Here is a 56,700-nt window from a genome sequence, read left to right as displayed (position 1 = left end):
AGCCGCATGATGGGCCTGGGCGACCCGCGCAGCTACGGCTCGGGCAACCCCGGCGCGACCAACGTGCTGCGCTCGGGCAACAAGACCGCTGCCATTCTCACCCTGCTGTTCGACGCGTTGAAGGGCTTCGTGCCGGTGCTGCTGGCCGACCAACTCGGCGCGAAGTACGGCCTGCACGCCGGCACCGTCGCCTTGGTAGGTCTGGCGGCGTTTCTAGGCCACCTCTGGCCGGTTTTTTTCCGCTTCAAAGGCGGCAAGGGAGTGGCCACTGCCGCGGGTGTGCTGCTGGCCTTCAACCCCTGGCTGGGGCTGGCCACGCTGGCCACCTGGCTCATCATCGTGGTGTTCTTTCGCTACTCGTCTCTGGCCTCCATCGTGGCCGCGGCGTTCGCGCCGTTCTATCAGCTGCTGATCTGGGAGGCCGGGTCGATTGCTGTGGCCATCACGGTGATGAGCCTGCTGCTGATCTGGCGCCACAGCGCCAACATCCAGAAGCTCATCGCTGGCACTGAAAGCAAGGTTGGCCAGAAGGCCGGCGTGGCTGCTCATCGCCACCCGCCCAAGCCCCACTCCAAAGGACACAAGACATGACGCATGCCGTGCGGCGATTTCACGTGGGCGACAGGCTGTCTGAGATGGCCATACACCACGGCACGGTCTACCTGGCGGGCCAGGTGCCTGACGACACCACGCAAGACATACGCGGCCAGACGCGCCAGGTGCTGGCCATGGTCGACAAGCTGCTCGCCGAGGCCCACACCGACAACGCGCACATTTTGATGGCGCAGATCTTTCTCGCCGACATGGCCGACTTCGCCGGCATGAACGACGTGTGGGACGACTGGGTCGCGCCTGGCGACGCCCCGCCGCGCGCCACGGTGCAAGCCAGGCTCGCCAAGCCGGAGTGGAAGATCGAAATCGTGGTGACGGCGGCGCTCAAGGCCTGACGGCCGTCTAGCCCTCTGCGGCCATCAGCCCCAATCGCTGGGGGTCACCGCGCCCCACGCGCCCGAGCAAGGGCAGTTCGCCCGTGAGGTCGACCACCGTGGTGGGCTGCATCGGGCAGGCGCCTGCATCGACCACCGCTTGCACCTGGCCGGCGAAGCGCTCGCGTATCTCGTCGGGGTCGTTCATCGGCTCGGTCTCGCCGGGTGCAATCAGCGTGGTCGACAGCAGCGGCTGGCCGAAGATGTCGAGCAGCTCTTGCAGCATTTTGTGGTCGGGTACGCGCAAGCCAATGGTGCGGCGCGACGGGTGCGACACGCGGCGCGGCACTTCTTTCGTCGCCTCCAGGATGAAGGTGAACGGGCCGGGCGTGCCGAGCTTGAGCAGGCGGTACTGCTTGTTGTCGACGCGCGCGTAGCTGGCAAGCTCCGACAGGTCTCGGCACAGCAGCGTGAGGTGGTGCTTGTCGTCGACCTCGCGTATGCGCCGCAGCTTCTCGGCCGCGGCCTTGTCGTCGAGGTGGCACACCAGCGCGTAGCTGGAATCGGTGGGCACTGCTGCGATACCGCCGTCGTGCAGGATCTGCGCGGCCTGCTTGAGCAGCCGCGCCTGCGGGTTCTCGGGGTGGACTTCGATGACCTTGGGCACGATCAGTCCGCCGTGAGTGCCGATTCGCTGGGTGCAATGCGTTGCGCCGCCGCGCTCTCGCGCAGGTTGAGCCACACCGAGGCAGCGCCGCAAGCCGCCACCACCGCCATGCCCGCGAAGGCCCAACCATCGGGCACGTGCCGGAACACCAGCCAGCCGGTGAAGCTGGCAAAGGCGATCTGCAGGTAGGTGAAAGGCATCAGCACCGACATCGGCGCCACCCCCAGCGCCAAGATCAGGAACAAGTGGCCGGCTGTGCCCGCACAGCCCACCAGCACGAGCAGGGCCCAGGTCAGCGGTGGTGCGGCTTGCAGCGCGTGCCACGATTGCGCGGGTTGCATCAAAACCACCGCTGCACCGACCAGCAGCGTGCCCACGAGGCCGGTGTAGAAGTGCGTCGTCAGCGGGTGGTCTAAGTGCGAGAGCTTGCGGGTGAGCAACTGGAAGCCGGCGTAGATGAGCGCCATGGCCAATGGCACGAGCGCCACCCAGCCGAAGAGGCCGCTGCCCGGGCGCACCACCATCAGCGCGCCGACGAAACCGCCGAGCACGAGCGCAGCGCGCACCGGCGACACGTGCTCGTGCAGCACCACGACGGCCAGCACCGTCACCAGCACCGGCGACAGCATGCCCACCGAGGTGAACTCGGCCACCGGCATGTACCGTATGCCGAAGAAGAGCAGCGCACTGCAGGCCAGCAGCAGGCTGCCGCGAAGAATCTGGAAGCGCGGGTGCGCGGTGCGAAAGAGGTTGCTGCCCTCGCGCGCGGTGCGCACCACCAGCCACGTGCCCATGATCAGGGCTTGCAGCACGTAGCGGGCGAACAGCCCTACCAGCACCGGCATGGTCTGCCCAACGTACTTGGCGGTGGTGTCAAGTGCCGAGAAACAGACCACCATCACGATGATCAGGCCGACACCCAGCATGGGGCGTGGCTTGGCGCCGCCGGGCAGTGACAGCGAGCGGTTCACGGGTGGGTGATCCGCTCGCTCAGGGCTTCCCACACGGGCGTCAGCTTCTTGGGCAGGGGGGGCAGGGTGCCCAGGTCGATGTGGCTTTCGTTGGGGCTGTGAAAGTCAGAGCCGCGCGAGGCGAGCAAGTCGAACTCGAGCGCCGTGTCGGCGTACTTGGCGTACTCGGCCGTGGTGTGGCTGCCGGTCACGACCTCCACCCCACGCCCGCCATGCGTCTTGAATTCGCTGAACAGTGCGTACTCTTCGTTGGGCGTGAACTTGTAGCGGCCCGGGTGGGCAATGACGGCCGTGCCGCCCGCCTGCGTGATCCAGCGCACCGCGTCGCCGAGCGTGGCCCAACGGTGCGGCACAAAACCGGGCTTGCCTTCGATGAGAAAGCGGCGAAACACCTCGGAGGTATCGCTGCACACGCCGCTCTCGACCAGGTGGCGGGCGAAGTGGGTACGCGAGATCAGCTCGGGGTTGCCCACGTAACGCAGAGCGCCTTCATACGCGCCGGGTATGCCCACCTGTGCCAGCCCCTCGGCCATCTCGCGGGCCCGCTCTTCGCGGCCGCCGCGCGTGGCGCGCAGCCCGGCGATGAGGGCTGCATCGTCAGCGTTAAAGCCCAGGCCGACGATGTGCACCGTGGTGCCCGCAAAGGTGATGGAGATCTCGGTGCCCGTGAGGTAAGCCATGCCTTGCGCCGCGGCCGCGGCCCGGGCGCGGTGCTGGCCGCCGATCTCGTCGTGGTCGGTCAGGGCCCACAGGTCGACGCCGTTGGCGCGCGCGCGCGCAGCCAGGGCTTCAGGCTCTAGCGTGCCGTCGGAGACGACGGAATGGCAATGCAGGTCGGCGTTGAGGATGGTCACGGCTTGATTGTAGGCAGCGCCTTCGCCGCACGCCGCCGCAGGGGGTATGCCTGCAGCGCTCAGCGCGCTGCTTCCACGATCATCTGCAGCCTCTGCTGGCCGTTGTATTCGTCGACATTGAGCCGATACGCCAGCGTCACCTTGTTGCCCACGGGCTCGCTGTGGCCGAACCAGATGGCATCACGCACAGTGCCTGCCAGCCGCACGGCGAGCTTCAGGTGCTTCTCGCCCACCAGTCGCTGCGAGATCACGTCGACCTCGTCGCAGAAGACCGGCGCCTCGAAGGCCTGGCCCCACACCTGCGCGTCCAGCGAGCGCACGGTCTCGAGATTGAAGTACTCGACCGGCAGCGGCCCGTCGGTCATCAGCGTGCGCGAGAGCGTGGCTGCGTCCAGCCATTCGCTGGCCACCTGTTGAAACGCAGCGTCGAAGGTGTCGAAGTCTTCTTCGGCCAAGGTGCAGCCTGCAGCCATGGCGTGGCCGCCGAACTTCTTCAGTACGCCGGGGTGGCGCTTGGTCACAAGGTCTAGCGCGTCGCGCAGGTGAAAGCCGATGATGGAGCGGCCCGATCCTTTGAGAAAACCGTCTTGGCCCAGGGCAAAAACGAAGGTAGGGCGGTGCACGCGGTCTTTGAGGCGCGAGGCCACGATGCCGACCACGCCTTCATGAAATTCGGGGTCGTAGATGGCCAGCGCGGGCGGCGCTTCGCCTTCGGGCATCAGAGACTCCAGCATCGCTTCGGCCTGCTCGCGCATGCCGCTCTCCACGTCGCGGCGCTCGCGGTTGATGGCGTCGAGCATCTGGGCCAGCTCGGTGGCGCGCGCCGGGTCATCGGTCATCAGGCATTCGATGCCGAGCGACATGTCAGACAAGCGACCGGCCGCGTTGATGCGCGGGCCCAACGCAAAGCCAAAGTCGAAGCCCGTGGCGCGGCGCGCATCGCGACCCGCAGCCGCAAAAAGCGCAGCCACGCCGGGCTGCATCTTGCCGCTGCGTATGCGTTTCAAGCCTTGCGCCACCAGTCGGCGGTTGTTGGCATCGAGCCGCACCACGTCGGCCACCGTGCCGAGCGCGACGAGGTCAAGCAAGGTGTCCAGCCGCGGCTGGTTTTCGGGTGTGAACGTGCCACGCTCGCGCAACTCGCCGCGCAAGGCCAGCAGCACATAGAACATCACGCCTACGCCGGCGAGGTTCTTGCTGGCAAAGCCGCAATCGGGTTGGTTGGGGTTCACGATCACCGTGGCATCGGGCAGCACGATGGCGTCGTGCTCCTTGGCGGGCAGGTGGTGGTCGGTCACCACCACGTCGAGGCCTAGCCTGCGTGCATGCGCCACGCCGGCGATGCTGGCGATGCCGTTGTCGACCGTGAGCAGCACATCGGGCTTCTTCTGCATCGCCAGGTCGACGATGGTGGGCGTGAGGCCATAGCCATGCACCGCGCGGTCAGGCACCACGTGGTGCAGCGTGCCGGGCTGCGCGCCCAGCAGCTTGAGGCCGCGCAGCGCCACGGCACAGGCGGTGGCGCCGTCGCAGTCGTAATCGGCCACCACGCAGATGCGCTTGCCCGCGGCGAGGGCATCTGCCAGAAATCGCGCGGCGGCTTGGGTGCCGAGCAGGCCGGTGGGCGGCAGCAGGCGGGCAAGGCCGTCGTCGAGCTCATCGGTGCTGCGCACGCCGCGTGCTGCAAACAGCCGCGCGAGCAGCGGGTGCACGCCGGCTTGTTCGAGCGCCCACACCGTACGGGGCGGCGCGTCGCGCAGCGTGATCTTGGGCGTGTTCACAGGGCTTCCAGCAGGGGCGCCACGGGCGGTGGCGAGAAGCGCTTTTCCAGGCGCGACCACAGGCCTTGCGGCTGTGGCTCGAAGCGTTGGGCAAAGCGCTCGCCGCACAGCGTGAGCGTGACAGCTTCGCCTTGCAGCAGGCGTTTCAGCGCTTGCTCAACCTCGCCCGCGTCCAGCGCCCGCCAGGCGTCGGCCCAAGCCACCCAGTTCGAGTTGACGGCGGGCGCCCGCAGGCCCGTGGCGCAGAGCAGATCGGTCGAGGCCGGCGTGGGCTGCGCGCGACCACACCCGCTGAGCCAGAACGAGTTGACGGGCAGCGCACCCTGGCCCACCCGATGGTCGTTGAGCGGCTGTTGGTAGAGCAACATCTGCACCTCGTTTTGCAGCCGACGGACCAGCCGGGCTTGCGGCGTGGAGGGCAACCACAGGTCGATGTTGCGGCCGATCACGCGGTCGATGGAAGCGCAGGGCAGGGCGTCGAGCGAGTCGTGCGCCACATACCAGCGTGTGGGCGCACCCCAGGCCGTGACCCAGCCTTCGCTCTCGAACAGCGGCTTCACCGCTTCGAAGAGCGTGTGCGACTCTTGGGCGCTCAGGTGCAGCGCGTGCGGGTCGGGCAGGCTGATGTGGTCGGCGCCCACATGCCAGTGCACCGGCGTGAGCTGACCCCAGGCACGCGTGCCGATGTCGACGCTGTCTTGCACGGCGTTGTGCGCGGCCCAGGGCAAGGCGCCGTCAGCGCCTTGCCAGCCCAGGGCTTGCGCGTGTGCGCGCTCATGCGGAGGGCTGAGGCTGTATTCGTCGGTGCCGAGTGTTTCGGTCGGGGTGAGGCGAGCCAGCAGCTTGGCGAGGTTGGGGAGCTTGAGGCTGCGCAGGGTTTGCGTGCCTCGCTCGGAGAGGGCCGAGGCAAAGGGAATCAGCAAGTGCATTGGTGGATTATCGGTCTGCCCCCTGGTTGGCTCCCTGCACAACGCGCAGAGCCCGCCTTTCCCGCTTTCGCGGAAATACACATCGGGCGTCACCAAGCTGTCACCCCCCAGCCACAGCCGCGTCACACCTGAGGTCGACCATGCCGTCTCATGCAAAGAGACGCCGCCCTCCTGCAAGCATGGACCGCCCCCGCCGAACCCGCCGCTGGCGATGACGCGCCGCGAGAGAGCAAGCGCCACTACCGCAGCCTGTGGATATCCGACCTGCACCTGGGCACCCCCGGCTGCCAGGCTCACGCCTTGCTCGACTTCCTGAAGCACACTGAGTGCGAGCACCTCTTTCTGGTGGGCGACATCATCGATGGCTGGCAGCTGCGCCGCAGCTGGTACTGGCCGCAGTCGCACAACGACGTGGTGCAAAAGCTTCTGCGCAAAGCGCGCAAGGGCACGCGGGTGATCTTCATTCCGGGCAACCACGACGAGTTTGCGCGCCGCTACGTGGGCCACAACTTCGGTGGCATCGACGTGGCCGAAGAGTGGGTGCACCAGACCGCCGACGGCCGCAAGCTGTGGATCACCCACGGCGACTATTTCGACGGCGTGATCCAGTGCGCCAAATGGCTGGCGCATGTGGGCGACTCGCTTTATGAGTTCACCCTGAAGCTCAACCGCTACCTCAATTCTTTGCGTGCGCGCATGGGGCTGCCGTACTGGAGCCTCTCCAAATACCTCAAGCTCAAGGTCAAGCGCGCTGTCAACTTCATCGGTGATTTCGAAAACGCCGTGGCCAAGGAGGCGCGGCGTCGCGGCGCACAGGGTGTCGTGTGTGGCCACATCCACCACGCAGAGCTGCGTGAGATCGACGGCATCGTCTACGCCAACGATGGCGACTGGGTCGAGAGCCTCACCGCGCTGGCCGAGCACGCCGATGGCCGCCTGGAGATCATCGACTGGGCCGAGCACATGCGTGAGCGGCAGGCGACGGGCATCACCGTGACCACCGAGGTGCTGGCATGAAGATCGCGCTGGTCAGTGACGCTTGGGCTCCGCAGGTCAATGGCGTGGTGACCACGCTGGTCGAGTTGCATGAGGGTCTGCTGGCCAGGGGCCACGAGGTTGCGGTGATCGAGCCCTCGGGCTTCAAGCGCTTCCCGTGCCCGGGCTACCGCGAGATTGAGCTGGCCTGGCGCCCTGGCCGCAAGGTGGCCGAGATGCTCGAAGCCGCGCAGCCCGATGCCGTGCACATTGCCACCGAAGGCCCGCTGGGCTCGGCCGCGCGGGCCTACTGCCTGAAACACGGCTGGGCCTTTACCACCGCCTTCCACACGCGGTTCCCCGACATCCTGGCGCGTGCCCTGCACGTGCCCGAGAGCTGGGGCTATGCCTGGTTTCGGCGCTTTCACGCGCCGTCGAGCGGCATCATGGTGCCCAGCGATGGCATGTATGACATCTTGCAGGGCTACGGTTTCTCGCCCTTGCGGCACTGGTCGCATGGTGTGGACCTGAGCCTGTTCCAACCGGTAGAAGGTGCCGACCTGGGGTTGTCTCGGCCGGTGTTCCTGTATGTGGGCCGGGTCAGCTACGAGAAGAATCTCGATGCGTTTCTCAAGCTCGACCTGCCAGGCTCCAAGGTGGTGTACGGCGTGGGCCCGCTGGAGGATCGCCTGAAGCGCGAGTTCCCCCAGGTGCATTGGCGTGGGGTGGTGCCTCGCGCCGAGTTGGTCAACATCTACAGCGCGGCCGACGCCTTCGTCTTCCCAAGCCGCTCGGAAACCTTCGGCCTGGTGATGCTCGAAGCCATGGCCTGTGGCACGCCGGTGGCGGCTTATCCGGTGCCGGGCCCGCTGGACGTGGTTGCGCCGCGGCACAACGCCGACGATGGCGGCGTGTTGCACGACGATCTGCGTATCGCAGCCATGCGGGCGCTGGACATTCCACGTGGTGCTGCGCGCCGCCGGGCCTTGCAGTTCGATTGGGGCGAGGTGTGCCGCGAGTTCATCGAGCACCTGGTGCCGGTTCGTCACACAACTGCCATGAGCGTCACGAAACCGTCGCAAAAGGTTCATAAACTGGTTTCATGACCTCGGCACCTCGAAATCCAGCGCTACTCAACCGCGAAAGCTCGATCCTGGAGTTCAACCGCCGTGTGCTGGCGCAGGCGCTGCGTGATGACGTGCCCTTGCTGGAGCGCCTGCGCTACATCTGCATCGTGTCATCGAACATGGACGAGTTTTTCGAGGTGCGTTTCGCCGACTACATAGAAGCCGTGCGCCAGCCCGGCGCCGGCGTATCGCAGCGCGACCTGGAAACCGTGGCAGCCGACGCCCACAGGCTGATCGACGAGCAGTACCGCGTCTTCAACGACGAAGTGATGCCGGCGCTGCAGCGCGAGGGCATCCAGATCCTCAACCACTCCGACCGCAACGAAGCACAGCGGCGATGGGTGGAGCAGTTCTTTCATCGCCAGGTGCGCCCGCTGCTCGTGCCGGTGGGGCTGGACCTATCGCACCCCTTCCCCCAGGTGGCCAACAAGTCGCTCAACTTCATTGTCCGCTTGGGCGGCAAAGACGCCTTCGGCCGCGAGAACACGATTGCCATCGTCAAGGTGCCGCGTGTGTTGCCGCGCGTGATGCGCTTGCCCGATGAGCTGGTCGAAGGCCATGAAAAGGGCGCGCAGGCTTTCGTGCTGCTCACGAGCGTGATCCGCGCGCACTTGGCCGAGCTGTTTCCAGGGCGCGAGGTCGAGGCGTTTTCGCAGTTCCGCCTGACACGCGATTCTGATCTGGCGGTGGACGAAGAAGATGTGGTCAACCTGCGCCAGGCCCTGCGCTCAGGGCTGACCACGCGTCACTTCGGCCAGGCGATCCGGCTGGAGGTGGTCAACACCTGCCCGCCCGAGCTGTCGGAGTTTTTGTTGACACAGTTTGCCCTGCCGGCCGCTGCGCTGTACCACGTGAACGGCCCGGTCAACCTGGTGCGCCTGAACGCACTGATCGACACGGCCTATGCGCCGCAGCTGCGCTTCAAGCCGCATGACGCACCGTGGCCACAGGGGCTGTCGCGCGACGAATCGATCTTCGAGCGACTGCGTGCGGGCGATGTGCTGATGCACCACCCTTATGAATCTTTCGAGCCGGTGGTGCAGTTTTTGCGCGAAGCGGTGGACGATCCCGATGTGCTGGCGATCAAGCAGACCATCTACCGCACGGGCAGCGAGTCGCCGCTGATGGATTTGCTGATCGAGGCGGCGCGCCGTGGCAAGGAAGTGATGGCCGTGGTGGAGCTCAAGGCCCGCTTCGACGAAGAAGCCAACATCAATTGGGCCGAGCGGCTGGAGGCTGTGGGTGCGCAGGTGGTGTACGGCATCGTGGGCCTGAAGACGCATGCCAAGCTGCTGCTGGTGACGCGGCGCGAAGGCGGGAGGCTGCGGCGCTACGGGCATCTTTCCACCGGCAATTACAACCCCAAGACCGCGCGGCTCTACACCGACGTGGGCTACCTCACCGCCGACCCCGACCTCACGTCTGATGCTGACGCCGTGTTTCAGCAGCTTGCGAGCCTGGGCAAGACGCGCCCCTTGCGCCAGCTGCTGCAAGCGCCTTTCACGCTGCACAAGCAGATGCTGCGTCATGTGGAGCAGGTGATGCAGGCGGCACTGGCGGGCAAACCGGCGCGCATCGTGGCCAAGATCAATGCACTGACCGACGTGCCGCTGATCGACGCGCTCATTGCCGCCGGGCAGGCCGGTGCCGACATCGATCTCATCGTGCGCGGTGCCTGCATGCTGCCACCCGGCATCGCAGGCCTGACCGACCGCATTCGGGTGCGCTCGGTGGTGGGCCGGCTGCTGGAGCATTCGCGGGTGGCGTACTTCCGTTGGGGCTCAAGCGAAGACGATGAGGCGTTGTTTCTGTCGAGCGCCGACTGGATGAGCCGCAACATGTTTCGCCGCATCGAAGTGGCCTGGCCGGTGCGTGACGCGGCCTTGCGCCAGCGCGTGATCGACGAGTGTCTGGTGCCTTATCTGCACGATCAGCAAGACGCCTGGCGCCTTCACGCGGACGGCAGTTACGAGCGCGTGAGCACTGAAGGCCCGAGCGCCCAGAAAGCCTTGATGGAGTACCACGCCTGATGGACCTGATCTTGTGGCGTCACGCCGAAGCCCATGTGCTGCGCGAAGGGCAGACCGACTTGGAGCGCGCGCTCACCGGCAAGGGCGAGCGCCAAGCGCAGCGCATGGCCGAGTGGCTGAACCAGCGGCTCGCGCATTCGACCCGCATCTTGGTCAGCCCGGCGCTTCGCACCCAGCAGACCGCCAAGGCGCTCGATCGCAACTTCAAGACGGTGCAGGCGATTGCCCCGGATGCATCGGCGACCGCACTCCTGAGCGCGGCCCGCTGGCCTGAAGCGACTGAGCCGGTGCTGGTCGTGGGCCACCAGCCTACGCTCGGCCAAGTGGCGGCCTTGCTGCTGGGCGAGGTGGCGCAAACCTGGGTGATGAAGAAGGGCGCGGTTTGGTGGCTGCGCAGCCGCGAGCGCGAAACGGGTAACCAGGTGGTGCTGCAGGCGGTGCAGTCTCCTGACCATCTTTGATTCGCTGCCAGCCGGTTGTCCAGCGCCTGCTAGCAAACGGGGAACGACGGCCCTGGGTTTTCGAGGCCGCTGTTGACGGCATCGTGCAAGGCTCGCAAGGCCGCCACGATGGCGCTCGTCACGACGGGCGAGGCCAGCATGCCGTCTTGCGTCAGCGAGGTGCCATTCAACGCAATACTGACTGAAGCGGGCTCCACGATGAAGGCCGACATGGTTTTCAGTGTTTCGCGCAGTGCTGCGTCGGCCAGATGCGCGCGCGGCTGGGCGTTGAGTACGGCCACCGGTTTGTCGAGGAATGCTTCCAGGCTCACCAGCCAGTCCAGCGTGTTTTTCATGACACCTGAGACGCCATGCGCGTACTCGGGGCTGGCGATGATCAGCGCGTCGGCGGTGGTGACGGCGGCGCGCAAGCGTGCCACGGGTTGCGGTACTGCAGCCTCGCGGTCGATGTTGAAGAGCGGTAGCTCGCCTATGCCTGCATAGACCTCGATCTGCAGGCCGGGGGGTGCTAGCCGCGCAGCAGCTCGCAGCAAGGCCGTGTTGATGGAGGCGGCCCGCAGGCTGCCCGACAGGGCCAGAACCTTCATCAGCTCACGCCTTGACCAGCAGCCGCAAGGCACTGCTGCGCTCCCACACGCCGACCTCTTCATGCAGCAGGTACAGCGTGCGCGGGTGGGCCTCGGCCCAGCCGGAGGGGAGAGAGAGCTGCGCCTGTGCGCCTTGTCGTTGCAGCGTCAGGGCATGCGGATCGGCCTCGTCGCGCGCATGGCAGGCAATGATCGCCAGCCGCAGGCACAGTGCCTGCCAGGCAAAGCCGTCTTGCGCGAGCTGCGCCTCGACCTTGCGCAGACCGCCGCGCTGGGCCAGCACCAGGTCGGCGAGGCGGCGCTGTTGCGACTGCGAGAAGCCTGCGGCGTCTACATGGCCGAGCAGGTAGGCGCTGTGACGGTGATGGTCGTGGTGCGACACCATCATGCCCATCTCGTGCACCGCAGCGGCCCAGCCCAGCTCGCGTGTCAGCGCGTTGTCGGCAGAGGTCGCCACGCTGGCATACAGCGAGGCGGCCACATCGGCCACGCGCCGGGCCTGGGGTACATCGATCTCGAAGCGGCGCTGAAGCTCGGCCACCGAGTCGTCGCGCACGTCGTGGGCGGCGGGGCCGGTGGCGGCATTCAGCCGCTCGTCCAGGTCGAAGATCACGCCCTGGCGCAGCGCACCGCGCGCGGGCTGCAACGCTTCGATGCCGAAGTGCGTGGCCAGTGTGTAGAGGATGGCCAGGCCGCCGCCGATCACCGCGCGGCGGTCGTCTTTCAGGCCGGGCAGATTGAGCTTGTCGACGCGACCGGCGCGCAGGCATTGGTCCATGCACCAGCGCAGGCCGTCGGGCGTGATGACACCATCGCTCACGCCATTGGCGGCCAGCAGCTGGGACACGGCGCCAGCGGTGCCGGAGGAGCCCAGTGCTTCGTCCCAGTGCTGCGCGGCAAACGGTGCGAGCGCTTCTTCCAGCTCAGCGCCGGCGGCCACCTGTGCGCCACGAAACGCCTCTTCGGTGAACCGGCCTTCGCCGAAGTAGCGCATCGACAGGCTCACGCTGCCGACTTGAAACGACTCAGCGCGCACCGGCGTGCGGCCCTGGCCAAGGATCATCTCGGTGGACCGCCCGCCGATGTCGATCACCAGGCGGCGCTCCCCGGATGGCTGTAACCGCGCCACACCAGCGAAGATGAGGCGTGCTTCTTCGCGGCCCGAGATCACCTCGATGGGGTGGCCGAGCGCGGCTTGCGCGCGGGCGAGAAAGGCGTTGCGGTTCTGCGCCTCGCGCAGGGTTTGCGTGGCGACCGCGCGCACCTGCTTGGTACCAATGCCATCGAGCCGCTGGGCGAAGCGGCGCAGGCAGGCCAGGCCGCGCTGCATGGCGTCTTCGGTGAGCAGGCCCTGTGTGTCGAGGCCCGCACCCAGGCGCACGGTTTCCTTCAGGTAATCGATGCGTTTGTAGCGGCCCGGGCTGAGCTGCCCGATCTCCAGTCGAAAGCTGTTAGAGCCCATGTCGATGGCGGCCAGCAGCCCGGCATGTGGCGAAAGCGATGATTCCATGCCCCGGATTGTGCGGGGATTTCTGTGACGACCTGTCTGGCGTGGCGCTTCAGGTTGTGTAGTGCGCTGCCGTCTCGACGGCCGTGGCGGCGTCGTTTGATGCGGCCTTTGCGTCGTGGGCTTGCAAGAAGCCGCTCACCTCATGGTGCAGCAGGGGTGCCGCGATCAGGAAGCCCTGAACCGAGCCGCACCGGTGCTCGCGCAACACCTGGAGCGCATGTGCGTCTTCTACGCCTTCGGCGAGGGTTTCCATGCGCAGTGCGCGTGCCATGTCAATGGTGGCGCGCACGATGGCGCGCACGTCGGGGCGCTCAACGATTTCGCTCACGAAAGCGCGGTCGATCTTCAGCTGGTCGAACGGGAAGCGACGCAGATAAGCCAGCGACGAGTAGCCGGTGCCAAAGTCGTCGAGCGCGATGCGCACGCCCAGCTCGCGCAGCGTGTGCAGTTTGTCGAGCGTGGCGGGGCTGTCGCCCATCAGCACCGATTCGGTGATCTCGACCTCTAAGCGGTGTGCGGGCAGGCCGCTGGTGGCCAGTGCATGGGCCACGTCGGCGCGCAGGTCGCGCGCCATCACCTGCAGTGGCGACAGGTTCACCGCCACGCGTATGGCCTCGGGCCAGGCGCGTGCCTCCTTGCAGGCCTGGTGCAGCACCCACTTGCCGATCTCGTGGATCATGCCGGCCTCTTCGGCCACGGGGATGAACTCTTGCGGTGGCACCTCGCCCAATTCGGGGTGCTGCCAGCGCAGCAAGGCCTCGAAGGCGGTGACTTCGTTGGTGGCCAGGTTCACTTGCGGCTGGAACACCAGGTGCATCTGTTTGCCTGGAATCGCTTCACGCAGCGCGCGCTCGATGCTCAGGCGCTTCATCACGCGGGCTTCCATGCTGGGCGTGTAAAAGCTGAACTGGCCGCGGCCCGCGGCCTTGGCGGCGTACAGCGCGAGGTCGGCGCGCTTGAGCAGCATGTCAGCTTCTACGCCGTCCTGCGGCGCCATGGCCACGCCGAGGCTGGCGCTCAGGGGCACCGTCACGCCGCTGATTTCGCAGGGCTTGCTCAGGGCATAGAGCACGCGGCCGGCGACGAGGGCGATCTCGTCAACGTCGCTCACGTCGCGCACGATCAGGCCGAATTCGTCGCCGCCCAGGCGCGCCACCACGTCGCCCTCACGGCGCGCGGCCTGCAGGCGCTGGCCGACCACGCGCAAGAGCTGGTCGCCCATGTCGTGGCCCAGTGCGTCGTTCACCGTCTTGAAGCCATCGAGGTCCAGGCACAACACGGCGCAGTGCTCACCCGCCTTGCGCACGTTTTCAAGTGCGGCGTCGAGCTCGACGCGAAAGCGGTGGCGATTGCTGAGGTCGGTGACACCATCGAAATGCGCGAGCTGCCAGACATGGTGCTGCGCTTCGCGGGCCGCGGTAACGTTGGCGGCCACGCCGCGCCAGCCTTTGCCGCCTTCGATGGGCTTGGCGGTGAGTGACCACCAGATCGTGCGTTGAGCCACCCGCACTGGCAGCTCGATGTGGCTGAAGGGCGTGCCCCCGACGAGGTGATCGGCCAGGCGCTTGAGTGCCTCAGCGCCTTCGGCGGCCACCGATTCCCGCAACCGCCGCTGGCGGCGCAGCAGCAGCTCGAGCAGGCTTCGGCCTTCTAGCGCTTCGCTGGGGCGGCCGAACATGCGGGCCATGCGTGGGGACACCCTGCACAGCCGGCCTTCGCCATCGACTTCCCACAGCACGTCGGCGGCATGCTGCTCGAAATCGCGCAGCAGCAGGCCGATCACCTCGCGCTGCTTGTCCGAGCGCAGCTCGGCCATCAGCCGCCCCTTGAACATGCGCGACCAGGTCTGCACGCCGAAGCCCATGACGAGCAGGTACACCATCAGCAAAATCGTCATCGGCAAGATGACAGCCTCAGCCTGCTGCGCCAGCGCGGCGGCGGCGCCCACGCCCATGATCAAGGGGAAGACGGTGCCGGCCTGGCGGATGGCGGCCAGGGCGGTGGTGCCCGCGCACATCACGGCCACCGTCACGGCGGTGAGGATCAAGAACTGCGCGGGCGTAGCGACCGAGGTGAGCCAGGGTAGGGGCAGCGCCCAGAGCAGGCCCATCACCGTGGCGTGCGCGGTGGCGTGCGCGGTGGCCCGGCGTGACACCTGGCCGGGCGCATAGCCCCGCTGCCAGCGCCACCAAGCGCGCGCGCCCATGCCCACGGCGCAGGCGAGCAGGCCCGCCCAGGTGGCCATCAGCAGGGGCGAGACCTGGTCGCGAAACGTCCAGCACAAGGTGCCCACGCCCACGGCGTTGGCCACCACCACCAGCGGCGTAAGCGTGAGCACCGCCCGAATTTGCAGCGCGCGCAACCGAGCCCGCAGATCGTTGGTTTGCGGCTCTGGCAGCTCGGAAGGCTCGGCTCCATCAGCAAGGCTGCTGTCGTTGGTGAGCTGCGATTGCGTGTTCAAGGCGGGGGTGGATGTGGGCGCAACAGGGGCGTGCATTTGCCGCTTGCGCACAGCCCGAAAGCCGCGCACCTGCGGCGCAAGAAGCGAGGATTGCCGCTGCCGCAGCGGGGCGCAAGGGCGTCTATGCCACTCGCTCTGTTGCCGACGGGCTATCGGACAAAAAGTGCCGAAAACGACAGCACCCCCGAGCCAGGGTGGTGGCGTGAAGGGGCGGGGCTCTTCGTGCGGTTGTTCACGCCGCTGCGGGGGGCTCCACCTTGCCGTAAGCTTCAGCCCCTCGAAGCCGCGCGTGTTGCGCCGCTTTTTCTTGCCGCTGCGCTCATGACTCTTCTGTACATCATCACGGCCACACTGGCCGGAGGCCTGCTGTCGGTGTTGATTGCCGCCAGCCTCACCGTGAAGGTACTGGGCCGCGTGGTGCAACACCTGGTGAGCTTGTCGGCGGGCGTGCTGCTCGCCACTGCCTTGCTCAATGTGCTGCCTGAGGCCTTCGAGAGCAAGAGTGCCCATCCGCAGGCGTTGTTTGCCACGCTGCTGGCGGGTTTGATCTTTTTCTTCCTTCTGGAAAAAGCTGAGCTTTACCGCCACAGCCACCACCATCAGGGCGACGGGCACCACCACGACCATCACTTCGACCAGAAGCAGGCCGGGCGCGGCGGCTGGAGCGTGCTGATGGGCGACAGCATCCACAACTTTTGCGACGGCATCATCATCGCGGCGGCTTTTCTCACCGACACGCACCTGGGCCTGGTGACCGCGCTTGCCATCATTGCGCACGAAATTCCGCAAGAGGTGGGCGACTACATCGTGCTGCTCAACGCCGGCCTGTCGCGCAAAAAAGCGCTTCTGTACAACGCCCTGTCTGGCCTGTCTGCCGTGGTGGGCGGCGTGGTGGGTTACTTCATCGTCGGCCCGTGGGTAGAGCTCTTTCCCTACCTGCTGGTCGTGGCCTCAAGCAGCTTCATCTACGTGGCGGTGGCCGACCTGATCCCGCAGCTGCAGCACCGCCTGTCAATGAAAGACACGCTGGCCCAGTTGGCGTGGCTGGCGGTGGGAATGCTGCTCATCGTGGGCGTGCTGCGCTTCGTGCACGGCCACTAGCGGTACCACGAAGCGCGGAAAGGTCCGGCGCCGGGCCGGCCCAAGCCGCACGGCGGGGGGCTACCTCACCACCAGCACAGGTACCTTGGTGTGGGTCAGCACCTTCTGGGTTTCGCTGCCCAGCAACAGAGCGGTGACGCCGCGGCGCCCGTGCGAGGCCATCACGATCAGGTCGCACTCATGGCGGCGAGCGTGCTCGATGATGGCTTCCCAGGGGTGCAGGGCTTCCACCGAGTGGGCTTCGCATTGCAGGCCTGTGCGCTCGGCAGATTCGCGCACTTCTTTGACGCGGGCCGAGGCGATGCGCTCTTGCGCGTCGAAAAACTCTTGCGGCGGCGTGGGCTGCATCTCTGAGATCGCGCTGTAGGGGAACGGCTCTTTCACGCTCAGCGCGTAGAGCTTGGCGTTGACCGACTTGGCCAGCGCGATGGCGGTGTCTACCGCCTTCTTCGTGATGTCTGAGCCGTCGGTGGGAACCAGAATGCGATTGAACATGATCAGCTCCTTGAGTCAGTGACTTGAACGGGAGTGTTCGATGCGAAGGTAGTCCCATGGGCGGCCCGGGTCAACTGTGGCCTGGCTCTTCGCTTGTAGGCCTATCCCTACGCCTTGGCCATGGGGCGCGACGGGTCGCTGGACCATTCGCTCCAGGAGCCGGGGTAGAGGGCGCTGGTGCCCAGCCCGGCCACTTCCATCGCCAGCAGGTTGTGGCAGGCGGTCACGCCCGAGCCGCATTGGTGCACCACAGCTTGGCCGTCTAGCAGGGCGCTGAACTCGGCGCGCAGTTGCTCGGCGGGCTTGAAGCGGCCGTCGGCTTGCAGGTTGTCTTTGAAGAAGCGGTTGACGGCGCCGGGGACATGACCGGCCACGGCGTCCAGCGGCTCCACCTCGCCGCGATAGCGCTCGGGCGCGCGGGCATCGATCACCTGCACTTTGCCGAGTTGCGCCAGCAGCTGGGTGGCGTCGAGTGTGGGCGTGGCGGCCGGTTGCGTGGGGTAGGAGGCAAGGGGTGCCGGCCTGGTCACGTCGGTCGTCAAGGTGCCGCCTGCTTGCCGCCATGCGGCCAGGCCGCCATCGAGCAAGGCCACGTCGGCGTGGCCCATCCAGCGCAGCACCCACCACGCGCGGCCTGCATACATGCCGCCCTGGCGGTCGTAGACGACCACAGGCGTGCCGGGCGCTATGCCGCATAGACCCATCCATTGCGCATAGGCCTCACGATCGCGCAGTGGGTGGCGGCCATTGCGGCCGGTCTTGGGGCCGCAGAGGTCGCGGTCGAGGTGCACGTACTGCGCACCGCTCACGTGGCCTTCGTTGTAGCTGCGCTCGCCGGCTGCGGGGTCGGCAAGGTCGAAGCTGCAGTCCAGCAGCACGGGCTTTTGCGAGGCGGCGAGCAGCTCGGTCGCGCTGATCAGGGGGTTCATGGCTCAGCTTTCGTTGGGGGTTGCGGTGTCTGCGAAGGCCGTCTTGCTGCGCAAGAGGGTGGCGGCCAGGCCGGAGCACACGATGCACAACATGCCCAGCAGCGCCATCCAGGTGATCTTGTCGTTAAAGAGCAGCACGCCGTAGACGAAGGAGAAGGCGATGCCCAGGTACTGCAGGCTTGCGTTGACCAGCATCTTGCCGGTGCTGTAGGCCCGCGTCATCATCATCTGTGCGGTCGTGGCGAGAACGCCGACTGCGAGTAGCAGTGCCGCGCCGCGTAGCGTGTGGCCGTGCAGGCCGCCGCTCCAGATCGTGCTCAAGAGGCCCAGCAGCATGCCACCCAGCGAGAAGTAGAAGACGATGCGGTAGACCGGCTCGCCCGCGCGCCCGAGCGCCGTCACCTGCAGGTAGGCGGTGGCGGCGATCATCCCCGACAGCAGGCCGATGAGGCCGTGCCACAGCTGGTTCTCTTCCATGGTGGGCCGCAGGATCAGCGCCACGCCGGCAAAGCCGAGCATCACTGTTGCGATCAGGCGGCCGTCGACGCGAGAGGTGCCCAGCATCACGGCCCCACCGATCAGAAACAGCGCCATCCACACCGACGACATGTAGTTGAGCGTCATGGCCGTGGCCAGCGGCAGGTTGCCAATGGCATAGAACCACAGGCTCAGCGCCAGCACGCCGCTCATGCTGCGCCAGAAATGCATGGACGGCACCTGTGTGCGCAGTGTGCCGCCCTGGCGCCAGGTGACAAGGGCCAGGGCCAGCGCACCCACCATGCCGCGGTAGAACACGATCTCGCCGGTGGGGTAGAGCTCGGAGGCGAGCTTCACGCAGACGCTCATGGTGGCGAAGAGCAGTGACGCCAAGATCATGAGCGCCCACGGCGGAAGATTAGCCACGGAAATTCATGGTTCTGCGATACCAACTGTGGAACTGCTCCATGCCGTCTTCCATAGGCGACTGATATGGCCCGGCTTCGTTGTCGCCGCGCTCATACAAAGCCTTGCGCCCGGCGTCCATGCGCAAGGCGATCTCATCATCTTCCACACAGGTTTCCATGTAAGCCGCCTGCTGGGCTTCGACGAACTCGCGCTCGAAGGCGGTGATCTCTTCGGGGTAAAAGAACTCCACCACGTTGAGCGTCTTCTGTGGGCCCTTGGGGTACAGCGTGGACACCACCAGCACGTGCGGGTACCACTCGACCATGATGTTCGGGTAGTAGGTGAGCCAGATGGCGCCCTGCTTGGGCGGCTGGCCGTTGCGGAAAGCCAGCACCGCTTCATGCCATTTCATGTACACGTCGGAGCCGGCCTTGGCCAACGCCTTGTTGGCACCCACCGTTTGCACCGAATGGTGGCGGCCGAACTCCCAGCTCAGGTCGTCGCAGGTGACGAACTGGCTCAACCCGGGGTGGAAGGGGCCGACGTGGTAGTCCTCCAGGTAGACCTCGATGAAAGTCTTCCAGTTGTAGTCGCACTCGTGCATGTGCACGCGGTCTAGCACGTAGCCGCTGAAGTCGAGGTCGGCGCGTGGGCCGATGGCAGACAGATCGGCGGTGATGTCGCGGCCGTTGTCTTCGAATACCAGGCCGTTCCAGCTTCGCGTCTGGTAGCGGTTGAGGTGCAGGCAGGGGTCTTTTTCGAAGTGTGGCGCGCCGATCAGCTGGCCCTTGAGGTCGTACGTCCAGCGGTGCAGCGGGCAAACGATGTTCTGCCCCGTATTGCCCCGGCCATGCAGCATCACCGCCTGCCGATGGCGGCAGACATTGGAGATCAGCTCAATGCCCTTGTCGGTACGCACGAGTGCGCGGCCTTCACCTTCTTGGGGCAGGGCATAGTGGTCGCCTATTTCAGGTATCGCCAGCTCGTGCCCCAGATAGCGGGGCCCGTGCTGGAAGATGAGCTCCATTTCGCGGCGATGCAAATCGACGTCGAAGTAGGCAGAGACTGGAAGTTGTGGGCGGGGATGCTCTAAAGCGGTCCCAAGAGAGGGGAGAGCGAGGCTCAGGTCAGACATGATCCCGAGGGTTCCTTACAACCGATGTGAACGTGCCACCCGTGTATCGCTTGCGGGTGGGAGGTTTCGCTGCGCACGGCGCGGACAGGGCGGCCCCTGTCATTCAGCGAAGGCGGGATTGTACCCACCGGGTCAGAGGCCGTCGGCACTCGCGGGTCTCTTGCGGTCTCTTTGGTGGGCTGTGCCCATCTGGTGCACCCAGGCAACGCTTGGCGGGGGCTGGCTGACTACAATCTTGCTTTTGCCCGTACCCGATGGCCAGAACACCCCCCGCCCCGACTTCCAGCCCGTTGCCCGCCAATTACGAACAGGCCCTGGCCGAGCTGGAAGCCCTGGTGGTGGCCATGGAGGGCGGCCAACTGCCCCTGGACGGCCTGCTCCAAAGCTACCGCCGCGGCGCCGACTTGCTGAGCTACTGCCGCGAACGCCTTGAAGCCGTGGAAGTGCAGGTCAAGGTGCTCGAAGAAGGCCAACTGAAGCCTTGGAAAAACGAATGACCGAGGTTGATTACGAATCGTGGTCGCGCCAGCAGCTCGACTCCGTCGAGTCGGCGCTGTCGGCCTGGGTGCCCGGTGCGGCACCTGCCGGCCTGGGCCAGGCCATGCGCTACGGCGTGCTCGACGGTGGCAAGCGCCTGCGACCCCTGCTGGTGCTGGCGGCGGCCCATGCCGTCGGTGCGCAAGGCGAAGCTGCCTTGCGCGCGGCCTGTGCGGTGGAGCTGATACACGCCTATTCACTGGTGCATGACGACATGCCCTGCATGGACAACGACGTGCTGCGCCGGGGCAAGCCCACGGTGCACGTGCAGTTCGGCGAGGCCCAGGCCATGTTGGCGGGCGATGCCATGCAGGCGCTGGCCTTCGAAGTGCTCACGCCAGAACAAGGCGTGCCGCCCGTGCTGCAAGCCAAGCTGTGTTCCCTGCTGGCCCGCTCGGCCGGCCATGCCGGCATGGCCGGCGGCCAGGCCATAGACCTGGCGAGCGTCGGCTTGTCGCTCGACGAGCAAGCGCTGCGCGACATGCACCATCGCAAGACCGGCGCCTTGCTGCAGGCCAGCGTGCTGATGGGCGCGGCCTGCGGCATCACGAGCGCCACTGCATGGCAGGCCCTGGGCGACTATGGCGACGCCGTCGGGCTGGCCTTCCAGGTGGTTGACGACATCCTCGACGTGACCCAGGCGTCAGAGACGCTCGGCAAGACCGCCGGCAAAGACATTCACAACAACAAACCCACCTATGTGACGGTGCTGGGGCTGGACGCCGCCCGGCGCCACGCCCAGGAGTTGCGCGAAAAAGCGCAAACAGCACTCGCGCGCAGCTCACTGGCCAATGCACGTTGGCTGGCCGAGTTGGCCGACAAAGTGGTGGAAAGGGACTGCTGACCATGAACCACACGCTGCTCAACACCATCGGAGGCCCGGCCGATCTGCGTGGCTTGTCTCGCCCCGAGCTCAAGCAGCTTGCCATCGAGCTGCGCGACTACGTGCTCCAAAGCGTGTCTCAGACCGGCGGCCACCTGTCGTCCAACCTCGGCACGGTCGAACTTACGATTGCGTTGCACCATGTGTTCAACACACCCCACGACCGCATCGTGTGGGACGTGGGCCACCAGACCTACCCGCACAAGATCCTCACCGGCCGGCGCGAGCGCATGTCCACGCTGCGACAGCAAGGCGGGCTGTCGGGCTTCCCGCGGCGTATCGAGAGCGAGTACGACACCTTCGGCACCGCGCATTCATCCACCTCCATCTCGGCGGCGTTGGGCATGGCCATGGCCGCCAAGCTCAGGGGCGAAGAGCGCCGCTCGGTGGCGGTGATCGGCGACGGCGCCATGACGGCCGGCATGGCCTTCGAGGCGCTCAACAACGCCGGCGTGTCGGGCGCCAACATGCTGGTGGTGCTGAACGACAACGACATGTCGATCTCGCCGCCGGTCGGGGCCCTCAATCGCTACCTGGCGCGGCTGATGAGCGGCAAGTTCTACGCCGCCGCGCGCGACACCGCCAAGACCGTGTTGAAAAATGCTCCACCGCTGTTCGAGCTGGCGCGGCGCTTCGAAGAGCACGCCAAGGGCATGGTCGTGCCCGGCACCATTTTCGAAGAGTTCGGCTTCACGTATTTCGGCCCCATCGATGGCCACGACCTCGACTCGCTGGTGCCCACGCTCGAAAACCTGCGTGACATGAAAGGCCCGCTGTTCCTGCACGTGGTCACCAAGAAGGGCATGGGCTACAAGCTGGCCGAGGCCGACCCCGTCAACTACCACGGGCCCGGCAAGTTCGACCCTGCGGTGGGCCTGCAAAAGCCTGCCACACCGCCCAAGAAGACCTTCACCCAGGTGTTCGGCCAATGGCTGTGCGACATGGCCGAGGCCGACAAGCGCCTGATCGGCATCACGCCGGCCATGCGCGAAGGCTCGGGCATGGTTGAGTTCGAGCAGCGTTTTCCTACCCGCTACTACGACGTGGGCATCGCCGAGCAGCACGCGGTTACCTTTGCAGCCGGCCTGGCCTGCGAAGGCATGAAGCCGGTGGTGGCGATCTACTCCACCTTTTTGCAGCGCGCTTACGACCAGCTGATCCACGACGTGGCCATCCAGAACCTACCGGTGGTGTTCGCGCTAGACCGCGCCGGCCTGGTGGGTGCTGACGGCGCCACGCACGCCGGCGCCTACGACATCGCCTTCCTGCGCTGCATACCCAACATGAGCGTGCTGGTGCCGGCCGACGAAAACGAGTGCCGCCAACTGCTCACCACCGCTTTCCAGCAAGACCACCCCACGGCTGTGCGCTACCCGCGCGGCGCTGGCGCTGGCGTGGCCACAGACGCAGCGCTCACCGCCTTGCCTTGGGGTCGGGGCGAAGTGCGCCGCCAGGGCGAGCGCATTGCCGTCCTGGCCTTCGGCACCATGCTCTACCCGGCGATGGTCGCCGGCGAAAACCTGAACGCCACGGTGGCCAACATGCGCTTCGTCAAGCCGCTGGATGTCGCGCTCGTGACTGAACTTGCGCGCAGCCATGATGCAATCGTGACCGTGGAAGAAGGCTGCCTCATGGGCGGCGCCGGCAGTGCGGTGCAAGAAGCACTGGCGGCGGCGCGCATCGAGGTACCGGTTCTCACTCTGGGCTTGCCCGATGAGTTCATCGAGCATGGTGACCCCGCCAAGCTTCTCAGCTTGTGTGGCCTGGATGCCGCGGGCATCGAGCAGTCGATTCTCCAGCGCTTCGGCGCGCGGCCGGCCCTGTTGCGGCCTGCCGCCAGCCGATAGCGTTCAGAAGTCGCAGCGCTTTGCCCTTGGGCCCTTCAGGGCGTCGCAATAGCTGTCATCCTTGCTTGCTATGAACCAAATGACTGACTTGAAGAACGCCCCAAGGCCGGCCGAGCCGGCCGTCCCCCGAGGGGATCTGAGCAGCCCGGCAAAGCCGGATCCACTCAGGAGTGCGTTGAAAGACACGCTGCACATTCCCGACACGCAGAGCGAGCGCGACGAGCGCCACCTGGCCATCCAGCGCGTGGGTGTGAAAGACGTGCGCTACCCGCTCACCCTGCGCACCGGCAAAGCCACGCAGCCCACCATCGGTATGTGGGACATGGCCGTGGCGCTGCCGGCCGAGCAGAAGGGCACGCACATGTCACGCTTCGTGGCCTGGCTTGATGCGCTTAACGAGCCGCTCGACGCCGCGCTGCTGCAAACACGCTTCACCGAAATGCTGAGCAAGCTGCACGCCACCGAAGGCCGCGTGGAAGTGAGCTTTCCTTTTTTCATCCGCAAGCGCGCGCCGGTGTCGGGCCTGGAAAGCCTGCTCGACTACCAGGGCAGCTGGGTGGCCGAAGCCGTGAATGGCGTCACCACGGTGTGGTCGCAGGTGCTGGTGCCGGTGAAGTCGCTGTGCCCCTGCTCCAAGGAAATCTCTGACTACGGCGCCCACAACCAGCGCTCGCACGTGATCATTCGCGCCGAATTGCTGCAAGAGGTGGCGTGGGGCGAGCTGGTGCGCTTCGCCGAAGAGTCGGCCTCGTCGGAGATATGGCCCATGCTCAAGCGAGCTGATGAGAAGTGGGTCACCGAGCACGCCTACGAGAACCCCAAGTTTGTGGAAGACCTGGTGCGCGATGTGGCGCTGCGGCTGAATGCCGACAAGCGCATTGGCCGCTACAGCGTCGATGTGGAGAACTTCGAGTCGATCCACAACCACAGCGCTTACGCTCGGATAGAACGTTAGCCCCCCAGTCGCTGCGCTTCTGCCCCCAAGGGGCGCCGCCCTAAGGCCCGGCAAAGCCGGATCCTTGGGCGTTGCATGATCGGCAACTCGCTGCGCTTGTCGCATGCGGCGCATGCTCGACCCTCAGGTAGCATCCGCCTCAACATGAATTTGCCTTACGAACTTCAAATTGGTTGGCGCTACACCCGTGCCGGCCGCGCCGGGCGGCGCAACGGCTTCATCTCTTTCATCTCGGGCGTTTCCATGCTGGGCATTGCGCTCGGCGTGGCGGCCTTGATCATCGTGTTGTCGGTGATGAACGGCTTCCAGAAAGAGGTGCGCGACCGCATGCTGTCGGTCATCGCCCACATCGAGGTGATGGACTCGCAAGGCGCAGCCCTCACCGACTGGCAGGCCACGGCCGCCAAGGCCAAGCAGAACTCGCAAGTCATAGGCGCGGCGCCCTTCATCGCCGCGCAGGCCTTGATCGCCCGCGGCGACGACATGCGGGGCGCCGTGGTGCGTGGCATTTCGCCAAACGATGAAGCCGGCGTCACCGACCTTGCCGCGCAGTTGAAAGACACCACGCTCGCCAAATTGACGCCGGGCACCTGGGGCATCGTGCTGGGGGTTGAGCTGGCCCGATCACTCGGGGTGAAAGAAGGCGACAACGTGACGATCGTCGCCCCTGGCGGGCAGGTCACCCCTGCTGGCGTGGTGCCGCGCCTCAAGCAGATGACGGTGGTGGGCACCTTTGATTCAGGCCACTACGAATACGACAGTACCTTGGCGCTGATCCACCTCGACGATGCGGCCAGGCTGTTTCGCGTGGAAGGGCCGACCGGCGTACAACTGCGCCTGAAAGACCTGCACCAGTCGCCGCAAGTTGCGGCTGAGCTGTCAGAACAACTAGGCCAGGCGGTCTCGGTGCGCGACTGGACGCGCACCAACCGCAACTGGTTCTCGGCCGTGCAGCTCGAGAAGCGCCTGATGTTCATCATCCTCACGCTGATCGTGGCGGTGGCGGCGTTCAACCTCGTGTCGACCCTGGTGATGACCGTCACCGACAAGCGCGCCGACATCGCCATCTTGCGCACGCTGGGCGCGAGCCCGCGCTCGATCATGGGCGTGTTCATGGTGCAGGGTGCGCTGGCGGGCGTGATCGGCACCTTTGCGGGTGTGCTCTTCGGCTTGTTGATTGCCTTCAACGTTGACGTGATCGTGCCCGTCATCGAGCACCTTTTCCATACCAGCTTCCTGCCGGGCAGCATCTATCTCATCAGCCGCATGCCCAGCGAGCCGCAGTCGGCTGACATCTTGCCCATCACGCTGATCTCGCTGCTGCTGTCGTTCGTGGCGACGCTCTACCCGAGCTGGCGCGCAAGCCGTGTGCAACCTGCCGAGGCGCTGCGCTATGAATGAGTCCACATACTCGCCGGTGATCCAGGCACGCGGCCTGCACAAGCGCTTCAGTGAAGGCGGGCTCGACGTGAATGTGCTGCAGGGCATAGACCTGCAGGTGGAGCGTGGCGAAACGGTGGCCATCGTTGGCGCCTCAGGCTCGGGCAAGAGCACCTTGCTGCATTTGCTGGGCGGGCTGGAAGCGCCCACGCAGGGCGCGGTGCAGCTGGCGGGGCGCGACTTCTCCCACATGAGCGCTTCTGCCCAAGGCGACTGGCGCAACCATCAGCTCGGTTTCGTCTACCAGTTCCACCACCTGTTGCCCGAGTTCACCGCGCTCGACAACGTGGCCATGCCGCTGCGCATACGCCGCATGGCCAAGCCCGAAGCGCGCGCGCAAGCGCAAGCCGTGCTCGCGCAAGTGGGGCTGGCCGAGCGGGTGCACCACCGGCCAGCTGAGTTGTCGGGTGGTGAGCGCCAACGCGTGGCGATTGCGCGTGCCCTGGCCGGCAAACCAGCCTGCGTGCTGGCCGATGAGCCCACCGGCAACCTGGATCGCGGCACGGCCGATGGTGTCTTCGCGTTGATGCTGGGCCTGGCACGTGACCAGCACATGGCCTTCGTGATGGTGACGCACGACGAAGGCCTGGCTGCCAAGTGCGACCGCGTATTGCGGCTGACGCTCGGCCGGCTGGACGGTTAAGCGCTCAGGCCACCCGTCCGAACCACCACACCGACAAGCCCGCCGAGAGCAGCACCAAGGCGGCGGCCACCGCGGCAAACAAGGCGGTGATCTCGGTCTCTTTTTTCTCGACGATGAGGCGTGAGCTAAGAGACTGGTAGACCTTCTTCAGGTCGGCCGCGGTGCCGGCGTAGAAGTATTCGGCGCGCGTCAAATTGGCCACATTCTTGAGCGTGTCTTCGTCGAGCCGCACGCGCATCGACCAGCCTTCGAAACCGATGGTCTCGCCTTCTTTGGTGCCTATGCCCACCGAGTACACCTTCACGCCGCGGTCAGCGGCCATCTTGGCGGCATCCAGCGGGTCGGGGCCGGTGGTGCGCTGGCCGTCGGTCAACAAGACGATGGCCGCCGAGTTGAACGAGCCAGGCTGCACCGGGGTGAATTCTTTCGGCGGCTTGTCGCCCGGGCTGAGCGGCATGTTGCGCTGGCCCGTGATTTGCGAGAGGTCGATGCCAGCGTCAGGAAATATGGTGGCCAGCGACAGCACGATGCCGCTGCCGATGGCGGTGCCGCGCTGCAACTGGAAGCGGTCGATCGCGGCCACGATATCTTCGCGGTTTTGCGTGGGCGGCTGCACCACCGCTGCGGTGCCTGCAAATGACACCACGCCCACCCGCACGTGGCGCGGCAGGTCGTTCAGGAAAGCCTTGGCCGCCTCTTGCGCAGCCACCATGCGGTTGGGCTGTACGTCGGTGGCGCGCATGCTGCCCGACACGTCCATCGCGAGGATGATGGTCTCTTGCTGCAGCGGCAGCGTGACCACCGCGCGCGGCCGGGCGCTGGCCAGCAGCAGCGTGGCCAACGCGATGAGCATCAGCGCCGGCGGCACATGCCGGCGCCAGCCCGGCCCCTTGCCCATGGCCTGCTTGACGATGGTGAGGCTGGCAAAGCGCAGCGAATTCTTCTTGCGCCGGTGCAGCAGCCACCAGTACAACGCCACCAACGCTGGCAGCGCCAGCAGTGTCCAGAGCAGGTCAGGCCACGCGAAGCTCATGGTGACCCTCCGCAGGTTGTGACGGCTTCAGGTGGGTCGGCATGCCCCCTCCCGCCGACAAACGGCTGCGTCGCCGACGCAGCTCGACAAAGCGCAGCAGGGTGGCGACCAGGTCTTCGTCGGTCGACAGCTCCAGCGCGTCCACGCCGGCGTGCGTGAGTGCGGCGCGCAGCTCGGCCTCCTGCTGGTCGGCGGCCTGGGCAAAGCGCTCTCGGAAGCCGGGGTCTTGCGTATCGACCAGCAGGTGCTCGCCGGTCTCGGCGTCTTGCAGCGTGACCATGCCGAGGTCGGGCAGGGCCATCTCCATTGGGTCGTAGAGACGCACGGCCAGCACCTCGTGGCGTTGGGCCAGCTGTGCCAGGGCATTTCCCCAACCGGGCGAGCTGATGAAGTCCGACACCACGAACACGGTCGAGCGGCGCGGGATCAGCGGGGCCGCGCGCAGCAGCAGGTCTTGCAGCTGCGTTTGCGTCTTGGCTTGTGGCGTGGTGTGTTTGCGGATGCGTTGCAGCAGATGCAGCACATGAGTGCGGCCGTTGCGCGCAGGCAGCACCTCGTCGAGTTGCGTGCCGTAGAGCATGGCGCCTACCCGGTTGCCATGGCGGGTGAGCAGGCGGGCGAGCACGGCCACGAATTCGGTCGACACGCTGCGCTTGCTGCGCTGCGAACCGAAGTCGACGCTGCCAGAGAGGTCGAGCAAGAACCACGCGGTCAGCTCGCGGTCTTCGGTGAATTCGCGCACATAGGGTTGTTGCAAGCGCGCCGTCACGTTCCAGTCGATGTGGCGCACATCGTCGTGGTGCTGGTACTCGCGCAGGTCGGCCAGGTCCAGGCCCGCGCCGCGAAAAAGCGTGCGGTAGTCGCCCTGCAGCACGCCGTCCAGACGGCGTATCACCGTCCATTCGAGCCGCCGCAGGATGGCCTCAGACGTTGTTGCTTCGTTCGCCGGCATGGTGGGCCATGGGTTTGTTGGGCTTGGCTACCTTCTGCACGATCTTGTGGATGATCTGATCGGCCGTGAGCGAATCGGCCAGTGCCTCGTAGCTCAGCACCAGGCGATGACGCAGCACGTCGGCCACCAGGTCGAGCACGTCTTCAGGCAGTGCGTAGTTGCGCCCGCGCATCATGGCCAGCGCCTTGGCGCCTTCGATCAGGCCGATGGTGGCGCGCGGGCTGGCGCCGAAGTTGATGTACTTGGCCAGGTCGGCCAGCCCGTGCTTGGCCGGTGTGCGCGTGGCCCCCACCAGCTTCACGGCGTATTGCACCAGCGAAGGGTCGACGTATACCTGGCGGCACTCGCGCTGCAGCTCGGCCAGCTGGGTGGTGCTGGCCACGGCGTTGGTGATGGTGGGCTCACCGGTCACGCGGCCAACGATCACGAACTCTTCTTCTTCGCTCGGGTAGTCGACCAGCACTTTCATCATGAAGCGGTCGACCTGCGCTTCAGGCAGCGGGTAGGTGCCTTCAGTCTCGATCGGGTTTTGCGTGGCCATCACCAGGAAGGGCGACGGCACCTTGTGTGTTTCGCCGGCGATGGTGACTTGGCGCTCTTGCATCACTTCGAGCAAAGCACTCTGCACCTTGGCCGGCGCGCGGTTGATTTCGTCGGCCAGCAGCAGGTTGGCAAACACCGGCCCTAGCGAGGTGGCGAACTCACCGGTTTTCTGGTTGTAAATGCGCGTGCCCACCAGGTCGGCCGGCACCAGGTCGGGCGTGAACTGTATGCGCTTGAAGCTGCCGCGCAAGGTGGTGGCCAGCGTCTTGATGGTGATGGTCTTGGCCAGCCCGGGCACGCCTTCCACCAGCAAGTGGCCCTGCGCCAGCATCGCCACCATCACGCGTTCGAGAAAGCGGTCTTGGCCGACGACGACGCGCTTCACCTCGTAGAGGATCTGCTCCATCAGCGTGGCGGTCGGGCTCGATTCTTTGATGCTCATGTGGATTTCAATCAGAAAGGCGGCATGCCCGCCGCAGCGGCGGCGTTTTCGATGGGAACGGCAAAACCGATGCCGATGAAGGTGCGCTGATCCGACGGGTTCAAGATGGCCGTGACGATGCCCACCACACTGCCATCCATGGTGACCAGCGGCCCGCCCGAGTTGCCTGGGTTGGCGGCAGCGTCGAACTGGATCAGGTTGGTCAGCTTGCGCGCACCTTGCGGCGAGCGAAATTCGCGCTTCAGGCCCGACACCACTCCGCCCGACACCGATGGCCCAATGCCGAAGGGATAGCCCACAGCAATCACTTCGTCGCCGGGCATGAGGTCGCCGGTGGAGCGCATGGTGGCCGCCTGCAAGTCGTCTGGGATGGACTTGGCGCGCAGCACGGCCAGATCGTTTTCGGGCTGCACACCGACGACGGCGGCTTCGGACTCGCTACCGTCCCAAAAGGTGACCTTCAGGCGCCTGGAGCCCGAGACGACGTGCAGGTTGGTGAGGATGGTGCCGTTGTCCACGATCACCACACCAGTGCCGGTGGCGTGCTGGCCGCGCGAGGGAGCTTCGCCTTCATCGTCGGTCTTCTTCTTGCCCTTGCCTGGCGGCGGCGTGGGCGAGTCGTCGACCTCGTCGTCGCCCTCTACCCGCACGACCGACGGCGAGATGGCGGCATAGGCTTTGGCGTAGGCCGAGGGCAGCGGGTCTTTCTCAAGTGCGCGGCGCACCGAGGCATCGATGTCTTGCTGGGTAAGGCGCTGGGCGGCGGGCAGGAAGAAGCGGCCTGTCATTGCTCCCGTCAACACCAGCAGCACACCCACCAGGGCCCAGGCGAGGCGCGTGCGAAGCCGGTGGCGTTTGGCGGCGGTGGCTGGGGCGGGCGCTGCCGCATGGATGGCGGGCGCGGGCATCGCGGCCTGTCGCGGCGAGCGGCTGTAAAGCGGAGCCTTTCTCATGCCTGCCACCTCCACCGAAAGGGGGCGTTCACGGGGAACCAGGAGCCGGCGCGAAAAAGCCGGCCGGCGACAGGCACACCGTATCACGCCAGCGGGTTCCGTGCACTCGCAAGGCATGATGCCGCCATGTTCTGGATCGACACCCATTGCCACCTCGACGCGCCGGAATTCGGTGCCGACCGGGCCGCCGTCGTGGCACGCGCCAAGGCGGCGGGCGTTGCGCAGATCGTGCTGCCGGCCGTCGCCCGCAGCAATTTCGAAGACGTGCGCGCTCTGGCCCACGAGCACGGGCTCGCTTATGCACTGGGTATCCACCCCTTGTGTGTGAACGATGCCGCAGAAAGCGACCTGGGCGCCTTGCGCGATGCCTTGGCAGCGCACCGGGACGATCCGCGCCTGGTGGCCGTGGGCGAGATCGGCCTCGACCATTTCGTGCCCGGGCTGGACCAGCCCAAGGCTGAACATTTCTATGCCGAGCAACTCACGCTTGCGCGTGACGCCGGTTTGCCCGTGATCGTGCATGTGCGGCGCTCGGCTGATGCCTTGCTCAAGCATCTGCGGCGAATCTCGGTCAAAGGAATCGCCCATGCCTTCAATGGCAGCGACCAGCAGGCGCAAATCTTCGTCGAGCTCGGCTTCAAGCTCGGCTTTGGCGGGGCCATGACCTTCGACCGTGCCTTGCAGATCAGGCGCCTGGCGCAGCTAGTGCCGGCCGAGGCGCTGGTGCTGGAGACCGATGCGCCCGACATCCCGCCGCACTGGCTTTACAAGACCGCCGAACAGCGCGCCGCCGGTGCGACGGCCCGCAACGAGCCGGCCGAGTTGCCGCGTATGGCCGCCACGCTGGCCGAGCTGCGCGGCTGGAGCCTGGCGCAGACGGCGCAGACCTGCGCCGCCAATTCCCTGGCCGCGCTGCCCAGGCTGGCCGCTCTGGCAGACTGACTCGCCGATGCTTGTTGCCCACGACCCTGCGAACCCGCTCCTGCCCACACCCTTGCTAGAGGGCCTAGACCCCGTGATCGCCGCAAACACGCGGCTCATCGTGCTGGGCAGCTTCCCGAGCGTGGCGTCTTTGCAAGCCGGCGAGTACTACGCCCACCCGCGCAACCACTTCTGGCCGTTGCTGTCGTCGCTCTGGGGTGTCGACCTGCGCGCCATGCCTTACGGTGAGCGTTTGCAAGAAGTGATGCGACATGGTCTGGGCATCTGGGACGTGTACGCCCATTGCCGGCGCGAGGGCAGCCTCGACAGCGCGATCCACGATGCCGAGCTTAACGACCTGCTGGGCCTGAAGCCGCGGGCACCGTGCCTGCAGGCCATCGCCCACAATGGTGGCGAGTCGGCGCGGGCCATGCGCTACACCCGCTCGCTTGGTGTCGATGTGCTGCGCCTGCCCTCGACCAGCCCGGCCAATGCTTCATGGAGCTTCGAGCGCAAGCTGGCCGCCTGGCGCGCAGCCTTCACCATCCACCAGATCGCATGAAACAGAAAAAGCCCCCTGAGATGGCGCCCGCCACCTTGTCCGAGTTTGATGGCGTGCGCTATCTGCACCTGGGAACGCCCTGGGTGCAAGGTGCCATGCGGGTGCGCAAGCCACACGCCATAGAGCTCGACTACGTGCAACGCATGATGGTGTGGCTGCTGTTTCGCGAAGGCGGTCGCCTGACGAAGGGCCATGCCGTGCAGCTGGGCCTGGGCTCGGCCGCGATCACGCGCTTTTGCCACCGCAACCTGAAGATGAAGACCACGGCGGTGGAGCTCAACCCGACCGTCATCACCGCTTGCCGGCTGTGGTTTCATCTGCCGGCCGACGGTGCCCGCCTGAGCGTGCTGAACCAAGACGCGGCCGAGTACGTGGCCGACACGGCGCGTGCCGATTCGGCCGATGTGTTGTGCGTCGACCTCTACGACCACGACGCCGCCAGCCCCGTGCTCGACGGCCAGAACTTCTACGACGCCTGTTATCGCCTGCTGGCAGACGGCGGCGTGATGACGGTCAACCTGTTCGGCCGCGACGCCAGCTTCGAGCAAAGCGCGAACCGCATCGCCGCGGCCTTCGGCCCGCATGCCGTGCTCTCCTTGCGCCCGACCAAGGAAGGCAACACGGTCGTGCTCGCGGTGAAGAACCTTGCCTTTCCTGACCGCGACCTGCTTGCTGCCCGTGCTGAAAACATTGAAACTCGCTTCGGCCTGCCAGCACGCAAGTGGTTGCGCATGATTCGCGTCCTCTCTTAGCGTCTACCGGCCACAGCCCCCACCATGACGACTGCCGCTTCTCAAGCCAAACCCTCGAAGCCACTCAAACCCTCGAGCCCGCACCCTGCGGGCCGGCTGGAGTGGCGGCGCCTGCTGCGCTGGCTGCTCGAAGACGGCATCATCAGCGCCGCCAACCACGAGCAGACGTCGCACCGCTTTGCGGCTGGCGACAGCGTGCAGCACCCGTTGGTGCGCCTGGCCAACGCCGAGCTGATGAACGCCAAGACCGGCAAGCCGCTCGACATCGAGATGCTCACCGAATGGGTGGCCGGGCATTGCGGCCTGCCGTACTTGCGCATCGACCCGCTGAAGGTTGACGTGGGCCGCGTGGCCGACGTGATGTCCATCACCTACGCCGAGCGCCGCCGCGCGCTGCCGCTGCAGTTCGGGCTCAGCGAAGTGACGGTCGCCACCAGCGAGCCCTTTGATCTGGGCTGGGTGCCCGAGATCGAGGCGCACACCCGCAAGGCGCTCAAGATGGTGGTGTGCAACCCGCTCGACGTGGTGCGCTTCACCACCGAGTTCTACACGTTGCAGCGCTCGGTCAAGGCCGCCATCAAAACCGGCGAGATGACCTCCACCGCGAGCTTCGAGCAGTTGGTGGAGTTGGGCCGCAGCAACAAGCAGCTCGACGCCAACGACCAGGGCGTGGTGCAGGTGGTCGACTGGCTGTGGCAGTACGCCTTCGATCAGCGCGCGAGCGACATTCACCTTGAGCCGCGGCGCGACCTGAGCGTCATTCGCTTTCGCATCGACGGTGTGATGCACACCGTGTATCAGCTGCCGCCTGGCGTGATGAACGCGATGGTCGCGCGCGTGAAGCTGCTGGGCCGCATGGACGTGGTCGAGAAGCGCCGCCCGCTTGACGGCCGCATCAAGACGCGCAACCCGCAGGGCGATGAAGTCGAAATGCGCTTGTCGACGCTGCCCACCGCCTTCGGCGAAAAGATGGTGATGCGCATCTTCGACCCCGACACCACCGTCAAGCAACTCGACGCGCTCGGCTTCGGCAGCCACGATGCGCAGCGCTGGGAATCGCTGGTGTCGCGTGCGCACGGCATCATCCTCGTGACCGGGCCCACCGGCTCGGGCAAGACCACCACGCTGTACTCCACGCTGCGCCGTCTGGCCACCGACGAGGTCAACGTCTGCACGATCGAAGACCCGATCGAAATGATCCAACCGGCGTTCAACCAGACGCAGGTGCAACCGACCATCGACCTCGGGTTCGCCGAAGGATTGCGCTCACTCATGCGTCAAGATCCCGACATCATCATGGTCGGTGAAATACGCGATCTCGAAACCGCAGAGATGGCGATCCAGGCTGCGCTCACCGGCCACCTTGTGTTCAGCACCTTGCACACCAACGACGCCGCTTCAGCCATCACGCGCCTGGCCGATCTGGGGGTGCCGCCCTACCTCATCAGTGCCACCGTCATCGGCGTGCTGGCGCAACGCCTGGTGCGCACACTGTGTGCGAACTGCAAACAGCCCGATGAGGTGACCACAGCCGAAACCATCGACGAAGTGGTGAAGCCGTGGCGCATCAACGGCAAGGTCAAACCGTACAAGGCCGTGGGCTGCCTAGAGTGCCGCATGACAGGTTATCGCGGTCGCGCAGGCCTTTACGAGTTGCTCAACATCAGCGCTGCGGCGGGTGCGTGCATACACCCTGTGCCCGACATCGCCAAGCTACGCAAGCAAGGCTTGAGCGAGGGCTTGCGGCCTCTTCGTCTTGCGGGTGCGATGAAGGTGGCCGAGGGCCAAACCACCATCGAAGAAGTGCTGCGCGCCACGCCTGCATGGGACGTTTGACGAAGCAAGTGAACCTCAACTGAATGGCGTGCCAACCCGCAGGCTGCTACGTGTAAACCACACAGCTTGCCCTAGTTGTTGCTGCCTAGAATCGTTTGATTCTGGTTCGTGAGGAGCAGCACTTGAAGATCAAGAGCGAGAAAGATTTTTGGTCGGGAATCATGTTCCTGGTGGTGGGCGTCGTGTTTGCTGTGGGCGCCACCAACTACAGCATGGGAACCGGCGCGCGGCCTGGCCCAGGCTATTTCCCGCTCATCCTCAGCGTCATCCTCGCCATCCTCGGTGCAGTGGTGCTGTTCAAGTCGCTCACCATCGAAACAGAAGGCGGCGACCGCATTGGTCAAATTGCCTGGCGCCCCTTGTTGGTCATCACCCTGGCCATTGCCATCTTCGGCGCCTTGCTGTCGCGGCTCGGCATGGTCATCACCATCCCCATCCTGATCATCATCACCAGCTTCGCGGGTGACGAGTTCAAGTGGCGCGGCGTGCTGGTCGCATCCGTCGTGCTCACGTTTTTTTCATGGCTGATCTTTGTCGCGGGCTTGAAGCTCACGATCCCGCTCTGGCCTTCATTCATCGCCAGCTGAGCCGAGCTCGCCACAGAAAGCAGAGTTGAACCATGGATTTGCTCAGTAACTTGGCGCTTGGGTTCGGTGTTGCATTCACCGTCCAAAACCTTTTGTACGCCTTCGGTGGTTGCGTGTTGGGCACGCTCATCGGTGTGCTTCCCGGCTTGGGCCCTGTCGCAACGATCGCCATGCTCTTGCCCTCGATCTACGGGCTCGACGCCACGCCCGCACTCATCATGCTTGCCGGCATCTATTACGGCGCTCAGTACGGCGGCTCCACCACGGCCATCCTGATCAACGTGCCGGGCGAATCGTCTTCGGTGGTCACCGCCATTGACGGCTACCAGATGGCGCGCCAGGGGCGTGCGGGCTCGGCACTGGCAGTCGCTGGCCTGGGCTCGTTTTTCGCGGGTTGTGTGGGCACCATCATCATCGCGGCGTTTGCGCCACCGCTGACTGAGCTGGCCTTCAAGTTTGGGCCACAAGAATATTTCTCGCTGATGGTGCTGGGCCTCATAGGCGCGGTGGTGCTCGCCTCGGGCTCGTTGCTCAAGGCCATCGCGATGATCATCCTGGGCCTGACGCTCGCGCAGATCAACACCGACGTGATCTCGGGCACCGCCCGCTACAGCTTCGACATCCCTGAGCTCACCGACGGCATCGGTTTTGTGGTGATCGCCATGGGTGTGTTCGGCTTCGGCGAAATCATCTCCAACCTGGGGCAACCGGCCGAGCATCGTGAGGTCTTCACCCATGAGGTGAAGGGCCTGTGGCCCACCAAGCAAGATTTCAAGGAAGCCTGGCCCGCGGTGGTGCGCGGCACGGCGCTGGGTTCGCTGCTTGGCGTGTTGCCGGGCGGTGGCGCCTTGCTGTCGTCGTTTGCTTCGTACACGCTTGAGAAGAAACTGGCTGGCGCAAGCGGCAAGTTTGGCAAGGGTGACATCCGTGGCGTGGCAGGCCCCGAGTCGGCCAACAACGCGGGTGCGCAGACCTCATTCATCCCGATGCTCACGCTGGGCATTCCACCCAACGCCGTGATGGCGCTGATGGTGGGTGCCATGACCATCAAGGGCATTCAACCCGGCCCGCAGGTCATGACCAGCAACCCGGAGCTGTTTTGGGGCCTGATCGCCTCGATGTGGGTGGGCAACGCAATGCTGGTGATCCTGAACCTGCCGCTGATCGGCATCTGGATCAAACTGCTCACCGTGCCGTACCGCTTTCTGTTCCCGGCCATCACGCTGTTCTGCTGCATCGGTGTCTACACGCTGAACAACAACAACTTTGACGTCTACATGACGGCCTTGTTTGCCGCGATCGGCTATCTCTTCTACAAGCTGGGCTGCGAGGGCGCGCCGCTGCTGCTGGGCTTCATTCTCGGGCCGATGATGGAAGAAAACCTGCGGCGCGCGCTGCTGCTGGCGCGCGGCGACTGGAGCACCTTCATCGTCCGCCCTCTGTCGGCAGGCCTGCTGATCGCGGCGTTCTTGCTGGTGGTGATCGTGATGCTCCCGTCTATCCGGAAGAAACGCGAAGTGGCTTTTATCGAAGACTGATCTCTTGGCGCACAGGCCGCCCACCAGCCGAAACAAGCCGCCCTCGGGCGGCTTGTTTCGTTTCCGACTAACCTTGGGGCCAAGAGATTCGAGGAGCTCTCGTCATGACGCATCACACTTTCGACTGGAACGCGGGCTACGCCACCCAGCGCCTGCCAATCTTCGGGCGCAACGTTGTTTCCACCTCGCACCCGCTGGCGGCGCAAGCTGGTTTGCGCATGCTGCTCAAGGGCGGCAACGCGGTCGATGCAGCCATCGCCGCCGCCGCTGCCATCACGCTCACCGAGCCGGTGAGCAACGGGCTGGGTTCCGATGCCTTTTGCATCTTGTGGGATGGCAAGGAGTTGCTTGGCCTCAATGCCTCGGGCCGTGCGCCCCAAGCCTGGACGCCTGAGTATTTCAAGAAAAAGTACGGCAACGACCCGAAGCAGCCACCCGTGCGCGGCTGGGACAGTGTCACCGTGCCCGGTGCCGTGGCGAGCTGGGTGGCGCTGAGCGAACGCTTCGGCAAGCTGCCGTTTGCAGACCTGATGGAGCCAGCCATCGAGATCGCCGAGCGCGGGTACGCGGTGTCGGTAGTCGTGCAGCAGAAGTGGGCGGCCGCCGCGCCCTTGCTGCAAGACCAGCCGGGCTACGCGCAAGCCTTCATGCCGCGTGGGCGCGCACCCGAGGTGGGCGAGTTGTTTCGGCTTCAAGAGGCCTCGCGCTCGCTGCGGCTGATCGCCGAAAGCAAGGGCGCGGCCTACTACGGCGGCGAGATCGCCGAGGCGGCGGCACGCCACGCACGCGAGCATGGTGGCGCCATCACAGTGGAAGACTTCGCCGCCTACAAACCCGAATGGGTCACGCCGCTGGGCAAGGGCTACCGCGGCCACACGCTGCATGAGATTCCGCCCAATGGGCAAGGCATTGCCGCCTTGATCGCGCTGGGCATCTTGTCAAACTTTGACCTGGCGGGCATGAAGGTCGACGGTGTCGATTCACAGCATTTGCAAATCGAAGCGATGAAGCTCGCCTTCGCCGACATCTATCGCTACGTGGCCGAGCCCGCCAGCATGGAGGTCACGCCAGAGCAGATGCTCGACGACGCGTATCTCGCCTCGCGCGCCAAGCTCATCGACATGAAGCGTGCGCAAGACTTCGGCGCGGGCAATCCGGTGAAGGGCGGCACCATCTACCTGAGCACCGCCGATGAGAGCGGCATGATGGTCAGCTTCATCCAGAGCAATTACATGGGCTTCGGCTCGGGTGTGGTGGTGCCGGGCTATGGGCTGTCGATGCAGAACCGCGGCCACGCCTTCAGCCTAGACGCCAAGAGCGCCAACGTGGTGGCGCCAGGTAAGCGGCCGTTTCACACCATCATTCCGGCCTTCCTCAGCAAGGATGGCCAGCCGGTGATGAGCTACGGCGTGATGGGCGCCAACATGCAGCCGCAAGGCCACATGCAGACGCTGGTGCGCATGCTCGATTACAAGCAGAACCCTCAAGCCGCCTGCGATGCGCCGCGCTGGCGCTTCAACCAGGGGCTGGAGATCAACGTCGAAAGCGCGATGAACGCCACCACGGTGCAGGGCCTGGCCGAGCGCGGCCATGTGATGGAAGTGATTCAAGACTCTTACCAAGACTTCGGCGCCGGCCAGTTCATCTGGCGCCTGGGCGACCCGGCCGTTGAGGGCTATGTGGCCGCCAGCGACCCGCGACGCGACGGCCAGGCGGTGGTGTTTTGAGCGCCACGGCGGCCTCTGCTTCACCGCCCCGCGCCTTGTGGCCCGGCCTGCTGTTCGCGATCCTGGGCGCCATTGCCTTCTCGGGCAAGGCCATCATCGTGAAGCTGGCCTACCGTTATGGGGTGGATGCCGTCACGCTGATCATGTACCGCATGCTGTTCGGCCTGCCGATGTTCCTGGCGCTCTCGTGGTGGGCGGGGCGGGGCAAGGCGAGCCTCACGCGGCGCGACTGGCTGGCGGTGTTCGGCCTCGGGTTCAGCGGCTACTACCTGGCGAGCTTTCTAGATTTCGCCGGCCTGCAATACATCACCGCCGGGCTTGAGCGTTTGATCTTGTACCTGGCGCCTACGCTGGTGCTGGCGATGAGCGTGTTCGTGTTCAAGCGCAAGGTCTCTCGTCGTCAACTGATCGCACTGGGGGTGAGCTACTGCGGCGTGCTGCTGGTGTTTGGCCACGAGGTCACCTTGCTGGGCACAGACGTGGCGCTGGGCGCGGCGCTGGTGTTCGCCAGCACGGTGAGCTACGCGCTCTACCTCGTCTACAGCGGCGAAGAGGTCAAGCGCCTGGGCGCCTTGCGCCTCACCGGCCTGGCCACCTCGGTGGCCTGCGTGCTGTGCATCGCGCAGTTCTTCGTGCTGCGCCCCGTGTCGGCCATGGCGGTGGCGCCCGAGGTGATCTGGTTGTCGGTGCTAAACGCCACGGCCTGCACCTTCTGCCCGGTGTTGCTGGTGATGCTGGCGATCGAGCGCATAGGCGCGCCCATGACCACGCAGGTCGGCATGTTCGGGCCGTTGTCGACCATCATGATGGGCGTGGTGATCCTGGGAGAGCCGTTCACCGGCTGGATCGCCGCGGGCACGGCACTGGTGCTGGTGGGCATCTGGCTGCTCGCGCGTTGGCGTTGAACTGGGCACTGCGCCACGGGTGGGATTGAGAGGGGTCGACGACACGGCGCACCAGACTTGCTAGGCTCGCCCCTCTACTCACAGGAGCAGCTCACATGGATCTCGGCATACAAGGCAAATGGGCGCTGGTGTGCGCCGCCAGCAAAGGGTTGGGCAAAGGCTGCGCGCAGGCGCTGGTGCATGAAGGCGTGAACGTGGTCATTACCGCGCGCGGCGCCGAGGTGCTCGAAGCCACGGCTGCAGAGCTGCGCGCCTTGAAGGGTGGTGAGGTGAGGGTGGTGGTGGGCGACATCACCACGCCTGAAGGTCGGGCTGCGGCACTGGCCGCCTGCCCGCAGGTCGACATCCTCATCAACAACGCGGGGGGGCCGCCGCCGGGTGACTTTCGTGAGTGGGACCGCGAAGCGTGGATCAAGGCGCTAGACGCCAACATGCTCACCCCCATCGAGCTGATGAAGTCGGTGGTCGACCCGATGATGGGCCGCGGCTTCGGGCGCATCGTCAACATCACCTCGGCAGCGGTGAAGGCACCGATCGACATCCTCGGGCTCTCCAACGGTGCGCGCTCCGGCTTGACGGGCTTCACCGCGGGCCTCGCGCGCAAGACCGTGGTCAAGAACGTGACCATCAACAGCCTGCTGCCCGGCCCCTTCGACACCGACCGCCTGCGGGTCACCCTGCAGGGCGCAGCGAAGGCGAGCGGGCAGAGCATCGAAGCCATCGCCGATGTGCGCCGCCAGCAGAACCCGGCGCAGCGCTTCGGCACGGCCGAAGAGTTTGGCGCGGCCTGTGCGTTTCTGTGCAGCGTGCACGCCGGCTACATCACCGGCCAGAACCTGCTGATGGACGGCGGCGCCTACCCGGGCACGTTTTGACCCGACGCGCCGGACGAATCTGACGAGCCCGCCGAATCTGACGAGCCTGCCGGTCGCCGCAGGCGGCGCTCGATCACGCGAATGAGGTGCTCTTGCGTGAAGGGCTTGGGCACGTAGTCGTCCATGCCGGCGGCGAGGCAGGCTTCGACGTCGCCCTTCATTGCGTTGGCCGTCAGCGCGACGATGGGCAGGCGCTGCAAGTCGCCCACGCCCTGGTCGCGCTCGTGCTCGCGCAAGCGTGCGGTGGCTTCGAAGCCGTCGGTGCCGGGCATCAGGCAGTCCATCAGTACCAGGTCGAATTCACCGCTGAGGGCGGCCTTCACCGCCGCATCGCCATCGCCCACCACCTGTACCTGGTAGCCCGCCATGCGCAGCATCTGCGCCGCCACTTCCTGGTTCACCGGGTGGTCTTCTGCGAGCAGGATGCGTGCGCGCCGGCCAGGGGCCATAGGCTGCGGCTGTGGGGCGAGGGCGGGCGCCGCCGGGGCAACCGAGGCGGCCAGCAAGTCGATCAGCGCTCGCCGCAGCTCCAGCTTGCGCACCGGCTTGGAGAGCCAGCGCGCCAGGCCCAGGCGTGCCAGGCCTGCGCTCGGGATGTCGAGCCCGGCCGAGCTGAGCATCACGATCTTCAGCTCATCGAGCTTCGGCGTTGCGCGGATGCGCTCGCTCAGGGCCAGGCCATTCATGTCCGGCATGTGCACGTCGAGAATGGCGAGGTCGTGCACCACGGGGCGGTGCTGCAGCAGCTCTAGTGCCTGCAGGCCGCTGGTGGCGGTGTCCACCCGCAAACCCCAGGCGGTGAGTTGGTGGCGCAGGATGTCGAGGTTGGTGGCGTTGTCGTCAACCACCAGCACCTCCACACCGTGCAGCGCGGCGGCTTCGCGGTCGGTGAGCATGGGCGCCTCAGGCACCAGGCGCATGGGCAAGGAAAACCAGAAACGCGAGCCTTCGCCAAGCGTGCTTTCGAGCTGCAGCTTGCCGCCCATCATGGCCACCAACTGGCTTGAGATTGCAAGGCCCAGACCGGTGCCGCCGTGGCGGCGCGTGCGGCTGCCATCACCCTGCGTGAAGGCCTCAAACACCCGCACCTGATCGGGCAGTGAAATACCAGGCCCCGAGTCAGACACCGAGAACTCCACAAGCGCTGCGTGGTTGTGGGCCGCGCTCGACGCGGGCAGCTTGTTGACCGAAATCATCACGTGGCCGTGATCGGTGAACTTGAGCGCATTGCCGAGCAGGTTCATCAGCACTTGGCGCAGGCGGGCAGCGTCGCCATAGGCGCGTATGGGCAGGTCGGTACCCATCTGGCAGATCACCTCCAGGCCCTTGGCGTGTGCTTGCACGGCCAGCAGCTCGGCCACGTCGTAGGCCACCTCGCAGGGGTTGAATGGCAGCGACTCGACCTCGAACTTTCCCGACTCGATCTTCGAGAAATCAAGAATGTCGTTGATGACCCCCAGCAGCGCCTGGCCCGAGCGATGCGCGCTGTCGGCAAAGCGGCGCTGCTGGTCGTTGAGTGCTGTGCCCAGCAGCAGCTCGGTCATGCCCAGCACGCCATTCATGGGTGTGCGGATCTCGTGGCTCATGTTGGCGAGAAACTGCGATTTGGCCTGGCTGGCCAGCTCGGCTGCTTCCTTCGCGGCGTGCAGGTCAAACGCGTGGCGTGCCTTCTCGGCCGCTGACAGCTCCATTTGCAGGCGTATGCGAAAGCCGTAAAGCAGCATGCCCAGGGTGATCGCCGTCACCACGACCATGCTGATGATCTCAAGCGAGCGGTTGCGCTCGACCGAGTCGGCCAGCACGGTGAGTTGCGCCTTCTGAATGTTGCGGGCCGTCTGGCCGACGCTTCGAATGTTGTCTTGGATGTAGGCGTAGCTGCGATCGACCTCGGCCATGGTGCGGGCGGCCGCGTCTAGGCGCTGGCCGGCATAGTTCGTGAGCGTGAGCTCGGCCTGCTCGACCATGCGCTGGGTGGCCTGCTCGGTGCTGTCCAGCCCATGCAGCATCAGCTCGCGCTCGGCCTCGACCGTGTGGGTGCTGAAAAGTTTGCGCGATTGTGCGAGCCGCTCGGCGAAGAGAGTCTTGCCAGCCGCGAGCCGCTGGCGTTCGGCATCGGGCTTGCCGGAGGCGAAGACTTCGTTGGCCGGCGCGTTGACGTTGCCTGCCGCCTGGCGCAGATCGGACAGTGAGCCCAGGCGCTGGGCCCATTCGCGGTCGGCCACGATCGACTGGGCGAAGCTTGCGTTGGTCTGTATGGCCCGGTACTGATCGAGCGCGATCACCAGCAGGATCAGCACGGCGGCCACGCCGTACAAGAGCTGCCACGTGGCGCGGCGTGGCTTGTTGACAGGTGGAGGCGGCGCCGGCGATTTGGTTTGCATGGGCGTGGTCAAGCCTTGGCAGGTCGCGAAGTGACGAGGATACCCGCGGCGATGAGAACGAAAGCCGCCACGTGGTACCAATGCGGCGCTTCGCCCAGCCACGCCGCCGACATCACCGCGGCGAAGAGCGGCGTGAGGTTGTTGAAGAAGGCGGCAATGGCCGGCCCCACCGTGGCCACGCCAGTGCCCCAGAAGCGATAGGCCAGCACTGAGGGGCCGATGGCCACGTAGGCCAGTGCCACCACCACCCAGGGTGACCAGCGGATAGTCGCGGGGTTGATGGCAGCCTCGACACCCGCCGCAGCGCCTGCCCACGCGGCACCAAACAGCACCTGCACCAGCAGCAGCTCGGCCCAGCCCCAGTCGGGCCGCGCCTCGCCTCGCATGTGCGCCGGCGGGCGGGCGAGCATCCAGCTGTACACGGCCCACAACGCAATCGCCAACAGCATGACCAGGTCACCGGGCAAGAGGCGCAGGGCCATCAGCACCTCGGGCTGCCCGCGCGACAACACCAGCATCACCCCACACAGCGAGAGCAGTGCGCCCCACAGTTGGCGGCGCGTCGGGTGCTCGCCGTAGAACAGCGTGCCCATGCCCATCATCCACAGCGGCATGCTCGAAATGATGAGCGTGACGTTGATTGGCGTGGAGGTTTGCAGGGCCAGGTACTGCAGGCCGTTGAAGCAACCCACACCCAGAAAGCCGAGCAGCGCGAGGTAGGGCCAACGCTGGCGTATGTCTTGCGGGCGCTGCAAGAGGCGCCAGCCGAAGGGCAGCAGGATCACCAAGGCCAGCGCCCACCGCATGGCGCTCAGCGCCAGCGGCGGCACGCTGCCCACCAGCAGCCTGCCCACCACCGCGTTGCCGGCCCACAGCAGAGGCGGCAGGGTCAGCATGAGGGCGACACGGGGAGTGATGACGTGCGGTGAGCTCATCCCCCGAGTGTGCCGCGCTTCAGCAGGGCGGGCTCAGGGCTTGGGCAGGCTGCCCACCACGCCTTGCACGAACCAGCTCATGCCTGACAGCGTGGCGTCGTCCATCGTGCCTGAGGCCTGGCGCAGCGTGCCCGCGCTGTCGACCAGCCGGCCTGAGAAGGGGTGGAAGCGGCCGGCCACGATGTCGGCCTCGCGCGCCTTCACGAGCTGGGCCACATCGGTCGGCACCGAGGGCGAGAAGGGTGCCAGTGCCACGAAGCCGTCTTTCATGCCGCCCCACACCGGCTTGGGCCGCCACGTGCCCTTGATCACGGCCTCGGCCACTTGCGTGTAGTAGGCGCCCCATTGGTGCGTGATGGCCGTGAGCTGCGCATCGGGCGCATAGGCGCGCATGTCGCTCTGGTAGGAAATGACGTGCACGCCCTTGCTCTTGAAGTAGGCCTGTGCGGTCTGCGGCACGGCCGGAGAGCCGCTGTGGTTGGTCAACACGTCAGCGCCCTGGTTGATGAGCGACACGGCGGCTTCGCGCTCGCGCGGCGGGTCGAACCAGGTGTTGAGCCACAACACCTTCACTTGCGCCTGCGGGTTGGCCGCGCGCATGCCCAGCGTGAAAGCGTTGATGCCCTGGATCACCTCGGGCACCGGGAAGCCGGCCACATAGCCGGCCACCCCGCTCTTGCTCGTCTTGCCCGCCAGCAGGCCCGCGAGGTAGCGGCCCTCGTAGTAGCGCGCGTTGTAGGTGTTGACGTTCTTCGCGGTCTTGTAGCCGCCGGCGTGTTCGAAGGCGACATCGGGGTAGTCGCTGGCCACGCGCAGCGCGGGCTCCAGGTAGCCGAAGCTGGTGGCGAAGATGAGCCTGTGCCCGCGCGCTGCCAGGTCGCGCATCACGCGCTCCGAGTCAGCGCCTTCTGCCACGGCTTCGATGGCCGTAGTGCTCACCTGCTGGCCCAGTGCTTTCTCCATCGCCAGGCGGCCCTGGTTGTGCTGATAGCTCCAGCCGGCGTCGCCGATCGGGCTCACGAAGACGAAGCCCACTTTCAAAGGGGGTTTGGGCGGGGCCTGTGCGGTGGCAGAGTGAGCCGCGCAAGCGGCCAGCATCGCAGCCAATAGGCCGCGGGCGAGGTTTTTGAACATGGTGTTCCTCTACATGGCCTCTGGGTTGAAATGAAAACCGGCTGCGGAGGCACGCAACCGGTGGCGGGGGGTGGGGGATTGTCGCAGGCCTAGCGGCAGGCGCCTTGGGGCGGGCGGGCCCCACTCGTTTCATTCACGCGCACCAACACCGGATAGCGCGGCTTGATGGTGGCCGGCACGCCAATGGCGATCGAGTTCGACGGGACGTCGGTGATCACCACCGCATTGGCGCCGATCAGCACGTTGTCGCCTATGGTGATGCGGCCCAGCAGCTTGGCGCCCGAGCCGATGTCGACGTTGTTGCCGATCACCGGAGCGCAGGGCTCGCCTACGCGCTTCAGGCCCACCGACACGCCGTCGCGTATGCGGCAGTTGTCGCCAAATTTCGCATAGCCACTGACGATGATGCCGCCGAAGTGGTCGATAACGAAGTTGCGGCCGACCTCTGCCTCGCAGGGCAGGTCTATGCCCGTGATGATCTGCACCAGTTTGTGGGCGATCTTGTAGAGCAAGGAGAAGGCTTTGCGCAGCACAACGGGGCGTACGCGGTAGCGCCATCGCCCGAAGCGGTAAACCGCCATGGCCCAGAAGCCTTGCTGAGACCACCGCCCTTTGTAGGACCGCAAGTCGGCCCGGATGTTGTCGAACATGGTGGCAAGGATCGCAGGCCCAGGTGGACGCCTGAATCTAATCTGAATAAGGGAGTTAGAGCGTATCGCAGCTCATGTCACCACGCTGTAGGACGCGGCCGCAAATTGCCTCGGCGGCTGGCGCTTTTGCGATGCTCTGGTGCGTCAGAGGGCAGCGGCGAAAGCGCTCTCCAGGCGTGAGCGCCAAGCTTGCTTTTCGTCTGCCGAAGCGAAGCTGGCCTCGAAGCTGTTGAGCGCCAGCTGGTATGCGTGGCGCGCGTTGAGCTGGGGCAGCGCCTCGAAGGTCTCGATGAAATTCTGGTTCATGTAGCCGCCGAAGTAGGCGGGGTCGTCAGAGTTGACGGTCACGCACAGGCCTGCTTCCAGCAGAGTGGCGATGTTGTGCTCGGCCATCGTGTCGAACACGCGCAGCTTCACGTTGGACAATGGGCACACCGTGAGCGGCATGCGCGCGGCGGCCAGGCGCAGCACCAGGCGCGGGTCTTCTAAGCAGCGCACGCCGTGGTCGATGCGCTCCACCTTGAGCACATCAAGCGCGTCCCAGATGTAGTCGGGCGGGCCTTCTTCTCCGGCATGCGCCACCACATGCAGGCCAAGCGCACGGCAGCGCTCGAACACGCGGGCAAACTTCTCCGGGGGGTTGCCCCGCTCGCCGCTGTCCAGGCCCACGCCTACGAAATGCTGGCGGTAGGGCAGCGACTCTTCCAGCGTGGCGAATGCCGCCTCTTCGCTCAGGTGGCGCAGGAAGCACATGATCAGCAGCGCGCTCACGCCCAGCTCGCGCTGCGCTGTGCGGCAGGCACGTGTGAGGCCGTTGATCACGGTCTCGAAACTTACGCCGCGCTCGGTGTGGGTCTGTGGGTCGAAGAAGAGCTCTGCGTGCACCACCTGGTCGGCGGCCGCGCGGCGGAAGTAGGCCATGGTCATGTCGAAAAAGTCTTCTTCCTGGATCAACACACTGGCGCCGGCGTAATAGATGTCGAGAAAGCTCTGCAGGTCGGTGAAGGCGTAGGCCGCGCGCAGCGCATCGACGCTTGCAAAGGGGATGGACACCTTGTTGCGCTGCGCCAGCTCGAAGATCAGCTCGGGCTCGAGCGAGCCCTCTATGTGGATGTGCAACTCGGCCTTGGGCATGGCGCGCAGCAGTGCCGGCAGGCGCTCGCGCGGGATGGCGGCCAGGGATTCAGGGGCGGTAGAGGTCATCGTCAACACACTCCAAAGGTGATGCTGCGCTCGCCGAGGTAGCGGCGGTAGGCGGCCGAGCTTCGATCGGCGGCGCTGTGGACTTCGCTGCCGCTCAGAGGCAGGCACTTGGGGCTTTGCGATTCGAGCACGGGGCGATCTTGCATGAAGATCGTGTCTTGAAAGGCGCGCAACTCTTCGTCGCTCGAATCGAAATCGGTCACGGCCAGGCGAAACCACACGCGGCTGCGCTCGGGCTCCACGGGGCAGATGAACAGGCCGATCACGTCTTGGTAGCCGCCTTGCGCCTGCGGCAGCTTGGTGAGCTGCGCGGTGTAGGGGGCGGTGAGCTCGTAGCGGTAGGCCACCGTGCTGCCCTGCGCGGCCAGGCGGTTGCTCTGCGGTTGCCATGCCTCGCAGTCGTGGACGATGAAGCCGTGCGCCGTCAGGTCGACGCGATAGTCGACCAGCTCGGTGTGGCCGCGCTCGCCCAGCAAGCCGTCGTGCACGAAGCCGAAGTGCGCCAGGTCGAGAAAGTTTTCGACTATGCGTGGCGCGCTGGTCGCCACCTCGTACGGGCCGCACAACAGTTTGCGCAGGCGCGCGTCGTGCTCGGCGTCAAAGGCGGGCGGCAGGCTGTGGCTTGCCTGCAGTCGCACCCAGATCAGGCCGTGGGCTTCATGCGCTTCGTGCGTGCAGGCGCGGTGCGACGCAGGCGGCACGAAATGGGGCCTGGCGGGAATCAGCTGGCATGCCCCGTCGGCCGCGAACTGCCAGCCGTGGTACGGGCACTCCAACTGCGAGCCGGCATCAAGGTGCAACACGCGGCCCAGCGACAGCTTTGTGCCGCGGTGCGGGCAGCGGTCGGCCCAGGCATGAGCCCTGCCTGCCGCATCGCGCCAGAGCACCAGGTCTTGCGACAGCAGGCGTGCGGGCAGCGGCGCATCGGCCAGTGCTGCGCTGTCTGCCACCGGGTGCCAAAGCGTCGTTTCGATCATGGTTCAACAAATGTGGCAGAGGCCGCACGCGGCGGCCTCCGTGGTTGCTTGCGTCGCCGCTCGCTTACTTGGCGCCAGGCACCTTGCCTTCAACGCCCTTCACATAGAAGTTGACGCCGCCGAGGAATTTGTCGTCCGCGGTTTCATCTTTCTTGATCAGCAGCTTGCCATCATTCCCGGTGATGGGGCCCTTCCAGATGGCGAAGCTGCCATCCTTCAGGCCGGCCTTCACGGTCTCGACCTTGGTCTTGATGTCGGCTGGCACTTTGTCGGAGATCGACACGATGTCGATCGCCCCTTCTTTCACGCCCCACCACACGCTGCCAGTGGCCCACTTGCCGTCGAGCGCATCACCGGTGGCCTTGATGTAGTACGGCGCCCAGTTGATGATCGATGAGGCCAGGTGCGCTTCGGGGGAGTAGGCCGACATGTCGCTGTCCCAGCCGAAGGCGTACTTGCCGGCCTTGCCTGCTGCCTTGAGCACCGCAGACGAGTCGGTGTTCTGGAACAGCACGTCGGCGCCGCCGTTGATCAGCGACTGCGCGGCTTCGGTTTCCTTGGGCGGATCGAACCACTTGTTGACCCACACCACCTTGGTCTTGACCTTCGGGTTGACCGACTGCGCACCCAAGGTGAAGCTGTTGATGTTGCGAATCACCTCGGGGATGGGCACTGAGCCCACCACGCCCAGCGTGTTGGTCTTGGTCATGGCACCGGCAATGATGCCGGCCATGTAGGCGCCTTCATAGGTGCGGCTGTCGTAGGTGCGCATGTTCTCGGCCGTCTTGTAGCCGGTGGCGTGCTCGAACTTCACGTCTTTGGCTTCGGGGGCGACCTTGAGCATCGACTCCATGTAGCCGAAGGTGGTGCCGAAGATCAGCTTGTTGCCTTGGCCGATCATGTCGCGGAAGACGCGTTCGGCATCAGCGGCTTCGGGCACGTTTTCCACGAAACTCGTGACAACCTTGTCGCCGAATTGCTTCTCGACGGCCTTGCGGGCGTTGTCGTGCGCGTAGGTCCAGCCGCCGTCGCCCACCGGGCCGACGTAGGCAAAGGCCACCTTCAGCGGGGCAGGCTTGGCCGGTGCGGAAGCGGCCATCGGCGCCGGCGCAGCGGGAGCTGGCGCCTCTTCTTTCTTGCCGCAGCCCACCAGCGCGGCAGCCGCCGCGAGGGTGCTCCACCCTGCGATCTTCAGCAGGGTACGTTTGGATTTTTGGGTCATGTCTTCTCCAGATGAAAGTTCGTCATACGTCACCACGCACAGGATTTGGGCGCTGTGATCCAGCGCGCCTTGAATTATCAGCTCCCAGGAAAGAACGGCTTGCCCAGCGAGGCCGGCATGTTCACGCGTATCCAGGTGGCGTTGCGCGAGATCAGCACCAGCACCACGATGGTGGCGAGATAAGGCAGCATGGTCAGCAGTTGGCTTGAGATTTCTACGCCTTCGCCCTGCAGATAAAACTGAAGCATGGTCACGCCGCCGAACAGATAGGCACCGAGCAATACCCGTGCCGGCCGCCAGGTGGCAAAGGTGGTGAGGGCCAGCGCAATCCAGCCCTTGCCCGCCACCATGCCCTCGACCCACAACGGCGTGTAGACCACCGAGATGTAGGCGCCCGACAAGCCGCACAGGGCGCCGCCCACCATCACCGCCGCCAGGCGGATGCGCCGCACCGGGTAGCCCAGCGCGTGCGCCGATTCGGGTGATTCGCCTATCGCCCGCAGCACCAGGCCTGAGCGCGAGCGGTAGAGAAACCAGGCCAAGGCCAAGGTCAGCGCGATGGCGATGTAGACCATCGGGTGCTGGCGGAAGAAAGCCGGCCCGATGAACGGGATGTCGGCGAGACCAGGGATCTGGAACTGCAGCCGCTCGGGCAGCTTCTCTTGCGTGTACTTGATGCCTACGAAGGCTGAGAAGCCGGCACCGAAGAGGCTGAGCGCCAAGCCGGTGGCGTATTGATTGGTGTTGAGCCAGATCACCAGCAGGCCGAAGGCAGCGGCGAGCAGCGCACCCGCCACCGCGCCCGCCGCGAGGCCGGCCCATTCGTTGCCGGTGTGGATGGCCACGGCGAAACCGGCGATGGCGGCCACCAGCATCATCCCCTCGGCCCCCAGGTTGACGATGCCAGCGCGCTCGTTGATCAAGAGGCCCAGCGCGGCGAATGCGAGCACGGTGCCAGAGCTGAGCGTGGCGGCGAGCAGCAGGGCGAAGGCGTCCATCAGGTGCCTCCTTTCAAGATGGGCCGTGCGGCCACCCAGCGTATGCGGTAGAGGATGAGCGTGTCGCAGGCCAGCAGCGAAAACAGCAGCAGGCCCTGGAACACGCCAGTGAGAGATTTCGGCAGGCCCAGACGCGATTGCGCCAACTCACCGCCGATGTAGAACATGCTCATCAAGATCGACGAGAAGACGATGCCGACCGGGTGCAGCCGCCCAACGAAGGCCACGATGATGGCCGCGAAACCGTAGCCCGCCGGCACGTGCGGCGTGAGCTGGCCCAAGGGGCCGGCGGCTTCGAGCGCCCCCGCCAGGCCGGCCATGCCGCCCGACAGCAGCAGCGCCGTCCACAAAGCCTTGCGCGAAGAAAAGCCGGCGTAGCGCGCCGCGGCAGGCGCCAGGCCACCCACCTGCAGCTGGTAGCCCGAGTAGCTGCGGAACATGAACAACCACAACACCACCACCGAGCCCAACCCAATCAGCACGCCGATGTTGACGCGAAAGCCGGTGAAGAGTTTCGGCACTTGTGTGACGGGCAGGAAGCTGATGGTCTGCGGAAAGTTGTAGCCATTCGGGTCTTTCCAGGGCCCGTAGACCAGGTAGCTCAGCACCATCTCGGCCACGTAGACCAGCATCAGGCTGACCAGGATCTCGCTCGCGTTGGCTTTGTCGCGCAGCAGCGCCACGATGGCCGCCCACAGCATGCCGCCCAGCACGCCGGCCAGCAAAATCGGCAGCACGATCCAGCGGCTCGAATCCTTGTCGGCCATCATCGCCACGCCGCTTGCAAAGATGGCCCCAAGGATGAACTGGCCCTCGGCGCCGATGTTCCACACATTAGAGCGAAAGCACACCGCCAGGCCGAGGGCGATCAACAGCAGCGGCGTGGCCTTCATCGCCAGCTCGGTCAACGCGTACCAGCTCTTCACGGGCTCGACGAAGAAAGCCTGCAGGCCGTGCAACGGGTCTTTGCCGAGGATGACGAAGAGCACCACGCCGATCAGCACCGTGATGGCCAGCGCCAGCAGGGGCGACACCACCGACATCCACTTGCTGGGCTCGGGGCGGGCTTCAAGCTTGAGCATGGGCGGCCTTCTGAGTCTTGTTCTTGTCGTTGGCATCACCCCACAACCCCGACATCCATTCGCCGATCTGCGGCACGGTGGCTTCGCGAGTGGCGATGCCAGGCGACATGCGGCCTTGGGCGATCACCATCAGCCGGTCGCTGATCTCGAACAGCTCGTCGAGCTCTTCGCTCACCACCAACACCGCGCAGCCGGCGTCGCGCAGCTTGAGCAGCTCGCCGCGGATCTGCGCTGCCGCGCCCACGTCCACGCCCCAGGTGGGCTGCGACACGATCAGCAGTTTCGGGTTGGCGTCGATCTCTCGACCCACCAGAAACTTTTGCAGGTTGCCACCCGACAGGCTCTTGGCCGCCGCACCGGGGCCGCCGGTTTTCACGTTGAAGCGCTGGATGAGATGTTGAGCCAACTCGGTCACTTGCTGGGTGCGCAACCAGCCGCCGCGGCCCACGGCCTCGGTGCGCGTGAGCAAGGTGTTTTGTGCCAGCGAGAGCGGTGGCACCGCGCCGCGGCCCAGCCGCTCTTCCGGCACGAAGTGCAGGCCGGCCTGGCGCCGCACCTGCGGCGGCTTGTTGCCGATGGGGTTGCCGAAGAGCTCGATGGAGGCCGGCGCAGCGCGCGTGTCTTCGCCCGACAGCGCGGCCATCAGCTCTTGCTGGCCGTTGCCCGACACGCCGGCAATGCCGACGATCTCGCCGGCCTGCACGTCGAGTGAGATGCCTTGCAGCGTCATGCCGAACTGGTCGAGCTTGGGCAGGCTCAGGTTTTTTACGGCCAGCACCACACCGCCCAGCGTGGCCTGACTGTGCTGTAGCTGCGGTGGCTCGGCGCCGATCATCAGGCGCGACAGGCCGGCATTGGTTTCTTGCGTCGGGTCCACCTCGCCCGTGACCTTGCCGCCGCGCAGCACGGTGCAGTGGTGGCACAGCGCGCGTATCTCGTCGAGCTTGTGGCTGATGTAGAGGATGCTGCAGCCTTCGCTTGCCAGCTTGCGCAGCGTGACGAAGAGCGTTTCCACCGCCTGAGGCGTGAGCACCGAGGTGGGCTCGTCGAGTATCAGCAGCTTCGGTGCAGTCATGAGCGCGCGCACGATCTCCACGCGCTGGCGCTCGCCGACCGACAGCGTGTGCACCGGGCGCAGCGGCTCTACATCAAGGCCGTACTCTTTCGACACGCTGGTGATGCGCGCGATCACCTCGGCCAGCGTCAGCGTCTTGCCCAGGCCCAGCCACACGTTCTCGGCGGCGGTAAGGGTGTCGAACAGGCTGAAGTGCTGGAACACCATGCTGATGCCCAGGGCGCGCGCCTCGGCGGGGCTGCGCACCTGCACCGGTTGGCCGTTCCAGCGAATCTCGCCTTCATCGGGCCGCACCGCGCCGTAGATCATCTTCATCAGCGTCGACTTGCCGGCGCCGTTTTCGCCCAGCACCGCGTGGATCTCACCCGGCTTCACGCGCAGGCTCACCTGGTCGTTGGCCTTGACGGCGGGGTAGGTCTTGCTGAGCTTGATGAGTTCGAGGCGGAGCATGCTTGTCCTCAAGGCGCTTGCACATCACCAACCGCTCGGGCTGAGGTATCGAAGCCGCGCTCGGCTTGTGCATGCATGGGGCTTCGATACCTCAGCCTGAACGGGAGATGGTTCATGCCAACAGGTCATACAAGGCGCGCGCCACCACCTTGGTGGCACGCTTCAAGTCTTCAAGCACGAGGTGTTCGTCGGCGCGCTTGGCATTCGATTCGAGCACGGTGCGCGGCCCGGCGCCGTAGATCACGGCCGGTATGCCTTGCTCGCAGTACAGGCGCACGTCGGTGTACAGCGGTGTGCCTGAGGTGGGAAGGGGCTCGCCGAACACCGCCAGCCCGTGCTTTTGCAGTGCCTCCACCAGCGGCTTGTTGCCCGGCAGAGGCTGCAGCGCCCTCGCCAGCAGCAGGCGCTTGATGTCGACGGTGATGCCCGGCTGCAGCGCGGCGGCATCGGCAATCACCAGGCGGATGCTGGCTTCGACGGCGACCGGGTCTTCTTCGGGAATCATGCGGCGGTCTAGCTTCAGCACCACCTTGCCCGGCACGACATTGGTGTTGGTGCCGCCCTCGATGCGCCCCACGTTGAGGTACGGGTGGGTGATGCCCTTGACCCGGCTCGTCACCTGCTTGTACAGCCGGTTCTGCGCATACAGGGCGTTGAGGATCAGCGTGGCGGCCTGCAGCGCGTCGACCGCAGTGTCCGGCACCGCGGCGTGTCCCATCTTGCCGTGCACCGTGACTTCGAGCTGCAGGCAGCCGTTGTGTGCGGTGACGACCTGGTAGCTGAAGCCCGCGGCGATCAGCAGGTCGGGCTTCGTCAGCCCTTTCTCGAGCAGCCAGCCGGGGCCGAGCTCGCCGCCGAATTCCTCATCGTAGGTGAAGTGCAGCTCGACGCCGCCGCGCAGCGTTTCAGGCGACGTCGCACCGAAAGATTCCACCGCGCGTGTGGCGAAAGCGAAGGTCGAGAAATCGCACTTGCTGACCGCGGCGGCGCGGCCGTAGAGCCGGCCGTCGACGACCTCGCCGCCATAGGGCGGGTACGTCCAGCCCTCGCCCGGCGGGACGACGTCGCCGTGGGCATTGAGCGCGATCGTCGGCCCGCCCGCGCCCCAGCGGCGTCGCACGATCAGGTTGGTGATCGATTCGAGCCCCTGCGCCTTCACCGCGTCGGCCGGTACAGGGTGCGCCTCGGCTTCGTAGCCGAAGCCGCGCAACAACTCGACGGTGCGCGCGGCATGCGGTGCGTTGTTGCCGGGCGGCGTGTCGGTGGGCACTCGAACCAACTCTTGCAGAAAGCGCACTTGCTCGTCGAAGTGTGCATCGATCCAGGCGTCGAGCTTGTCGTGTGGGTTCATCTCGGGGCAGTCGTTGGGCCGGCCAGTTGTTCGAGAAGCTTGAAGAAGGCGCGCACCGCCAGCTCCGCGTCGTGGTTGCTGACGGCTTCGAGCGGGTTGTGGCTGATGCCGCTGTTGAGGCCGCGAACGAAGAGCATCGCCTGCGGCATGCATTCGTGCAGCTTCATCGCGTCGTGGCCGGCGCCGCTGGGCATGCGCTGCAGCGGCAGGCCAAGTGCAGACACCGCGAGCTCCCAGCGCTGCTGCCAGGCCGCATCGCTCGGCGCCGCGGCCGCGCGCATCGTTTCTTCGAGCTTGAAATGCAGGCCGCGGCGTTCGCAGATGCGTTGCAGTTCGGCGCGCACGTCGTCGGCGCACGCGTCGCGCACGCCGTCGGTCGTCGCGCGGATGTCCAGGCTGAACCGGCAACGCCCCGGCACGACATTGATCGAGCCGTTGGGCACTTCGAGCATGCCGACGGTGGCCACCAAATGGGGCAGCGCGCTGCCGCGCTGCTCGACATACAGCGCGAGTTCGGCAGCGGCGGTGGCCGCGTCGCGACGGCGGCCCATCGGCGTGGTGCCGGCATGGCTGGCCATGCCGACGATCTCGCCGAGCAAGCGTACGCTGCCATTGATCGAGGTCACGATGCCCAGCGGCAGGTCGAGCTCGTTCAACACCGGGCCCTGCTCGATGTGCACCTCGACGAAGCCGAGATAGCGCGATGGATCGCGCTCGATCTGGGAGATGTCGTCGATGCACAGGCCCGCGTGCTGCATCGCCTCGCGCATCGTCACGCCATCGGCGTCGCGCTGGTCGAGCCAGGCGCGGTCGAAGTGACCGGTGAGCGCGCCCGAGCCGAGGAAGGTCGCCTTGTAGCGCTGGCCCTCCTCTTCGGCGAAGCCGATCACCTCGATGCCGAAGGGCAGGCGCCGGCCGCTGCGTTTGAGCTGCTGCACGCAGGCCATCGGCACGAAGATGCCCAGCCGCCCGTCGTACTTGCCGCCGTTGCGCACGGTGTCGTAGTGGGAGCCTGTCAGCAGGCTTCGGCTGCCGACAGGTCCCACGGGGCGTAACGAGCCCGACCCTTCCCCAACCCTCCCCTGTCCAGGGGAGGGCTTGCGCATGCCAGCGTCAGCGGCTTCGGCCTCACCCCAATACACGCCGACGACATTGCCCACCGCGTCGATCCCGACCTCGTCGAACCCGCAGTCCGCACGCATCCAGTGCGCGAGTTGCTGCGCGCAGGCGCGGTGCGCGTCGGTCAGGTAGGTGACGGTCAGCTCGCCACGCTCGGCGTAGCCGGGGTCGCTGTGCACCGCCAGGCGCTCGGCCCAGTCCCACACCAGGTTGCCGAGTTCGGGCGACTCGCCGAACTTGTCGGCCAGCCTCAGCTCGGCGATGCGGTGAATGTTGCGCAGCGCTTCGGCGAACTCGAAGTCCGGGTGGTGGTCGAGCCGCCGTGCGAAGGTGGCGATGATCTCGGCCTTCGGCAGCCCCTGCCCGCGCGGCCCGCGCACCGCGAGGATGAAGGGGAAACCGAACCTGGCGTTGTAGTCGGCATTGAGTTGCTGGATGCGCGCGAGCTCGGCCGGCGTGCAGTGGGTCAGCCCGGCGCGGCCTTGTTCGTCGGTCGACTCGGCCGTCAACGACTGGCTGACCATCGCCTTGCCGGCCAGTTCAGGATGGGCCCGGATCAGTGCGAGCTGGCGTTCTCGCCCCGCTTCGCGAACCGCGTCGACGAGCGCGAGCTTCAACTTCGACAGGCTCGCGAAGGGCCGTCGTGCCATCGCAGCTTCGACGACCCAGGGTGAATCTTCGTAGGTGCCGGCGAGCAGTGCCGCAGCCTCGTCGGTGCTCGCGGTGTTGATGCGATCCAGGCCGAGGCTCATGGCCTTTACTCCCAAACGAAGGCAGTGCCGGCATCGAAGGGATGCACGGACTTCCAGTGGCGCGCGATCTCGACGCGGCGTGCGATCCAGACCCGGTCGTGGGCCTGCACATGGTCGAGAAAGCGCTGCAAGCCGCGCAGCCGGCCCGGCCGCCCGAGCAGGCGGCAGTGCATGCCGATGCTCATCATGCTGGGCCGCACGGCACCCTCGGCGTAATGCACATCGAACGCGTCGCGCAGATAAGTGAAGAAATCGTCGCCCTGCGAAAAACCCTGCGGCAAGGCGAAGCGCATGTCGTTGCAGTCGAGCGTGTAGGGCACGACGAGGTGCGGCGCCAGGCTGCCGTCGCTCTTGCGCACTTGCAACCACAGCGGCAGGTCGTCGCCGTAGTAGTCACTGTCGTACTCGAAGCCGCCGTGGTCGGCGACCAGGCGGCGTGTCGCGGGGCTGTCGCGGCCGGTGTACCAGCCGAGCGCGCGCTGGCCGGCGAGGCCTTCGATGGCGGCCATGGCGCGTTGCAAGTGCTCGCGCTCGGTGGCCTCGTCGACGTTCTGGTACGAGATCCAGCGCCAGCCGTGGCAGGCGATCTCGTGGCCCAGCTCTACGAAGGCCGCCGTGACCTCGGGGCAGCGCTCCAGAGCCATTGCGACACCGAAGACCGTGAGCGGCAGGCCGCGGCGCTCGAACTCTCGCAGCAGGCGCCAGACGCCCACACGCGACCCGTACTCGTAGAGGCTCTCCATGCTCAGGTGCCGCGCGGCGAAGGCCGGCGGATTGAACATCTCGGACAGGAACTGTTCGCTGCCGGCGTCGCCGTGCAAGACCGAGTTCTCGCCGCCCTCCTCGTAATTGAGGACGAACTGCAGCGCGACGCGGGCCCGGCCGGGCCACTGCGGATGCGGCGCTTCGCGGCCGTGCCCGCGCAGGTCGCGGGGGTAACGAGCGGCGGGCGCGGCGGCGGGAGAAGGCATCACGGCAAAGTCTAGTTCAGCAGATGCGGCAAGAATGCAGCATGGACGCCTACCTGCTCGACTGGGCCAACCTGCTGCTGCGCTGGGCCCATGTGATCGTCGCGATCGCGTGGATCGGCTCGTCGTTCTACTTCGTCTTCCTCGACAACAGCCTGACGGCGCCGACCGCGCCCGAGCTCGTCGACAAAGGCGTCAGCGGCGAGCTCTGGGCCGTGCACGGCGGCGGCTTCTACCACCCGCAGAAGTACCAGCTCGCACCGAAGCAGTTGCCGGCGCATCTTCACTGGTTCTATTGGGAAAGCTACAGCACCTGGCTGACCGGCTTCGCCCTCTTCACGGTGATGTACCTCTTCAATGCCGGCACCTTTCTGGTCGACAAGAGCGTGCACGACTGGTCGGCCGGCGCGGCCGTCGCGGCCTCGCTCGGCTTCCTCGTGGCCTGCTGGTTCGTCTACGATCTGATCTGCCGCGCCTTCGGCCAAAAGAAGCACGGCGACCTGATCGTCGGCCTGGGCGTACTGGCCTTCGTCGCCTTCGCGAAAAGCTGGCAGGCCAGCCAGGACGCGAAGGCGACGAAGGCCAGTACGCCCAGGCCGACGATCAGGTCGCCGTGCTTCTTTTGGCCGAAGGCGCGGCAGATCAGAT

General features: G+C 65.9%; 52 protein-coding genes (1 of these 52 only partly in view). 23 read left to right on the top strand and 29 right to left on the bottom strand.

Features of this window, described 5'->3' with window-relative positions; translation table 11 throughout:
• Together plsY and AC30QB_RS10860 are read left to right on the top strand one after the other, a co-directional pair.
• Positions 1-591, top strand: the 3' portion of a protein-coding gene (gene plsY / locus AC30QB_RS10865; protein ID WP_489546231.1) for a glycerol-3-phosphate 1-O-acyltransferase PlsY. It extends 75 nt beyond the left edge of the window; 591 of the gene's 666 nt are visible here — the last part of the coding sequence; its start codon lies beyond the left edge, outside the window; its stop codon occupies positions 589-591.
• A complete protein-coding gene (locus AC30QB_RS10860; protein ID WP_489546230.1) occupies positions 588-947 on the top strand; it encodes a RidA family protein in 360 nt (119 codons plus the stop codon). Before plsY ends, AC30QB_RS10860 begins: the two co-directional genes overlap by 4 nt.
• A gap of 7 nt (positions 948-954) precedes the next feature.
• Here AC30QB_RS10860 and AC30QB_RS10855 read toward each other — a convergent pair whose 3' ends face one another.
• The 5 genes from AC30QB_RS10855 to AC30QB_RS10835 are packed head-to-tail and all read right to left on the bottom strand — an operon-like array spanning position 955 to position 6,128.
• Positions 955-1,593 (bottom strand): L-threonylcarbamoyladenylate synthase, encoded by a 639-nt coding sequence (locus AC30QB_RS10855; protein WP_489546229.1) that lies wholly within the window; start codon positions 1,591-1,593, stop codon positions 955-957.
• Positions 1,594-1,595: 2 nt separating this feature from the next.
• Entirely contained in the window at positions 1,596-2,564 is a 969-nt protein-coding gene (locus tag AC30QB_RS10850) for a DMT family transporter (RefSeq protein ID WP_489546228.1), read from the bottom strand.
• Entirely contained in the window at positions 2,561-3,418 is an 858-nt protein-coding gene (locus tag AC30QB_RS10845) for a 3',5'-nucleoside bisphosphate phosphatase (RefSeq protein WP_489546227.1), read from the bottom strand. The genes AC30QB_RS10850 and AC30QB_RS10845 overlap by 4 nt, the downstream gene beginning before the upstream one ends.
• 59 nt (positions 3,419-3,477) lie before the next feature.
• Positions 3,478-5,199 carry a single-stranded-DNA-specific exonuclease RecJ gene (recJ, locus tag AC30QB_RS10840; protein WP_489546226.1) on the bottom strand — a complete coding sequence of 574 codons (1,722 nt, stop codon included), beginning with the start codon at positions 5,197-5,199 and terminating at the stop codon, positions 3,478-3,480.
• Entirely contained in the window at positions 5,196-6,128 is a 933-nt protein-coding gene (locus tag AC30QB_RS10835; RefSeq protein ID WP_489546225.1) for a hypothetical protein, read from the bottom strand. The genes recJ and AC30QB_RS10835 overlap by 4 nt, the downstream gene beginning before the upstream one ends.
• Before the next feature lie 150 nt (positions 6,129-6,278).
• On the opposite strand from AC30QB_RS10835, the gene AC30QB_RS10830 reads away from it, so the two are divergent.
• The 4 genes from AC30QB_RS10830 to sixA are packed head-to-tail and all read left to right on the top strand — an operon-like array spanning position 6,279 to position 10,721.
• Positions 6,279-7,145 carry a UDP-2,3-diacylglucosamine diphosphatase gene (locus AC30QB_RS10830; protein WP_489546224.1) on the top strand — a complete coding sequence of 289 codons (867 nt, stop codon included), beginning with the start codon at positions 6,279-6,281 and terminating at the stop codon, positions 7,143-7,145.
• Positions 7,142-8,209 (top strand): glycosyltransferase family 4 protein, encoded by a 1,068-nt coding sequence (locus AC30QB_RS10825; protein ID WP_489546223.1) that lies wholly within the window; start codon positions 7,142-7,144, stop codon positions 8,207-8,209. Before AC30QB_RS10830 ends, AC30QB_RS10825 begins: the two co-directional genes overlap by 4 nt.
• Entirely contained in the window at positions 8,206-10,260 is a 2,055-nt protein-coding gene (gene ppk1, locus AC30QB_RS10820) for a polyphosphate kinase 1 (protein WP_489546222.1), read from the top strand. The genes AC30QB_RS10825 and ppk1 overlap by 4 nt, the downstream gene beginning before the upstream one ends.
• Positions 10,260-10,721, top strand: a complete 462-nt coding sequence (gene sixA, locus AC30QB_RS10815) for a phosphohistidine phosphatase SixA (protein WP_489546221.1) — start codon at positions 10,260-10,262, stop codon at positions 10,719-10,721. The genes ppk1 and sixA overlap by 1 nt, the downstream gene beginning before the upstream one ends.
• A 29-nt stretch (positions 10,722-10,750) precedes the next feature.
• Here sixA and AC30QB_RS10810 read toward each other — a convergent pair whose 3' ends face one another.
• Genes AC30QB_RS10810 through AC30QB_RS10800 form a run of 3 tightly spaced genes read right to left on the bottom strand, consistent with a single transcriptional unit; the run spans position 10,751 to position 15,279 of the window.
• Positions 10,751-11,308, bottom strand: a complete 558-nt coding sequence (locus tag AC30QB_RS10810) for an NADPH-dependent FMN reductase (protein WP_489546220.1) — start codon at positions 11,306-11,308, stop codon at positions 10,751-10,753.
• A gap of 4 nt (positions 11,309-11,312) precedes the next feature.
• Positions 11,313-12,818, bottom strand: coding sequence for an exopolyphosphatase (ppx, locus tag AC30QB_RS10805; RefSeq protein ID WP_489546219.1), 1,506 nt, complete (start codon positions 12,816-12,818; stop codon positions 11,313-11,315).
• A 49-nt stretch (positions 12,819-12,867) separates the two neighbouring features.
• Positions 12,868-15,279 carry a putative bifunctional diguanylate cyclase/phosphodiesterase gene (locus tag AC30QB_RS10800; RefSeq protein WP_489546218.1) on the bottom strand — a complete coding sequence of 804 codons (2,412 nt, stop codon included), beginning with the start codon at positions 15,277-15,279 and terminating at the stop codon, positions 12,868-12,870.
• Positions 15,280-15,600: 321 nt separating this feature from the next.
• Here AC30QB_RS10800 and AC30QB_RS10795 point away from each other — a divergent pair, with 321 nt between their 5' ends.
• Positions 15,601-16,380, top strand: a complete 780-nt coding sequence (locus AC30QB_RS10795; RefSeq protein WP_489546217.1) for a ZIP family metal transporter — start codon at positions 15,601-15,603, stop codon at positions 16,378-16,380.
• Positions 16,381-16,440: 60 nt separating this feature from the next.
• Here the strand turns inward: AC30QB_RS10795 and AC30QB_RS10790 are convergent, their stop codons facing one another.
• The 4 genes from AC30QB_RS10790 to AC30QB_RS10775 form a co-directional block, all read right to left on the bottom strand.
• The gene (locus tag AC30QB_RS10790; RefSeq protein ID WP_489546216.1) at positions 16,441-16,875 is read right to left on the bottom strand and encodes a universal stress protein; all 435 of its coding nucleotides are present in this window, start codon (positions 16,873-16,875) and stop codon (positions 16,441-16,443) included.
• A 107-nt stretch (positions 16,876-16,982) separates the two neighbouring features.
• Complete coding sequence (locus tag AC30QB_RS10785) at positions 16,983-17,804, bottom strand: sulfurtransferase (protein WP_489546215.1); 822 nt, start codon at positions 17,802-17,804, stop codon at positions 16,983-16,985.
• Between the two features lie 3 nt (positions 17,805-17,807).
• Positions 17,808-18,680 (bottom strand): DMT family transporter, encoded by an 873-nt coding sequence (locus AC30QB_RS10780; protein ID WP_489546214.1) that lies wholly within the window; start codon positions 18,678-18,680, stop codon positions 17,808-17,810.
• Between the two features lie 19 nt (positions 18,681-18,699).
• On the bottom strand, positions 18,700-19,824 hold the full coding sequence (locus AC30QB_RS10775; protein ID WP_489546213.1) for an aromatic ring-hydroxylating oxygenase subunit alpha: 1,125 nt from the start codon (positions 19,822-19,824) through the stop codon (positions 18,700-18,702).
• Positions 19,825-20,078: 254 nt separating this feature from the next.
• Between AC30QB_RS10775 and AC30QB_RS10770 the strand changes: the two genes are divergently transcribed.
• From AC30QB_RS10770 to lolD, 6 genes are all read left to right on the top strand, one after another.
• Positions 20,079-20,321, top strand: a complete 243-nt coding sequence (locus tag AC30QB_RS10770; RefSeq protein ID WP_489546212.1) for an exodeoxyribonuclease VII small subunit — start codon at positions 20,079-20,081, stop codon at positions 20,319-20,321.
• Positions 20,318-21,205 (top strand): polyprenyl synthetase family protein, encoded by an 888-nt coding sequence (locus AC30QB_RS10765; RefSeq protein ID WP_489546211.1) that lies wholly within the window; start codon positions 20,318-20,320, stop codon positions 21,203-21,205. The genes AC30QB_RS10770 and AC30QB_RS10765 overlap by 4 nt, the downstream gene beginning before the upstream one ends.
• Positions 21,206-21,207: 2 nt before the next feature.
• Complete coding sequence (gene dxs / locus AC30QB_RS10760) at positions 21,208-23,091, top strand: 1-deoxy-D-xylulose-5-phosphate synthase (protein ID WP_489546210.1); 1,884 nt, start codon at positions 21,208-21,210, stop codon at positions 23,089-23,091.
• A gap of 175 nt (positions 23,092-23,266) precedes the next feature.
• Positions 23,267-24,046, top strand: a complete 780-nt coding sequence (folE2, locus tag AC30QB_RS10755; protein WP_489546209.1) for a GTP cyclohydrolase FolE2 — start codon at positions 23,267-23,269, stop codon at positions 24,044-24,046.
• Positions 24,047-24,190: 144 nt separating this feature from the next.
• Complete coding sequence (locus tag AC30QB_RS10750) at positions 24,191-25,447, top strand: lipoprotein-releasing ABC transporter permease subunit (protein ID WP_489546208.1); 1,257 nt, start codon at positions 24,191-24,193, stop codon at positions 25,445-25,447.
• On the top strand, positions 25,440-26,129 hold the full coding sequence (lolD, locus tag AC30QB_RS10745) for a lipoprotein-releasing ABC transporter ATP-binding protein LolD (protein ID WP_489546207.1): 690 nt from the start codon (positions 25,440-25,442) through the stop codon (positions 26,127-26,129). The genes AC30QB_RS10750 and lolD overlap by 8 nt, the downstream gene beginning before the upstream one ends.
• Positions 26,130-26,133: 4 nt before the next feature.
• Here the strand turns inward: lolD and AC30QB_RS10740 are convergent, their stop codons facing one another.
• Genes AC30QB_RS10740 through AC30QB_RS10725 form a run of 4 tightly spaced genes read right to left on the bottom strand, consistent with a single transcriptional unit; the run spans position 26,134 to position 30,052 of the window.
• Positions 26,134-27,162, bottom strand: a complete 1,029-nt coding sequence (locus tag AC30QB_RS10740) for a VWA domain-containing protein (protein ID WP_489546206.1) — start codon at positions 27,160-27,162, stop codon at positions 26,134-26,136.
• The gene (locus AC30QB_RS10735; protein WP_489546205.1) at positions 27,143-28,114 is read right to left on the bottom strand and encodes a DUF58 domain-containing protein; all 972 of its coding nucleotides are present in this window, start codon (positions 28,112-28,114) and stop codon (positions 27,143-27,145) included. Before AC30QB_RS10735 ends, AC30QB_RS10740 begins: the two co-directional genes overlap by 20 nt.
• Positions 28,086-29,099, bottom strand: a complete 1,014-nt coding sequence (locus tag AC30QB_RS10730; protein WP_489546204.1) for an AAA family ATPase — start codon at positions 29,097-29,099, stop codon at positions 28,086-28,088. The genes AC30QB_RS10735 and AC30QB_RS10730 overlap by 29 nt, the downstream gene beginning before the upstream one ends.
• An 11-nt stretch (positions 29,100-29,110) precedes the next feature.
• Positions 29,111-30,052 carry a S1C family serine protease gene (locus tag AC30QB_RS10725; protein WP_489546203.1) on the bottom strand — a complete coding sequence of 314 codons (942 nt, stop codon included), beginning with the start codon at positions 30,050-30,052 and terminating at the stop codon, positions 29,111-29,113.
• Between the two features lie 126 nt (positions 30,053-30,178).
• Between AC30QB_RS10725 and AC30QB_RS10720 the strand changes: the two genes are divergently transcribed.
• The 9 genes from AC30QB_RS10720 to AC30QB_RS10680 all read left to right on the top strand — a co-directional run bounded on the left by AC30QB_RS10720 (position 30,179) and on the right by AC30QB_RS10680 (position 39,755).
• The gene (locus AC30QB_RS10720) at positions 30,179-30,994 is read left to right on the top strand and encodes a TatD family hydrolase (protein WP_489546202.1); all 816 of its coding nucleotides are present in this window, start codon (positions 30,179-30,181) and stop codon (positions 30,992-30,994) included.
• 7 nt (positions 30,995-31,001) lie between these two features.
• Entirely contained in the window at positions 31,002-31,535 is a 534-nt protein-coding gene (locus tag AC30QB_RS10715) for a DNA-deoxyinosine glycosylase (RefSeq protein ID WP_489546201.1), read from the top strand.
• Entirely contained in the window at positions 31,532-32,287 is a 756-nt protein-coding gene (locus AC30QB_RS10710) for a spermine/spermidine synthase domain-containing protein (protein ID WP_489546200.1), read from the top strand. The genes AC30QB_RS10715 and AC30QB_RS10710 overlap by 4 nt, the downstream gene beginning before the upstream one ends.
• Positions 32,288-32,311: 24 nt before the next feature.
• The gene (gene tfpB, locus AC30QB_RS10705; RefSeq protein WP_489546199.1) at positions 32,312-34,123 is read left to right on the top strand and encodes a type IV pilus assembly ATPase TfpB; all 1,812 of its coding nucleotides are present in this window, start codon (positions 32,312-32,314) and stop codon (positions 34,121-34,123) included.
• A gap of 122 nt (positions 34,124-34,245) precedes the next feature.
• On the top strand, positions 34,246-34,710 hold the full coding sequence (locus AC30QB_RS10700; protein ID WP_489546198.1) for a tripartite tricarboxylate transporter TctB family protein: 465 nt from the start codon (positions 34,246-34,248) through the stop codon (positions 34,708-34,710).
• A gap of 32 nt (positions 34,711-34,742) precedes the next feature.
• Positions 34,743-36,248 carry a tripartite tricarboxylate transporter permease gene (locus AC30QB_RS10695; RefSeq protein ID WP_489546197.1) on the top strand — a complete coding sequence of 502 codons (1,506 nt, stop codon included), beginning with the start codon at positions 34,743-34,745 and terminating at the stop codon, positions 36,246-36,248.
• Between the two features lie 104 nt (positions 36,249-36,352).
• On the top strand, positions 36,353-37,975 hold the full coding sequence (locus AC30QB_RS10690) for a gamma-glutamyltransferase family protein (protein ID WP_489546196.1): 1,623 nt from the start codon (positions 36,353-36,355) through the stop codon (positions 37,973-37,975).
• Between the two features lie 35 nt (positions 37,976-38,010).
• Entirely contained in the window at positions 38,011-38,880 is an 870-nt protein-coding gene (locus tag AC30QB_RS10685; protein WP_489546195.1) for a DMT family transporter, read from the top strand.
• Positions 38,881-38,975: 95 nt separating this feature from the next.
• Positions 38,976-39,755 carry an SDR family oxidoreductase gene (locus tag AC30QB_RS10680; RefSeq protein WP_489546194.1) on the top strand — a complete coding sequence of 260 codons (780 nt, stop codon included), beginning with the start codon at positions 38,976-38,978 and terminating at the stop codon, positions 39,753-39,755.
• On the opposite strand, the gene AC30QB_RS10675 is transcribed toward AC30QB_RS10680, so the two are convergent.
• The 13 genes from AC30QB_RS10675 to puuE form a co-directional block, all read right to left on the bottom strand.
• Positions 39,737-42,136 carry a response regulator gene (locus AC30QB_RS10675; protein ID WP_489546193.1) on the bottom strand — a complete coding sequence of 800 codons (2,400 nt, stop codon included), beginning with the start codon at positions 42,134-42,136 and terminating at the stop codon, positions 39,737-39,739. The genes AC30QB_RS10680 and AC30QB_RS10675 overlap by 19 nt on opposite strands.
• An 8-nt stretch (positions 42,137-42,144) precedes the next feature.
• Positions 42,145-43,071: a DMT family transporter gene (locus AC30QB_RS10670; protein WP_489546192.1), complete on the bottom strand. Its 927-nt coding sequence runs from the start codon at positions 43,069-43,071 to the stop codon at positions 42,145-42,147.
• 33 nt (positions 43,072-43,104) lie between these two features.
• Complete coding sequence (locus tag AC30QB_RS10665) at positions 43,105-44,205, bottom strand: BMP family ABC transporter substrate-binding protein (protein ID WP_489546191.1); 1,101 nt, start codon at positions 44,203-44,205, stop codon at positions 43,105-43,107.
• 89 nt (positions 44,206-44,294) lie between these two features.
• Positions 44,295-44,855 carry a serine O-acetyltransferase gene (locus tag AC30QB_RS10660; protein ID WP_489546190.1) on the bottom strand — a complete coding sequence of 187 codons (561 nt, stop codon included), beginning with the start codon at positions 44,853-44,855 and terminating at the stop codon, positions 44,295-44,297.
• Positions 44,856-44,999: 144 nt separating this feature from the next.
• Positions 45,000-46,058, bottom strand: coding sequence for an adenosine deaminase (locus AC30QB_RS10655; RefSeq protein WP_489546189.1), 1,059 nt, complete (start codon positions 46,056-46,058; stop codon positions 45,000-45,002).
• Positions 46,059-46,060: 2 nt separating this feature from the next.
• Positions 46,061-47,035, bottom strand: a complete 975-nt coding sequence (locus AC30QB_RS10650) for a Rieske 2Fe-2S domain-containing protein (RefSeq protein ID WP_489546188.1) — start codon at positions 47,033-47,035, stop codon at positions 46,061-46,063.
• 64 nt (positions 47,036-47,099) lie between these two features.
• Entirely contained in the window at positions 47,100-48,257 is a 1,158-nt protein-coding gene (locus AC30QB_RS10645) for a BMP family ABC transporter substrate-binding protein (RefSeq protein ID WP_489546187.1), read from the bottom strand.
• 77 nt (positions 48,258-48,334) lie between these two features.
• Entirely contained in the window at positions 48,335-49,255 is a 921-nt protein-coding gene (locus AC30QB_RS10640; RefSeq protein WP_489546186.1) for an ABC transporter permease, read from the bottom strand.
• Entirely contained in the window at positions 49,255-50,337 is a 1,083-nt protein-coding gene (locus tag AC30QB_RS10635) for an ABC transporter permease (RefSeq protein ID WP_489546185.1), read from the bottom strand. Before AC30QB_RS10635 ends, AC30QB_RS10640 begins: the two co-directional genes overlap by 1 nt.
• Complete coding sequence (locus AC30QB_RS10630; protein WP_489546184.1) at positions 50,324-51,862, bottom strand: ABC transporter ATP-binding protein; 1,539 nt, start codon at positions 51,860-51,862, stop codon at positions 50,324-50,326. The genes AC30QB_RS10635 and AC30QB_RS10630 overlap by 14 nt, the downstream gene beginning before the upstream one ends.
• Positions 51,863-51,974: 112 nt before the next feature.
• Positions 51,975-53,213 (bottom strand): M20 family metallopeptidase, encoded by a 1,239-nt coding sequence (locus tag AC30QB_RS10625; protein WP_489546183.1) that lies wholly within the window; start codon positions 53,211-53,213, stop codon positions 51,975-51,977.
• Positions 53,210-55,084, bottom strand: a complete 1,875-nt coding sequence (gene uraD / locus AC30QB_RS10620) for a 2-oxo-4-hydroxy-4-carboxy-5-ureidoimidazoline decarboxylase (protein ID WP_489546182.1) — start codon at positions 55,082-55,084, stop codon at positions 53,210-53,212. Before uraD ends, AC30QB_RS10625 begins: the two co-directional genes overlap by 4 nt.
• A 5-nt stretch (positions 55,085-55,089) precedes the next feature.
• Positions 55,090-56,055: an allantoinase PuuE gene (puuE, locus tag AC30QB_RS10615; RefSeq protein WP_489546287.1), complete on the bottom strand. Its 966-nt coding sequence runs from the start codon at positions 56,053-56,055 to the stop codon at positions 55,090-55,092.
• A 41-nt stretch (positions 56,056-56,096) separates the two neighbouring features.
• Here puuE and AC30QB_RS10610 point away from each other — a divergent pair.
• The coding region (locus AC30QB_RS10610; RefSeq protein ID WP_489546181.1) for a urate hydroxylase PuuD at positions 56,097-56,700 on the top strand (604 nt) is incomplete at its 3' end.

Source organism: Rhizobacter sp. (genome assembly GCF_046595475.1).
Taxonomy (GTDB): Bacteria; Pseudomonadota; Gammaproteobacteria; order Burkholderiales; family Burkholderiaceae_C; genus Rhizobacter.
The sequence above is the reverse complement of the archived record's forward strand: the minus strand, read 5'-3'. Positions and strand labels throughout refer to the sequence as shown.

Coding starts and splice junctions, on each gene's coding strand:
- AC30QB_RS10780 (WP_489546214.1), bottom strand. CDS start 18,680: ATGATCTTGGCGTCACTGCTCTTCGCCACCATGAGCGTCTGCGTGAAG.
- AC30QB_RS10630 (WP_489546184.1), bottom strand. CDS start 51,862: ATGCTCCGCCTCGAACTCATCAAGCTCAGCAAGACCTACCCCGCCGTC.
- AC30QB_RS10660 (WP_489546190.1), bottom strand. CDS start 44,855: ATGTTCGACAACATCCGGGCCGACTTGCGGTCCTACAAAGGGCGGTGG.
- ppk1 (WP_489546222.1), top strand. CDS start 8,206: ATGACCTCGGCACCTCGAAATCCAGCGCTACTCAACCGCGAAAGCTCG.
- AC30QB_RS10695 (WP_489546197.1), top strand. CDS start 34,743: ATGGATTTGCTCAGTAACTTGGCGCTTGGGTTCGGTGTTGCATTCACC.
- tfpB (WP_489546199.1), top strand. CDS start 32,312: ATGACGACTGCCGCTTCTCAAGCCAAACCCTCGAAGCCACTCAAACCC.
- AC30QB_RS10690 (WP_489546196.1), top strand. CDS start 36,353: ATGACGCATCACACTTTCGACTGGAACGCGGGCTACGCCACCCAGCGC.
- lolD (WP_489546207.1), top strand. CDS start 25,440: ATGAATGAGTCCACATACTCGCCGGTGATCCAGGCACGCGGCCTGCAC.
- AC30QB_RS10770 (WP_489546212.1), top strand. CDS start 20,079: ATGGCCAGAACACCCCCCGCCCCGACTTCCAGCCCGTTGCCCGCCAAT.
- AC30QB_RS10675 (WP_489546193.1), bottom strand. CDS start 42,136: ATGCAAACCAAATCGCCGGCGCCGCCTCCACCTGTCAACAAGCCACGC.
- AC30QB_RS10775 (WP_489546213.1), bottom strand. CDS start 19,824: ATGTCTGACCTGAGCCTCGCTCTCCCCTCTCTTGGGACCGCTTTAGAG.
- uraD (WP_489546182.1), bottom strand. CDS start 55,084: ATGAGCCTCGGCCTGGATCGCATCAACACCGCGAGCACCGACGAGGCT.
- AC30QB_RS10790 (WP_489546216.1), bottom strand. CDS start 16,875: ATGTTCAATCGCATTCTGGTTCCCACCGACGGCTCAGACATCACGAAG.
- AC30QB_RS10810 (WP_489546220.1), bottom strand. CDS start 11,308: ATGAAGGTTCTGGCCCTGTCGGGCAGCCTGCGGGCCGCCTCCATCAAC.
- AC30QB_RS10715 (WP_489546201.1), top strand. CDS start 31,002: ATGCTTGTTGCCCACGACCCTGCGAACCCGCTCCTGCCCACACCCTTG.
- AC30QB_RS10740 (WP_489546206.1), bottom strand. CDS start 27,162: ATGAGCTTCGCGTGGCCTGACCTGCTCTGGACACTGCTGGCGCTGCCA.
- AC30QB_RS10670 (WP_489546192.1), bottom strand. CDS start 43,071: ATGAGCTCACCGCACGTCATCACTCCCCGTGTCGCCCTCATGCTGACC.
- AC30QB_RS10650 (WP_489546188.1), bottom strand. CDS start 47,035: ATGATCGAAACGACGCTTTGGCACCCGGTGGCAGACAGCGCAGCACTG.
- AC30QB_RS10860 (WP_489546230.1), top strand. CDS start 588: ATGACGCATGCCGTGCGGCGATTTCACGTGGGCGACAGGCTGTCTGAG.
- dxs (WP_489546210.1), top strand. CDS start 21,208: ATGAACCACACGCTGCTCAACACCATCGGAGGCCCGGCCGATCTGCGT.
- AC30QB_RS10795 (WP_489546217.1), top strand. CDS start 15,601: ATGACTCTTCTGTACATCATCACGGCCACACTGGCCGGAGGCCTGCTG.
- ppx (WP_489546219.1), bottom strand. CDS start 12,818: ATGGAATCATCGCTTTCGCCACATGCCGGGCTGCTGGCCGCCATCGAC.
- AC30QB_RS10720 (WP_489546202.1), top strand. CDS start 30,179: ATGTTCTGGATCGACACCCATTGCCACCTCGACGCGCCGGAATTCGGT.
- puuE (WP_489546287.1), bottom strand. CDS start 56,055: ATGCCTTCTCCCGCCGCCGCGCCCGCCGCTCGTTACCCCCGCGACCTG.
- AC30QB_RS10785 (WP_489546215.1), bottom strand. CDS start 17,804: ATGAACCCCCTGATCAGCGCGACCGAGCTGCTCGCCGCCTCGCAAAAG.
- AC30QB_RS10750 (WP_489546208.1), top strand. CDS start 24,191: ATGAATTTGCCTTACGAACTTCAAATTGGTTGGCGCTACACCCGTGCC.
- AC30QB_RS10735 (WP_489546205.1), bottom strand. CDS start 28,114: ATGCCGGCGAACGAAGCAACAACGTCTGAGGCCATCCTGCGGCGGCTC.
- AC30QB_RS10725 (WP_489546203.1), bottom strand. CDS start 30,052: ATGAGAAAGGCTCCGCTTTACAGCCGCTCGCCGCGACAGGCCGCGATG.
- AC30QB_RS10655 (WP_489546189.1), bottom strand. CDS start 46,058: ATGACCTCTACCGCCCCTGAATCCCTGGCCGCCATCCCGCGCGAGCGC.
- AC30QB_RS10625 (WP_489546183.1), bottom strand. CDS start 53,213: ATGAACCCACACGACAAGCTCGACGCCTGGATCGATGCACACTTCGAC.
- AC30QB_RS10710 (WP_489546200.1), top strand. CDS start 31,532: ATGAAACAGAAAAAGCCCCCTGAGATGGCGCCCGCCACCTTGTCCGAG.
- AC30QB_RS10830 (WP_489546224.1), top strand. CDS start 6,279: ATGCAAAGAGACGCCGCCCTCCTGCAAGCATGGACCGCCCCCGCCGAA.
- AC30QB_RS10665 (WP_489546191.1), bottom strand. CDS start 44,205: ATGTTCAAAAACCTCGCCCGCGGCCTATTGGCTGCGATGCTGGCCGCT.
- AC30QB_RS10645 (WP_489546187.1), bottom strand. CDS start 48,257: ATGACCCAAAAATCCAAACGTACCCTGCTGAAGATCGCAGGGTGGAGC.
- AC30QB_RS10730 (WP_489546204.1), bottom strand. CDS start 29,099: ATGAGCATCAAAGAATCGAGCCCGACCGCCACGCTGATGGAGCAGATC.
- AC30QB_RS10635 (WP_489546185.1), bottom strand. CDS start 50,337: ATGCTCAAGCTTGAAGCCCGCCCCGAGCCCAGCAAGTGGATGTCGGTG.
- AC30QB_RS10680 (WP_489546194.1), top strand. CDS start 38,976: ATGGATCTCGGCATACAAGGCAAATGGGCGCTGGTGTGCGCCGCCAGC.
- AC30QB_RS10825 (WP_489546223.1), top strand. CDS start 7,142: ATGAAGATCGCGCTGGTCAGTGACGCTTGGGCTCCGCAGGTCAATGGC.
- AC30QB_RS10765 (WP_489546211.1), top strand. CDS start 20,318: ATGACCGAGGTTGATTACGAATCGTGGTCGCGCCAGCAGCTCGACTCC.
- AC30QB_RS10640 (WP_489546186.1), bottom strand. CDS start 49,255: ATGGACGCCTTCGCCCTGCTGCTCGCCGCCACGCTCAGCTCTGGCACC.
- AC30QB_RS10835 (WP_489546225.1), bottom strand. CDS start 6,128: ATGCACTTGCTGATTCCCTTTGCCTCGGCCCTCTCCGAGCGAGGCACG.
- sixA (WP_489546221.1), top strand. CDS start 10,260: ATGGACCTGATCTTGTGGCGTCACGCCGAAGCCCATGTGCTGCGCGAA.